The sequence below is a fragment of the Streptomyces sp. A18 genome, assembly GCF_059026065.1.
The window spans coordinates 1-56,337 of sequence record NZ_JBWLKL010000042.1; the positions used below are offsets into that span (position 1 = coordinate 1).

Genomic DNA, 56,337 nt, shown 5'->3' on the forward strand with positions numbered 1-56,337 from the left:
GCGACTGCCCCCTGGGCCACGGCGACGGCGTGTGCGTAGGAGAGCCGCAGTCCGAACCGCTCCGCGCGTTCGGCGAGCAGCCCCAGATCGCTGCGGCCGTACAGCAAGTCATCGATGAACTCCCGCCGCACCGCCTCCTCTTGGCGCACGGCCAGCCGCTGGGCCCGCTCGTAGCCTTCCGCGAAGCCGTCGATGGCCTGCTCAACAGCTGCAAACACCCCTCCGACGGTGGCTGAATCCGTCGTCGGCCATTGGCTGCGGGTCGCTGCGAGATGAGCGCCCACCAGCGCGCGCAGTCCGAAGCCCGCGTCGGCAGCCCGCTCCCCCAGAGCGCGGCGCGAGTCCAGCTCGTCGCGGGTCAGCTTGCGGCCGGTCGTCGCGGCGTCGCCGAGTATGCGGATGTACCCGTCCAGATACTCCTCGGGTATTTCGCTTGCCGTCATGCCCGCCCCTGATTTCCTGATGCGCTGGTAACGCCTTTCTAGCGCATCGCTTGGGGGCATGTACCCAATGGGCCGGTCATCGCTGCCGTGATCCGGCAAGGCAGTGGGGCAGGGCGGCTTCTCAGGTGACTGGGCTGTCATGGACCGCCGTCGATCCGCGCTGCCGAGCAGGGCAAAGGGCGTGAGGGCGGCGCGAAGCAGACCATCCGCCCGCCGAAGAGTCGCTCCATCCATCACCTCGTGGTATTGCCCCGAATGGCCCCATCCCCGGAGCCAAGCGTTCTGTTCTCGCCCCCGGTGCCGCCGGCACTACTGTGCCGCAGGTCGTTCGCCCGCCGCATTGCCGTGACCGTGCATGCTTCAGACGCCGTTGATGCCGGAACCCAGCACGCCATTCGTCGCTCCCGCGGCGAACGCCATCGCCCCCGCGCTCACCCGACGCCACACGTCCCATCGCAGGATCCCGGAACGGAGCGCATAGCGGGCGTTCCAGCCGCCCTGGCTTTAGGCTGTTCAGGGTGTGCCGGGAAGCCTGGTCGGCGGACGCATTTACCTGCCCTGTGGAGCTCCCCGTGTCTCGCTTCCGCGCTCGCCGACGGTCCAGGCCAAGACCTTGGCGCGCACGCGAGGTCGTCCGGCTGCGAGGTGAGATCGACGGCCGGAACGCCGGTGCCACGGGACAGCGCCTGCTGGAGGCACTCAGCGCCGGGCCGGATGTGCTGGAGGTGGATCTGGCCCAGGTGACCTATCTCAGCCCGGAGGGCACTGCGTCCTTGTTCGCGGCCCTCCGCGCCGCTCGCAGCGGCGGCTCCCGCCTGGTCATCACCCATGCCGGAGGACGAGTAGAGGCCACCCTGCGCCAAGTCGGCCTCTGCCAAGCACTACAAGGTCCACCGGACTCCGGCGAGTGAGTCAGCTCCACGGCACCTTCCGTGACCCGGAACTGCGCAGCGAACAGCAAGGGCCACGAACCTAGAGGAACCACCGCGCCTTCACCATGCCGTATTCCGGCAACCCCCTGGCCACCCGCATGCCCATCAAGAACCTGTCAATGCCGTGTCAAGAACGTGTAAGGTTCCTCGCGGTGTGCCGGGAAGCCTGGTCGGCGGTCTTGAGACAGCTCTCTTTACTGATCGGGGATCCCGGCCATGGTGCTCATCGTCGTCTTCGGAGTCGCACTGCTCATCGCGGTGCTCCTGTCCGGCCTCGCGGCCCGCACCATCTTGTCGACCTCCTTCCTATTCCTCGTCGGCGGCGCACTCGTCAGCGATGGATTCCTCGGACTCATCCACATCACACCGGACAGCGAGATCGTGTCCGTGACGGCCGACCTGGCCCTGTTCGCCGTGCTGTTCACGGACGGCATGCACGTCTCCTTCCCCAAGCTGCGCGCCAACTGGACAAACCCGGCCCGCGCCCTCGGCCTGGGCATGCCACTCGCCTTCCTCTTCATGGCGCTGGCCACGCACTACCTGGTCGGCCTTGACTGGACGACGTCGTTCCTGGTCGGCGCGGTCCTCGCGCCGACCGACCCGGTGTTCGCATCGGCCATCGTGGGACGCAAGGAAGTGCCCTCCAAGCTGCGGCAGTTGCTGAACGTGGAGAGCGGCATCAACGACGGCCTCGCTCTCCCCATCGTGCTGATCCTCATCGCCGCGGCCGGCCCCACGTCCGGCCACGCGGAGGCATCGCTCGCGAAGATCGGCCTTGAACTGCTCCTGGGGCTCGTCTTCGGTGTCATCCTGCCGATGGCGGTCTTCGCACTCGTACGCTTCCGCCACCTCGGCGCCGAGCCGAAACTGCAGCAGCTTCTCCCGCTCGCGATCGGCGTGATCCTCTACGCCCTGTGCCACCTCACCCACGCCAACCCCTATTTGGCCGCCTTCTCCGCGGGCGCGGTACTCACCGCACGCTCGGCCGAGGCGAAGGCGGCCTTCGAACCGCTGGGTGAAGCGCTCGCGGAACTGGCCAAGTTCGCGGCCCTGCTGGTGTTCGGCGCGCTGCTCACGCCGCAGCTCTTCGCTGACCTGACGATCGGCGGATACGCCGCGGTGGTTCTCGCGATAGTGCTGATCCGGCCCGCTTCGTTGCTGCTCTCGCTCATCGGCACCCGCTTCGAGCGCAAAGAGAAACTGGTGGCGGCCTGGTTCGGGCCCAAGGGTTTCGCCTCGGTCGTCTACGGACTGCTCGTGCTGCAGGCCGGGATACCCCAGGGCGAGCAGGCGTTCACCCTCATCGCCGTCTGCATCGCCTTTTCGATCATCGCCCACAGCAGCACCGACGTACCCATCGCCCGCCTCTTCCACGTCGACGACCTCGCCGACGTGCCGGACCAACGCGTCGACACCACGAACGCCCCGCGCAGCGCCACCAACAACGAGACCGGCCATGTCGGCGCGTGAACTCGCAGAGACCTACCCGTTCGTGACTACGGACGACGACGCCCCCGCCGCAGCCCGGCCACTCGCCGAACACCGTCTACCGGCGCTGCTCGTGGTCGACAGGGGCCAGCAGCCGTACGCGATCGTTGCCCAGCTCCCAGCTCCCAGCTCATCGGCCGGCTCGTGCCGGAATACATGCAGGACGCCCTGCGACTCGCGGCCGTCTTTGACGGCCAGCACCTGGCCGATACTCCGGCGAAGCTCGCCGGGCTCACGGTCGGCGAGTGGCTGCCACGCCACCGGTTCCGGCCGCCCGTGGTCGGGCCCGGCGCGGGTGTTCTGCAGATCGCCGCGCTCATGGCACGTACACACAGCCCATTGGTGGCGGTCATCGAACGCGAGGGCGACCAAGTCCGTTTGGTCGGCGCCGTCACCGCGGCCCGCCTGATGCAACGACTCATTGGGGAACTGTGAACGACTGGCACAGCTGGGCCGCGGTCGCCGTCTTCGTCGGCGCCTACACGCTGATCATCAACGAGAAGATCCGCCGGGTCGCGGCCGCGCTGGGCGGCGCCGCGCTGATGCGGGCGATCGGCGCGACCGACGACAAGTCGTCTACTGGTGATGCTGATCGTCATCACCGCCCTCGCAACGGCCCTGCTCGACAACGTCACCACGGTCCTGCTCATCGCACCGGTGACCCTGTTGGTGTGTGAGCGCCTCGCGCTGCCCGTGGCGCCCTTCCTCATCGCCGAGTCGTTCGCCTCCAACATCGGCGGCGCGGCCACGCTGGTCGGCGATCCGCCGAACGTCATCATCGCCAGCCGCGCGGGCCTGACCTTTCAACGACTTCTGGTCCGCCTCGCCCCGCTCTCGGCCGTGCTGATCGTGGTGCTCGTCGCCCTCTGCCGCTTCCTCTTCCGTAAGTCCTTCGCGTACGACGAAGAACGCGCCGAAGAAGTGATGGCGCTGGAGGAGCGCGAGGACGTCAAGCACCCCCGCCTCCTCGTCCAGGGGGCTCATCGTCCCCGCCCTGGCCGTCGTCGGCTTCGCGCTCCACCCCGCCGCCGACCGGCTCTGCCAGACACTGGCCGGTCGGATCGTCGGTGACTGCCTCTCCCAAGGCCGCCCCACCGCCGATTGCCGACCCCGATGACACCGCGCTGGAAGTGGCCGCTCTGATGGTCCGGGAGCGCAGCCCGTTGGTGTCGGTGATGGAACGGGCCAAGGACGGCACCCACCTGCTCGGTGTCATCACTGCCTCCTACCTGCTCCACCAACTTCTCGAAAGAGCAGGGCAGTTGAACGCACCGCGAGGAATAGGACGATCAGCCACCGGAATCCGCACGCATGGCCCCTGCTGGCCCGCACTCTTATAGAGCCTCGAACGTATCAGTGGCGCCGTCCGTGGCACCATGGCTCTTCTCCATCTCCCGCAGTACGCGAAGGAGGCAGCGTCATCGTGGATGTGCAGCGCATGCTGAAGGGATTGATGGAGGCCGGATCCCGGGGTGACAGCGAGTATTCCGTGCGGCCGTACGCCATCAGTACCAAGTCGTTCGCCGCCTTCGCGTACGTCGCCGAACAGCTCGGCTACGGCTACGCGGGCCACACACCGGGGACCGGCGCGACGAACAACCCGTATTTCTCCTTCCGGCGGGTCCCGGACGCCCGCGAACGCGCGGCGGTGACCGTCGCGAACCACCCCGACATGCTGCACGGCGGAGCGCTGCCCGGGATGAAGCCGGGGGGCGGGCTGCGGCCGTTGCCCTCAGCGCAGCGCGAAGTGGGTCTCCTGCACTCGCAGATGATCCTGGATGCCTGCGGTCGCTACAACGCGCGCGTCCTGGGCAATCTGATCCTGCTGCTGGTCGCGGCGGCCGTCTTCCTTGGCTTCATGGGCTATACCAGCGATCGTGTAATCGTCGTCGGCTGCATCTGGGGCACGCTTTTCACGCTGTACCTCATCGGCCTCCTCATCACGCGAAGCCGACGGAAGAAGCACCTGGCCAGACTGGCGGCAGCAGGAATGGAATGGCCTCCGCGACGGAACCGTTAAGGTCGGCCGGCCCTACTTCTGGCCCTCTCCGTCAGCCTTCTTCTTCAGCTCGTCGTACAGCTTCTGATCAAGCTTCTCGAACTCGGCGGACGCCTTTTTCGCGAACTTAGAAACACCCTTCGTCAGCTTGGACAGCTGACCGAATCCGTAATCCCAGGAGTCGGCGAAGTCGTCGCAGGCGGAGTGGAGATCGCCGTTCCCGATCTTGCTGGCGTCCGAGCCCGCCATCTGCTTCGAGGCACCCTTCATGTGCCCGCCGCTGTTCTCCAGGGTCCGGGCCATCCCCAGAACCTCATCCCCAGCGAACTTAGCGGCCTCCGCCTCGGCCTTGGCGTCGCTCACCGCGGCGGCGGCCTGCCTCTCGGCCTCGTCAGCAGCCGTGGCAGCGTCGAGCCCGCATCGAGCTCCGGAACCTGGCTTCCATCCGGCGTGCCGGTGCGGCCGATGGGGTGGAAGGGGTCGAAGCCATCGAGGGCGGAGTCAAGGTCCGCCTTGCAGTCCCGCCTTGGCCATCGAGTATGCTCGAGGCCGTCGGGGATCACGTTCGTCGTCAGCTGAGCGAACGCTGAAATGCGCAATCACGTTGCGCACCACCGGCCTGCTGGTCGATGCGTGCCTTCCCCGTCGTGGGGTTCGAACGGCTCAGGGCCGGTAAATTAGTTCGGTGAGGAACGCGGCGATCAGCACCCACACACCAACGCCAAGTACCCACCAGGTATCGGTGCTCCCGCCGAGGGCGATCAGGGCGACGGCGATCACCATCATGGCGTAGACGGCACGGCTCATGCCGCGGTCAAACTCCCAGAGGTTCCTCACGTCGCCAACTCCCGAAGCAGAAGGGACAGCAGCACGGACATCCGGCGGCAGGGGCTGGCAGGACTGCTGGGTGCTGTTCACGAGGGCGACTCTATGGTCGTGTGCAGAGCTTGGTGCGCCCATCACTGTCAAATTTGTCGGTATCTGAACGCCGCAGGATGGGTTCTGCTCCCGCTGTTGCCAGGGACGGCAGGCAGGTTCGCGCCCTTGGGCCACACGCCTCGCGGTGCCTCCGCTTGAGAGAGGGCCGCGGACAGCTGCCTTGCTGAAGCGTGAGGGCAGCCCTGTTTCCTCAGGTGAGCCCGGCGAATGCTTCCACTGCGCGGGTCTTGCCGGTGACGATGATGACGTCGCCCTTGTCGACCACGGTTTCAGCGGTGGCGTAGGTGAAGTCTTGGCCGGAGCGCTTGATGCCAACGACAGTGACCCCGTATCTGGTGCGCACGGCGGTCTGCCCCAGTGGGGCGCCGGTGGCGATCTCGGGGGCGACGGTTTTTACGAGGGCGTAGTCGTCGTCGAACTCGATGAAGTCGAGCATGCGGCCGGTGACCAGGTGGGCGACGCGTTCGCCCATCTCGTGTTCGGGCAGCACGACGTGGTGGGCGCCGAGGCGTTCCAGGATCTGGCCGTGCTGTCGGCTGATGGCCTTGGCCCAGATGTTGGGTACTCCGGCTTCCAGGAGGTTGGAGGTGATCAGGATGCTGGCTTCGATGTCGGTGCCGATACCGACGACGGCGCTGGTGAACTCGTGGACGCCGAGCTGCTGGAGCACTTCGGGATCGGTGCAGTCGGCGACGGCGGAGTGGGTGAGTGCGTCGCTGTGCCGCTGTACGAGAGGTGCGTCGGTGTCGATTCCGAGGACGTCCCAGCCGCGCCGGGTCAGTTCGTGGGCCAGCGAGCTGCCGAACCGGCCCAGGCCGATCACGCAGACCCGCTGGTCGCTCAGCTCGGGATGCTGCTCGGCGAGCCGCTTGCGTCGGCGGCGACGCAGCGAGTGCAGGTAATTAGCCAATGACAGGTCGCTCCTCGGGTAGTTGGTAGCGGCGCGTACGCTCGCGCAGGGCGAGCGCCGAGACCAGGGTGACCGGCCCCAGTCGGCCGACGAACATAAGCAGGATGAGGATCAGCTGTCCGGAGTCGGGGATGTCCGCGGTGATGCCGGTGGACAGCCCGACGGTCCCGAAGGCGGAGACCACTTCGAACAGCACGTCCTCGAACGGTGCCTTGACGATGGTGAGGAGCGCGAGGGTGGCGGCTATGACCAGTCCGACGCCGAGCAGCGCCACGGTCAGCGCTTGGCGCAGGACGTGCGGTGCCAGGCGCCGACCCAGGACGGCGGAATTGGGTTCGCCGCGTACTTCGGCGAAGATCGCCGCTGCGAGGACGGCGAAGGTGGTGACTTTGATGCCGCCTGCGGTGCCGGCGCTGCCCCCGCCGATGAACATCAGCGTGCACGTCATCAGCAGGGTCGAGGCTTCCATCGCGCCGATGTCGAGGGAGTTGAACCCGGCGGTGCGACTCATCGCGGAGTGGAAGAAGCCGTTCAGAACCTTCTCGTCCCAGTCGAAGCGGCCCAGCGTGCCCGGGTTGGTCCACTCCAGCAGGCAGGTGAACACCGTGCCGGTCACGAGCAGGACAGCAGTGGTGACCAGCGTCAGCTTGGTGTGCAGCGACCAGCCCCGGCGCCCGGTCGTGAGCCTGCGCTGCCGGTGGCGAAGGAGCTCCAGCAGTACGGGAAAGCCGATGCCTCCCAGGATGACCGCCGCGGCGATGGGGAGAGTGACCCAGGGATCCTGGGCGTAGCGGGTGAGGCTGTCGGCATGCAGCCCGAAGCCGGCGTTGTTGAAGGCCGACACGGCGTGGAACAAACCCAGGTATGCCGCGTCGCCGAATGAATGGTTGTAGCCGTACCGGAAGCGCAGCGCCAGAGTGGCCCCGACGGCCAGTTCCACGGCGAGGGTGCTGCCCGCGACTCCGAGCAGCACACGGCGGACGTCCCCGATGCCCAGGCTCTTGGTCTCTGCCTGGGCGTTCAGCTGCATCCGCAGTCGCAGCTTCCCGGAGACCAGCAGGGCGAGCAGCGAGGCCAGTGTCATGATGCCGAAGCCGCCGACCTGGATGAGGGCAAGGATGACGCCTTCGCCGAAGCCACTCCAGTACGTCCCTGTGTCGACCACTGCAAGGCCCGTGACGCAGACCGCCGAGGTGGCGGTGAACAGGGAGGCGACGATGCCGGTCGCACCGCTCTCCTCGGAGGAGAGGGGCAACGCCAGGAGTACGGTCCCGACCAGGATCACCGCGGCGAAGGCCGTCACCACCGTACGGGCCGGATGCGCGGTGGTCAGCGAGCGCCACAACCGTGCTGTCCGTCCTGGCACCGCGGCAGGCCCTTCCTCGGCTTTTTCTCTCAGCTTCTACGGCCAGGTTTGTCGGCTGTGTCAACGACACGTCAAGGGCCCGGCGGTCGTCACCCTATCTTCGGTGGGGGCTCTTCGCCCGTACCCCCCCCCGGAGTGTGCTTGTCACGTGGTCCCGTTGGTCAGCTGAGGTCACGGTGGTTGAAGCACATGATGCCGAGGGTGAGGACAGCAGCTGTCATGGCGGCGAGGATGGTGCTGTCGGCCCACTGGAAGCCGTTCCTCAGCGGTTCACCGTCGATGTAGTAGTGGAACGGGGACAAGCGCGCGAGCCATTCGGCGCCGATCTGTGCGGCGAACGAGTGCGCGGTGTAGGCGAGAACGCCGGTGGCCGCGCTGGTGGCCAGGACAACGGCCCTGCGGCCGACGGCGGCGCCGATCGCGAGGGCAAGGGCCCCGAACGTGATGGCGAGCAGCGCGAGGTTCAGGCACTGGGCGAGGAATTCGGTTGGTGTGACGCTGGTGAGTTCAGCGCCGTCCCGGATGGCGAGCAGTGCCAGCCAGACGAGGAGGGAGATCGCTACTGCCCCGGCGGCCATCGACGTGAATCGCTGCAACGCGAGCCTGGTCCGGGTAACGGGATGAGCCAGGAGCAGGTCGAGCCGGCCGGATTCCTCGTCGGCTGCGAGGGCACGGGAGCCGGTGGCGATTCCGTAGATCACGGCGAGCAGCAGCAGGATCAGCCCGAAGACACTGGCGTGCAAGTAGCCGGCGGCCGTGGCGTCAACGTGCAGGGCCTCGCGCATCGCCTCGGGGAGGCTCGCCGTGTTGTCGCGCTGCGAGGGATAGGTGCTCGCGTAGGCCATGCCGATGGCGGCCGTGCCCAGCGCCCAGCCGGCGACGCTACGCCGGATGGGCAAGGAGAACGCGATGCTCGCCATCATGGGAGACGCCGCAGCCGAAGGCATCGCCGTAGCCGGGTCGGACAGTGCCGCCGGGCGCCGGCTCGGCGAGATGCAGGACTTCTACGCCTTCATGCAGCGCGAGATGGCAGCCCTGATCGACAAGTGGCGCGAGCAGTACGACGCCTGATCGTCGTCTGCCTGAGTAGCCCTGGCCGAACCCACCAGCCACTCCCCCGCCCTCGCCCGCACCGCCTACGACCCGCACCAGGCCCTGGGCCTGCAGCGCGCCCGCGTCCGGGCGCTGTCCCTGCGCGCCGAGCTCACCCCGGCCTCCACCGCCCACCACCAGCCGAGCCTGGACGCCGACCGACGACAAGGCCCGCCTGCTCAAAACGGTCGCCGACCGCGCCCGGGGCCCGCTTCGGGCCGCACGCCGTCAAACCCGCCACCCTCGCCCCGCTCCCTCCCACCTGAGGGACTCCCACCCTCGCCCCACTCCCTCCACACCACACAGACCGGCTCCACACCACACAGACCGGCTAGCAATTGCTAGCATCGGTGCATGGAAGCCGACCTGAAGCAGCTGAATGTCCGGATGTCGTGGACGGTGGCGTCCTTGCCGGACTCGCCGCGCGAGGCCTGCGCCTTGGACACGGACTCCTCCAAAGCGGCCATCAGGTCGACGACCGTCCCCGCGCTTTCTCCCCGTCTCCAGCGTGGGCGGCCTCTTCCCATCGGCCTTCGCACGGATCACCTGCTCGAGGGCTTCGGTGGCCGTCGGCCAGAAGCTCGGGCTATGCCATGGGCCTGACAGCGCTTCGTCCCGCCGCATAGCGCCGGGACGAAGCAACCAGGCCCGGATTGGCCAACAGCATCCTCAACGAGTGGCCGGGCCGCGATCGTTCACCCCGCGTCCGGCCGGGGCCGCAGGCCGAGCAGGACGTCCTGGACGAGATCGGCGCTGTGCCTGACTGCGTCGTCGCCGAAGCCCAGGAAGTGCCGGTAGTGGATCGGCGCGTAGAAGAGGTCGATCATCACGTCGGTGGGCAAGTCGGAGCGGAGCTGCCCGGCGGCGACGGCGGAATCCAGGCGGGCCCGGCACTCCATGATGCTAGGTTCGAGGATCGTTTCGCGGAACGCCTTCATCAGCTCGGGGTCGTTCTGGGCCTCGCCCATGACGCCCTTGAAGGCCTCGCTGATCCTGCCGGTGATCAGCCGCTGGCTCACCGCGGTGATCTGGGTCGTGAGGTCGGCGGCGATGTCACCGGTGTCGGGGAAGGCGAAGTCGTCGCCGAGCTCCTCGTTCATCGCCTCAAGGACCACCGCGCCCTTGGAGCGCCACCAACGGTAGATCGTGGGCTTGCCCACGCCGGCCTGGGCGGCGATGGCCTCGATGGTCAACTTCGCGAAGCCCTTGCGGCTCACCAGGTCGAACGCCGCGTCGAGGATCGCCCGGCGGGCACGCTCGCTGCGCCGCTCACTGTTCGGGTCGGGGGTCATGGGTCTCACTCTACCGCTCGCGTGACGTTACGTTTCGTTTTGACAAGGCGCTCGGGATGACCTAGCTTCCGTGACGTTACGGAACGTTTCGTAACGCAGCCGTCCGGGGCCCCGTGCCGGGCCCCACCTAGACAGGGGAGAGCCATGTCCAGCAACGAGAGCGCGGTCACCGCGGGGCGCGTAGAGAAGATCGCGACCACGCCGGACTGGTACGCGCCGTACCGGATTTCGCAGGCCGTCCGGGCCGGGGGGTTCGTGTACGTATCCGGGCAGGCGGGCTTCGAGGAGGACGGTACGACCGTCGACGGCGGGTTCCTGGCGCAGGGGCGGCAGGCGTTCGGGAACGTCGGACGGGTCCTTGAGGCGGCCGGCCTGACCTTCGCGGACGTGATCAAGGTCGGCATCTTCGTACGGGACATGGCGACGAACCTCCCGCACGTGATCACGCTGCGCGGCGAGTTCCTGGCCGAGCCCTACCCCGCCGACACCCTCGTCGAGGTCGTCTCGCTGGCGCAGCCCGACTGGCAGATCGAGGTCGAGGTCATCGCGCTGGACCGGAGCGCCGCATGAGCGCCGGAGTCGTGACGGGACAGGCGCGGGCGCGTGTGCGGGACGCGGAAATACCGGAAGAGGGTGCGGGAATGCGGGAGTTGCTGGAGCCGTACCGGGCGGGGCGCCTTGAGCTGGCGAACCGGGTGGCGATGGCCCCGATGACGCGGGGCCGGGCCGACGACGTGACGGGAGCGCCGAGCCCGCACGCGGCGACGTACTACCGGCAGCGCGCCGGAGCCGGGCTGCTGATCACGGAGGGCGTGTACGTCAACGCGCTCGCCAAGGGCGGCCCCGGCATCCCGGGTCTGGTGACCGACGCGCAGGCTCGTGGCTGGCGAGAGGTGACGGACGCGGTGCACGCCGAGGGCGGCACGGTCTTCGCCCAGCTGTGGCACGTGGGGCGGATGACCCACCCGCTGACACTGCCGGACGGCGAGCTGCCGGTGGCCCCGTCGGCTGTCGCCATCGAAGGGAAGCAGATCTTCACCCGAGACGGGCTGCTCGACCACGTGACCCCGCGTGAGCTGACACTCGGTGAAATCGCCCAGACAGTACGGGACTTCGCGTCCGCAGCCCGGCGTGCAATCGAGGCGGGCTTCGACGGCGTGGAGATCCACGGCGCGAACGGCTATCTCATCCAGCAGTTCATCGCCGACAACACCAATCTGCGCACGGACGAGTACGGCGGCTCGGTCACCGGCCGTCTGCGATTCGCGACGGAGGTCGTCGAGGCGGTCGCCACTGCGGTCGGCGCGGACCGCGTGGGTCTGCGCATCTCGCCGGACAATGCCGAGAACCAGCTCACCGAGGCCGACGCACGCACCACGTACCGTGCGCTGGTCGACGCACTGGACCCGCTGGGCCTGGCCTATCTGCACGTCCTGGAGAACGGCGCGTACGGAGCCATCGCGGACCTGCGGACGCGCTGGTCGGGAACGCTCGTCGCCAACACGAACGGCCCGGCGCCGAGCAGCCCCGGCGCGGGGGCGCGGCTGGTGCGGGACGGGCACGCGGACGTGGTCGCCCTCGGCCGCCTGTTCATAACGAACCCGGACCTGCCCGCCCGCCTGGGCAACAGCACCCCGCTCGCGGGGCCGCCGACGGAGAACCTGTACGGGGGAGGGACGGAGGGGTACATCGATTACCCGGCCGCGACGGACGCCCTCAAGGCCCCGGCAGCCGCATAAGACGCCCGCCCTCCAGGGATGCTGTCGGCCAATCCGGGCCTGGTTGCTTCACCCCGCCGCTCTGCGACGGGGCGAAGTGCTGTCAGGGGCTGGTGCGGGTGCGGGCCGGGGTGTCCCTTCTCGATGAGGTTCGTTGGTCGACGGGCTCTGAGCTGGGCTGTGTCATCTTGGTGTGAGACGGTCCGGCGGGCTGGTGTATCACGGACGGTGCAGGGTGCCGAGCTGAGGGTTGAGGTGTCAACGAATCTGGTGCCAGTCGGCCGTCTGAGCTTTGGACTGACATCCTCCCTGACACCGGGGCGCCCGCTTCTCATGGAAGTTGTCAGTTTCCCGAGATGGCCCAGCCGAGCTGTTGTCCGGGAGGCTGCGGCAGGAGCGCATTTCGCAGGCGGGAGAGATCCGTTCGCCAGGGTCCGATGCCGTCTGTTTCACCCCAGAGTTGCATGAGTTCAGAGGGTTCGCTGAGGACTCGATCGAGGGCTTGAACGGCGAGTTCGCGCAGATCGGTGGAGAGCTCGGGTAGTGGTTGATCCGGTCCGTAGTGAGGGCTGGCGGGCTCGCCGGTGGGACATTGCGTGGCGACAAGGGCGGCTGCGGCGACTGCCTCTTCCGAGACGTCCGCGTCCAGATAGCCGTGGGTGTCGATCGCGCGGATGAGCGTCTTGCGGATGATGCTTTCGCGTTCGTCCTCGGCTGCCTCGTCGAGGGCGTCGCAGAAGTCCCCTGCAGTGTCGTTGCCGAAGGGGCCGACGTCCCAAGTGCCCATGGTCTCTCCTGATGGTGTGGGCGTTCGGGCATGGTGCCAGCAGGCACTGACAACAGCCGGAGCCGCGCCGGTGACAGAGACTCCGCCTCTCCATGCCATGTCACTCTGCCTACGCAGGGTTCATCAGGACTGGGCAGTGGGCTTCGGCCACGAGCTGAAACCGCCGGGCGGCTTCGAGGTGGAGCTCAGGGTGTTCGCGCCAGTGCGGTGACGCAAGTAAGGCGGTGAGCTTGACGGTCTCGGGGTAGATCGCAAGCTCGACCCGGGCCGGAGACGGACGATGGGGGTCTCCGTAGGGACCTTCACCAAGGAGGTGGATGCGGTTAGGCCAGCCACCGCCGCACCGTCCGCTGAGAGACCCCGGCGGCTTCGGCAGCGATCCGTACATGCAGACGGGTAATGCCTCCGGCCTCATCGACAGCCAGCAGACGCCGGACCACCGCCAGCCGCGGCACGCCTGTCGCAGGCTGGAACACGGTGGGTGAATCCGACGCAAGGGACAGCGGCCGACTCTTCGCCATACACAGCAGCACACACCGCGTCCCAGAACGCGTGCACTGGAACAGCCAACCCCACGACAGGAAACGGCTCTTGTGCTAACCGGTCCATGGCAGAGGAACGGTCATCCCGTAGCAGGCGGAACGATCAGGCACGGACGCACCCTGGCCTGTGTAAGTCCCATACCGTAGAAATCGCCCCACTGCTGACCAACCACTGCCACGACACCAACCACTCACACCTGGCTGCCAGGATGGGGCAGCGTGGGAGGGGGCGACGGCGACGGTAAGGCCCCGCACACTGCCCGCGTCCGACGTGCCCTCCGGGCTGATGCCGAAGTAGGCCCGGCACGATATGACGAGCCCGCCCGAGGTAGCCGTGTGCTGCCTTGCCTGCGCTTTGACCTGCGGTTGCCACTCCGATTCGGTCTCCTCCACCAAGGCCGCCCGCAGGCGCTTGTTCGGCTTGGTGGGGGCCCCGGAGCGGTAGCGCTCCACCGTGCGGCGTGAGGGGTTCTGGCAGCCCTCCGTGGCCGGTGTCGGCCCTTTCGCGCGCGTGAGAGGGAATTTCGTTGTGGCAGGCCTCGATAATTCTTGCCCGCCTCGCACCGGAGGTTCGCGCGAACCCAGAGCCCTCTTGCAGCCGGGCGGCAGGCGGGGCTGCACCATCGCGGCATGGTTATGGCTGAAGCGGTGCTTGCGATGATCAGTGGGTTCGGTGGCGCGGGAAAGGTGTCAGCGGTGGCTCAGAACGTTGACCACGCGGCCGTTGGGGTCACGGACGAAGAATCGTCGCACTCCCCACTCCTCGTCCTGCAGAGGGTGAACGATCTCCGCGCCGCTGTCCCGCATGACCACGTAAGCTGCCTCCACATCGTCTACCTCGACGCTCATATCGGGAGTGACTGGGGCGGTTTTGTCGCTGGTCATAACGCTGACCTGCGCCGTCGGACTGGACGGCGAGGCAAGCGTCATGATCCAGCCGTGATTCATGACTTCCTCAAAGCCCAGCAGACTGTAGAACTCCCGGCTCTCCTGCGCAGCCTCTGACTGGATGACGGGCATGACACGGCGAACGGCCATCGACAACTCCGGATGAGAACAGACACGGATTTAGGACTCTCCAGGAGTACTACGGCCCGTCCGTCGCCGCACGCACTTTCGCAACACGCCCTACGAGCTCCTATCGAAATGAGTGGTCTATCAGGAGACGATCTTTCAATGAAGGACACCGGCTCGGGCGGAGCTTTCGGTGCCTTCATCGAGAGGTAATTGCCCTGAAGCCGTGCGGGCGAGACGACCTCGATGACCTTGCTGCGCAGGAGCCCATGCGGCTGGTCCCGGACCTGGTGGTCCGCAAGGTGCGTGACCGGAAGGGGCCCGGTGGCCGGACTTCTGCACACCGAGGCCACCAGGTGGTTGTCGTCGATGGTCTCCACATCGAGCTTGCGGATTCCGTTGGTGGCGGAAGGGATCCCGGATGATGCCGCCGACGCCTTGATACGCCTTGTCCGCCCAGCACTTCACCTCCGCGTCGCGGGGTGAAGTCACCGGCAGCACCCTTGTCGTGCCGAGCGCCGGGAACGGTGGGTGAGGCCGACAGCAACCGGCCTGCCGCATCGCCCTACCGCGCCGAGCCGGGCTCGTCGGACATGGCGGAGCCGACCCGGCTGAGAGCCACCGCGGAGTTGCACACCGGCCGGTGACCGGTCGGTGCGGACTCGGTCTACCGGTTGGCGGTTTCGCGAGAGGCGATCCGGTTCGTGCGACCGACCGCGCGGCCCACCGCATTGCGCACCGCGAGGCCCGGCCGGGTGCGGGGCACCATGAGCCTGGAGAGCAGACCGACGCGTCGCTGCCGCGGCCCTATCTCACGGCGGAGCCGCGACTCGTAGGCGGCGAAGGCGCGGGCGTGATCACCGGGATGGGCGGCGAGCTCTTCTGCGAGGGCGTACGCGCCCGCCATCGCCATGCTGGACCCGTCACCGAGCAGGGCTGTCGCCGCCGCCGCGTCCCCGAGCAGTACGACCCGTCCGCGGGACCAGGAGGGCACCCGGATGGTGGTGAGGGGGTCGAAGAACGGAGCCGGGTGGTCGAGGAACGCCGCCACGAGTTCCGGTGCCCGCCACCGCACGTCGGCGTAGGCGTCGGCCACGGTCTGCTTGTGAAGGGCGATGTTCTTGCGGTCGTGGGGCGCCGACTGTTCGGCCCGGAAGGTGAAGATCGCGAGCGGAGTGGTCCGCGAGGGGTGGACGACCAGCATCCGGTTCGGCACAGTCAGCATCGTCATCTCGCTCGGGTCCTCGACGGCGTCGGGTTCCAGCGGCACGGTCGCGCCGTACAGGCCCAGGTCGCTCGCGAACTGCCGCTCGGGGCCGAATACCAGGCGCCGTACGGTGGAGTGCATCCCGTCGGCACCGACTACCAAGTCGAAGCGCCGTGGCGCGGACCGCCGGAAGGTGACGTCGACCCCACCTCCGTCCTGGTCGAGAGCGGTGACCGTGTCGTCGAACAAGAACTCGGCCTCGGCCTGCGCCGACCGGTGGAGCACCTCGGACAGGTCGGCTCGGGTCACCTCGAGCGTCGGCGCCTCGTCCGAGGTGAGCGGGAGTTGCAGGATTCGCCTGCCGCCGGGGTCGAGCAGGGTCAGTGATCGATTGCGGGTGGCGAGCCCGCGGAGCTGCGGGAGGATGCCCATGCGGTCGGCGACCGGGATCGCGGGCCCCTTCACGACGATCGCGCTACCACCGGAGCGCAGCTGCCGGGCATGTTCGATGACCGTCGGCCGGTAGCCATTCCGGGAGAGCCAGTACGCGAGTGCGGGCCCTGCGATTCCGGCACCGACTATCAGCACCTCGGGCTTCTTCATGACGAGGACCTCTCGGAGTGTCGATGGCCAGGTCTCCGGCGAGTGCCGGGGCCGGGTCTCAGCGCGGCACGGGGCAGCGCAATCGGAACCAAGGTACGAAATATTTCGTACCTCAGTGGAGCACATCCTTCAGGTACGATTCAAGTCGTACCTGAAGGGAGTGCCGCGTGACCGGGAAGAATCTGGTCGGCCCCGAGGCCGATGCGCTCGATCTGGGTGCGGTATTGCGCGCCCTCGCCGACGAGCACCGTCGTTCGGTGTTGACGCAGTTGGCCGCCGACCGCAGCGACAACGAGCGGGGCTGCAACTCGTTCGATCTTCCGATCTCGAAACAGACCCAGACCCACCACTTCCGCGTCCTGCGCGAGGCAGGTCTCATTGACGAGATCGACTACGGCAACCGCAAGGGCATCCGTCTACGACGCGCGGACGTCGAGAAGAGATTCCCCGGGCTGCTCGCCCTCCTGGGAGCAGAGCCTCCGAGCGGTACCGCTCCTCGCTGAGCACAGCTGAGCACACCGGAGGGGAGTGCGAGTCAGTCCCGAGCCGCGAGCTCGACCGAATCCAGCCCGCGCCCGGCTCGCAGGGCAGCTGGGCACGACGCGGGCACAAATGGGATCGGTGTCGCTTCGACCACCGTCCCGCGCTCGTGATCGGCGCCGAACTCTTCCGCACTCCCTCACGCCCACACCCACTGAGGTTTCCTCAATCTGCATGCGGAGCAGGGCCACTGGGGGCGAGGGCGGGGTCCGGGCATAGAGAAGCTCCTGGTAGACGGGTGCGTGTCGAGTCCAAGCCATCCCGCCAGGAGCTTTCCGCATGCTTGTCTACCCAGCCGGGGCCGATCTGTCCAGCTCCGCTCTGCGTTCCTCGCCCGTGAGCTGACCGCACGTCGTCTTGCGCAAGGGACACGATGGCGCCGGCTGGCCGCCGGACGGCAGGCACTGCTCGTGCTGGCTCATCTACGATGCGGCCATACCTACGCCCAGCTCGCCGCCGGATTCGGCGTGGGCACCACCACCGCCTACCGTTACATCGCCGAGGCCATCGACATCCTGGCCGCTCTGGCTCTTTCATACGGACCGCCCATGTAACGCGCCCCGCTCCCGGGTGCCGCCATGCCTGTCAGGATTCCAGGGTTGCGGCGCGGTCGCGGCTGGCGCGGATCTCGTCGTGGTGGTCGGCGGCCCAGCCGATCAAGGGCGTGACGATCTTGTGCAGGCTGCGGCCGAGCGGGGCCAGGGTGTACTCGACGCGCGGCGGCACCTCGGCGTAAGGGGTGCGAATGATCAGGCCGTCTTGCTGGAGCTGGCGCAGGGTGAGGCTGAGCATGCGCTGGGAGATGCCGGGGACCTGGCGTTGCAGGTCGGTGTAGCGCAGCGGTCCGGACTCCAGGACGGCGATCACCAGCATGCTCCACTTGTCGCCGACGCGGTCCAGGATCAGCCGGACGAATGCCATCTGATCGACGGGAATCGCCGAGCACGGCCCGATCGCCGCGGCCGCCACATTGTCGTCCTCGTTGGTCGTCCCCATGACGCACATTCCTCTCCGGCACGCACAGTTCTGTGCCTTTTGTATCGGCCTCCATACTGGTCCATCATGGCGTTACGCACAATTCGTCGGAATTGGAGGTGCGTGATGAAGGTGGATATGTGGTCCGAGGTGACCTGCCCCTGGTGCGGCCTGGGCCACCATCGCGTGGGGCGGGCCGTCGAGCGGTTCGAGCACCGTGACCAGGTGGAGGTGGTGCACCACTCGTTCCCGATCAGCGGCAGCTTCCCCGAGGGCAGAACCTTCTCCACCCGCGAGGCTCTGCTGCGCCGGTATGGCGTGGATGGCAGCCAGGCCGAGGCGGCGACCCGGCGGATCGAGGCGCTGGCCGAGCGCGAGGGCCTGACCCCGTACCGGGTGCTGGACAACCAGGTCGGCAACACCGATCTGACACACGAGTTCCTCGCCCATGCCTCCGCCCACGGCAAGAACCGTGAAGCCTGGGATGCGATCTTCCGTTCCTACTTCGGCAAGTCCGAACCCGTCTTCCGTCTGGAGGACCTGCTGAAGTTCGCCGACGAGCTCGGTCTGGACCGTGACCTGACCCGGCAGGCCCTCGACCAGCGCCGCTTCCGGCAGCAGGTTCAGGACGACGCCCGCCGGGCCCAGCGTCTGGGCGCGAACGGCGCCCCGTTCATCGTCATCGACGGCCGACACGCCGTCCCCGGCGCGCAGGACAGCGACACCATGCTCGACCTGCTGCGTACTGCCTGGGCCGACACGCACCCAGTCGCCCCCGTCGCCGGCGACGCCCCGGTCCGCGGCCCCGACGGCTGCACCGTCCCCGAGCGCGTCTGACGCCCACGGCGCCCCTCACCGATCTCTCCGGCGCGCCGGCTCCCGGCCTCGACGTCGGCATCATTCCTGAAAGGTCAGCATTCCCATGTCGTACCTGCTGCACATAGATTCCTCCTCGCTCGGCGAAGCCTCCGTCTCCCGCAAGGTCGCCCAGTCCTTCCGCGCCGCGTGGCGCGGCCCGGTCGTCCACCGCGACCTCGCCGCCTCGCCCGTGCCCCACATCACCGCGGCGGGCGTCTCCTCCCGGGTCACCGACCCCGCCCGGCACACCCCGGAACAGGCCGAGGCCGCGGGGCTTCAGGACGAGCTCATCGAGGAGTTCCTCGGCGCCGGGGCCTACCTGTTCACGGTGCCGCTGTACAACCTCTCCATGCCCTCGGTGTTCAAGGCATGGCTGGACCAGATCATGATCGTCGGTCGCACCTTCGGCTTCGCCGACGGCGCCCCCACAGCCGGCCGCCCGGCCGTAGTCATCTCCGCCCGGGGCGGCGGCTACGGCCCCGGCAGCCCCAACGAGGGCAAGGACTACCTGGTTCCCACGCTGGAGACCGTCCTGGGCTCGTCCCACATGCTCGGACTCGACGTGACCACGGTGACCCCCGAGCTGACCATGGCGCCCGACGTCCCGGCAATGGCCGAGCTCGTCCCGCTGCACGAGAAGTCCCTGGCCACGGCCTATGAACAGGCCGGCAGGCTGGCGGAGGCCTTCGCCAGCCGTGCCGCCTGAGCTGCACCGTCTGTACGGCTCGGACGGACCAGTGCGCTAACCGACCGGTCCGTCCGAGCCATATGGACGGAAGGACCTGCCGTCGTGGAGCTCGGTGTTCGCGCTGTTCCGATTCTCCACGACCTGGAGGCCGCCGTGGATCTCCCTGCGGAGGCCGGGGCCGGCCAGGTAGTCGCAGGCGAAGATGGTCCGCGCGGCGCCGCCGAGTTCTTCGAGGGCCTGGTAGGTGGGCTGCTTGGGGCCGCCGCGGGTGAAGCGCCGCAGCACTTGCTCCGCCTCGGCGGTACCGAGGCGGAGCAAGTGCTGCGGCTCGGCGGTACCGAGCCGGTGCAGTGCTTCGAGGAGATCATCGCCGCGGGGGCGCCAACGGTCATCATCGACGCCCGCTGACCGATGAACTTGTCGATGGACTACCGGTCTGGACCTGCCCAAGTGCGATCACGGCGTAGCGCCGACCCGAAGGGGTCTCCGTCGGAACCGGCATACCAGTGCGGTTGCGCCCAGGGCTGCTTCGCACCTACGACCCGGCAGTCGCGCTGATCATCTGCGGTGCCTGCGAACAGCCGTGCCAGCCGCACACCGCACTCGACGCGTGCGGTGTGCGGGCCTGCTCAGGCATGCAGCGCGGGTTGGTAGATGAGCTCCTGAATGCCGCCGTCGAACGTCCGGCTCTCGATCAGCTCGAGGTCGAAGTCGGCCGCGTCCTGGAAGATTGGGTGCGCTCCGGTCTGACCGGTGATCACAGGGAAGATCGTCAGCTGGAGGCGGTCGACCAGGCCGGCGGCCATCAGCGCCCGGTTCATCGACACGCTGCCGTGCGAGCGCAACGGGACCTCGGACTCCTCCTTGAGCCGGGCGACGACTTCCACGGCGTCGCCCTTGGCCAAAGTCGCGTCTGGCCATTCGAGGGGTTCTTGCAGCGTGGCCGACACCACGGTTGCCGGGAGCGCCCTCATCTGGGTGACCCAGGGGTCACCTGCCTTATCCATCTCAGGGCTCGAGCCTCGCAGACGCTCGAATCGCGCGAACAACCGGTAGGTGTTGGCACCGAAGACCATCCGCTGCTTTTCGCGGTACAACGCGAGGCGGTGGTCGAGCAACTCGGGTCCTTGCTTGTCCCAGTAACCGCCCCAGGTGCCGGGCTTTGGGGCGCCGAAGCCATCGACCGTGGAAAAGATGTCGGCGGTGTAGATGGCGGTCATGATGTCCTCCCTGGACGGTTGATCGAGGGTGTCGAGAGACAGACTGCGGTGAACCGCGAAACTCATCGCCCTGAGGCTTCGACCAAGCATCAGCACGTCGACGGGTACGGCCAGGGGGCTCTCTGGCGTGACGATGCACGTGACGCAGTCGCGCGATGATCCGCTCCAGCACCGGGGGGCCGTCATACGCTGGAGCGTAAGGACGCAGCCCGCGACGGCGGGCGGGAAACCGCAAACACACCCTTGCCAGACGGTCTACGCCCCAGACTGCCGCTCACGACCAGCACATGCACGCCGAAGACAGCACACGCCAGACCCATGACCTGCAACTTCACGATGCACAGTGCTCATTGGTGCCTTGCACGAACTTCATCTCCGAGCAGGGCGTCCCACGCTGTCCGAGCTGGCCAGGGACTTGGAGGGAGCCGCCTCCCGAAGTCGCCTGCATGACGCGTTCACCAGCGGTCGGCTACCGCGCCGGGAGTTGGTCGATGCCCCTGGTGGAAGTTCTCGGCAGTCGTGCCCGAGGGACCACTCCGGAGGAGGGGCTCGACCGCTTCCACGCACTGTGGCAAAGCGCCGTCTCCGACAGCGGGCGCCCGGCGCCGAGGCATAGTTACTCGCCTCCCCCACCGGTAGCCGCAACGGGCGCCCTGCATCCCGAGCCGGCAACGGATCCGGCACCGGGAACGGGGCCGCTTCCACGCATGACCAGGTCATTCTCGAACTCCTTGGACGCGAAGCCCTTGCCCGCGATGATCAGCAGTCCGGGCCGGTCGGTGACCAGGTCTTCATCGACATCGAACATGGCCTGGAGCACTGCGCGTTCGTCGAGTCTCGGGTTCGCCAGCACCCACAGGTTCGGCATCCCGGTCGGCGTGCGCCCGGCGCGTAAGACCGGAGAAACCGCGAGGATACGGGCTCGGCGACGATGGCCGTCGAGCCCCTGTCGGTCTCAGTGGAAGACCCGCTCCACGAACGCGTCGAGGTTGCCGCTCAGGCGCTCGATCTGCTGCTCGACAGTGAGGGACTCCTCCATGCGCCCGCCCGGTGCCGCCTTCTTCCTGCCCCGTACGTACAACGAGCAGTCCAGGTCAGCGCAGATGTAGAGGCCCACCGAGTTGCCTCCGCGGCCGGCCGGGCCTGCCTTGGGGGCGGTCATGAGGGAGACGCCGCTGCCGGGATGCGTGGTCAGGCACAGCGAGCACAGGCTGCGGCGCAGGAAGCCGCGGTTGCCGGAAGCGGAGCGCAGGGACAGGCCGACGAGTTCATCGGCGCGTTCGACGACGAGATACCTGCGATCGGGCGCGGACAGATCGAACCAGCCCAGGAAGTCCAGGTCGTCCCAGTGGTCGAGGTCCGCCAGGTTCTTGGGCAGGGGGAGGCGTTTGGCCTCGCCCTTCGAGCAGTTGACGAACGAGGTACGGATGTCGTGCTCGGTCAGCGGTTTCATGGAAGATCCTTCGAGGGGTGAGGTGGACGGTGGCGGGACACGCCCCCGGCTCGCTAGGCCGGTGCGTCGTTTCCGGCGTGCTTCGGCGTCTTGTGCCGCACGGTGAGGCCCGCTACCAGGGCGGCGAGCAGCAGGACGCCCGCCGAGCACCAGTAGGCGACGGAGAAGCCGTGCACCATGCCTTCGTCCAAGGTCGCGCCGTTGTGGACCGGATCGTGCAAGTGCGAGTGGACGTAACGGCTGGTGGCGCCGGTGGCGATGGTGTTGAGCAGCACGGTGCCCAGCGAAGCGCCCATCTGCTGAACGGTGTTGAGGACAGCCGAGGCCACACCAGCATCCTGCGCGGGCACGCCGGCGGTGGCCGTCGCGTAGACCGGCATAAAGGTCAGGCCCATGCCCAGACCGAGGAGCAGCAGGGCGGGCAGCACGTGCGGGACGTAATGCGCACGCACGGTCAGGCTGCTGAGCAGCACCATGCCGATGGCGGCCAGCACCATGCCGGACGACATCAAGGTGCGCGGCGCCGTGCGTGGCAGCAAGCGGGCCGCGATCTGGGTCGCGCCGATGACGATACCGGCCGAGATCGGCACGAAGGCCAGGCCCGTCCGCACCGGCGGGTAGCCGAGGACGACCTGCAGGTAGTACGTCAGGAACAGGAAGACGCCGAACATGCCGATGGTGGCCAAGCCCATCGTCGCGAGCGATCCGGCCCGGACACGGTCCTTGACGATGCGCACGGCAGGAGCGGGCTCGCCGTGCGGCTCTGCCACCACACGAAGGCGGCGAGCCCGCCGCTGCCCAGCAGCGCGCCCGGCACGTCCAGGTGCCCGCCCCGGCGGGCGGAGCGGTCGCGCAGGAAGGCCGGTGCGCCGAGCAGGGCGGCCAGCGCGATGGGCACGTTGACGTACAGGGACCAGCGCCAGTTCAGATACTCGGTCAGCAGACCGCCCACGATCAGCCCGATCGCGCTGCCGCCGCCGGCCAGCGCACCGTAGACCCCGAACGCCCTGGCCCGCTCTTTGGGGTCGGTGAACGTCGTCGTCAGCAGCGACAGGGCCGAGGGCGCCAGGACCGCCGCGAACGCACCTTGCAGGGCCCGCGCCGCGAACAGCATCCCGGGGCCGGCCGCCGCGCCGCCCAGCGCGGAAGCCGCGGCGAACCCGGCCAGGCCGATGACGAAGGTGCGCTTGCGGCCCACCAGATCGGCGATCCGGCCGCCGAGCAGCAGCAGCCCGCCGAAGGCCAGCGTGTAGGCGGTGATCACCCACTGCCGGTCGGCGTCCGACATGCCGAGAGCGCGCTGGGCGGAGGGCAGCGCGATGTTCACGACGGTGCCGTCAAGGATCACCATCAGCTGGGCAAGGGCGATGACGGCCAGCGCCCACCATCGCTTCGGATCCGGTGCCGGAGTCGCGGCGGGAACCTCGCGGTCGGTGGCCGTGGAAGGGGCGGACGGGAAGGATTCCCCTCCGGGACGTTTCTTGCTCAGGGCGATCACGCACGTTTCGTGTCGAAGTGCTGTCGAGACAGTCGGCCAGGGATGGTCGCTGTGGTGACGACGGGCCGGTGTACGCAGCACGAGGACAAGGCATGGCGGTGGGGCAGCGGGAACGGCGGACAGCACCCGGGGCCTGCCTCACCAGCTGCGTGTCACTCACGCCGGCGCTCTTGCCGGGCGTGAGGCGGAGAGTGCCGAGATCACGGTGACCAGCAAAAGAAGGGCCCGTCTTCGGGCGCGCACCCCCGCGGCCCGCGCAGCGACGAACCGCGCAGGGGCATCTCGTGACGCGGCATCTCAGGAAGATGCCGAAGACAAGAAACAAGAAGGGGGAAGAGTTACCGCGCGCCGCAAAGGAGGGAGGGCACACGGCCGGAGGCAACTATGGCCGCAACGCATTCAGCACGGTCCATGTCTCTCGCCTCCTTCCGGGCAGGGCACGCGGTGCGTGTCGACGCCGAGCGCGCCGAACGGGGCGGCAGAGAACCTGCCGCGCAAAATCTCGGACAGGCTATCCCATCGACGCCACCGCGCGACCGGAATTTTCGAACGCCCGCGCGCACGGAAGGGGTGATTGCTTGGGGGTGGAAGTCCCTGGGGAAGAGGTGGTCCTAACCCCGAGCCGGGAGTACGGGCGGGAAGCCCTTGACGATGTCTGACAGCTGCTGGTGCCACCCCGACACGTATGCGGCCTGGCCGCCGCGGGGCTTGATGTCCAGCACGACCCAGATACCGAGTAGTCCTGCTGCTCTCCTCGGCCAGAGTGCGGCGTTCCTCTGGGTCGACGTCGTCAGAGGCGAAGGCCTACTCAAGTCGGTGCGGCAGCGATCGAGTCCGTGAACGACATCCTCCAGGGGCAGTTGGACCTGGAGCAGCACGGCGGACGGGCCTTCGAGGGCATCGCCGTCCGTGTCGCCCAGCGCATCCTCGCCATGGCCGCCGCTCTCTGGCGCAACCACAAGACCGGCACCCCGAGCGCGCGGTCGCTGGTCGCATTCGGATCAATCCGCAGATTTTCGGGGCAAGTTGATCACGCACCTTGCCCCGTATGCGAAGACTCCGACTGGGATCGCGCCCCCGCGTGCGTGCTGGCGGCCGGCCCGTCCCTGTGGGCCTCAGAGCATGCCCGTCCCGGGAGGGTGGTGCCGCGTATGACGAGCCGGTGCGGGATCGTCAGGTCGGTGGCGGGTACCTGGTTGTCGGGGTTGTAGATGCGGTCGGCCAGGCACCGCAGGGCACGCTCGGCGATCTGGCGTTGTCCGGGGACACCGGCATCTACCGGGTGCTGGCCGGCCACGGGAAGCCTCAGGCGTATCCGGAGGCCGTCGAAACAGCGTTCGTCGCTCTCGCTACCCGGGACACACGCCGGGCAGCGGTGGGCAGGACAGGCCGCGGCTGACCACGGTGCCGGCACACCGCAGGACCGGTCAGCCGCGACCTCTCCGACCGGACAACGTCCACGAGCGGATAGCAGGGATCCGGGCGGCCTGCGGCTGGATCGACCACGCCGTCGGTACCGGAGACGTGGGCATGTGACTTCCTGTGGCCATCAGTCTGGATTCGTATGGCCGCTCACCTGGACTCGCCATGGCCACTCTCAGTCCCGGCGGCGCCACCACTCGTACGCTGCGCGGTCGTCCGCCGTCGCATCCCGCCAATTGCACTCCTCGCGCGCAAACCATAGAAGTCGAAGAACGCACGCAGATCACGAGCGTGGGCAGCCTGCGTGTCTCAGGCGGCGCAACTCCCATGTACGAGACGTGACGGGCGTCGCGGCCACGTGCCGCAGCGGCCGCTTAAAGGTGACCGTCCAAGAACCCCCGTACCTCGGTGATGGTCATAAGCCCCGTGCCGTGCGCCACCGCCTCTCCCCCCTTCAGCAGGACGTAGGACGGGGCTCCGGTGATCCCGTATCGCTCGGTTACGGCCGGACAACGCGTGATGTCGGTGCGGACGGCCGTCAGGCGGCCCGTGTACTCGTCGGCGATGCCACCCACGACGAGGTCCATCACCCGGCAAGGCGCGATTGCCTTGGGCCATGTCCCGGTGAAGTATGCGAGGACCGGAACTCCGCTCATCCCGAGGATGAAATCGAACTCCGCGTCCTCACGGGGTTGGTGAACCCGCTTCGCCATGGAAGCTCCTGATCTCACGTTCCGTCATTCCGCCCCCATCATCCCTCGCGCGGTGTGCCAGGCCGGCCCGGTCGGTCGTTTGATTGGCCTGTCGGAACGGAGGCACGGGGCCGTCGCGGAACCACGGTGATCCCCGGCGCGAGCGGCCCGGCCCCACCCTGGCGACCCGGCCCGGCCGCCCCACCGGTCACCCCAGCTGCAGCCCGCCGCGCGCCCGCGGGTCAGCTCGTGCCAGGACAGCGCCCTCCACGACGACGTAGAAGCTGTGCTCCAGGGCATAGCGGGCAAGATCACTGACCAGATGTCCGATGAGCGCGTCGACGAGCGGGCCCGTACGCAGCGTCCACCGGATCAAGTCGAGCCGTATCCGACACCGCTTCTCAGGGACAGCGCCCCTGACGGGCTTCCCGAGGCCGTGGCTGGTCTTCACATCAACCCCCGGTCTCAGCTGGCACATAGCACTCTCCGCCGGGGCCGCATGAGCCAACTGATGGCACCGAGAACGAGACACGATTCCTGGACCGCTCGCGGACGCCATCGTGGAGGGTCGAAGTACGCGTCAGCTGCCCCGAAGGCCGACCGCCAGCGTCAGTTCAAGGACCCGGTGTGGCGACGAGAGATCCGGAAACAGCTCCCGCAGCTGCGACATCCGGTACCGGACCGTCTGGGGATGGACGAACAACGCCGCCGCCACCTCCTCCCGCCTGCCCTGGTGCAGCAGCCACTCCCGCAACGTCTCCTCCAGCCGCCGCGCGGTCGCGACAGGCAAGGTCCGCAAAGGCGCGAGGGCTCGGGCACGCAGGTCTGCGAACGCCTCCGCGTCGGCGCTCAGCACCAGCTCGGGCAGGTGGTCCTCCGTGTCGCGGATATCAGGGGAGAGCGAGTGCGCGCGCACGGCTCGTGCGTACGAGGCAGACGCACGAGTCCATGGCCGGGCCGGGCCGACCACGGCGGCGCGGTCGGTCAGCTGCCTCAAGACATGTGATCGGTCGGCATCGGGGACGAGGAGCACACCAGTGGCGTCCGGCAGATCGTCAAGGACGAGCGTGCTCGGGTCGAGCGTGCGGTAGGCAGGCCGGGCCTGGGCGGCGGGCAGCAGGACCGCGGTCAGTGAGACCGGAGGCTGCCACCCGGCCCGTTGAACAGAGGCCCGCAGCACGTCCGGGCTCGCGTCGGCGAGGAGGTCGCGGGCCAGGTGTTCCAGGTGGCGCTCGTGGGCCCTGCCCCGGGCGGCCAGTTCGTCGGCGTGGCCCGCGGCGCTCGCGGCGGAGAGCTCGTCGATGTAGGCGAAGGTCAGCTCGGCGAACTTGGCGACCTCGGCGGCGGGCAGACCTGCGGGTACGGCACCCGCTGCCAGGCATCGCCAGGCCACGCGGGCGCCGACACGGTAGGCGCTGAGCAGGGCGTCCATCGAACGGCCGTCACGCACCTCGCCGCGGCCCAGCTCGTAGGCTGCGTCACCGGCGTCGCCGCCCGTGGCGTTCCCGCTCGCTAGGTCCAGGTAGTGACCCAGGGCGGTGCGGACGGCTCGGCGGATGGTGCCGCCCATGCGGCCCGAAAGGGCGTTGGCGTAGGGAGGGACCTCGTCGATGATCGCCTGGACGACCTCGTCGGCGGTGGTCTTCAGTGCGGCCCGAAGTGCGGTGACCGTCGTCTCGTCCAGGGCCAGTTCGCTGGCCCTCTGGATTGCATGGCTCACGTTTTTGTTCCCTGCGAACAATTCAGTCGACCAGATTTACGTCCTGTGGTCAGGACTTTACGCCCTGAGGCGCATCAAGCTGAAGCCATGACGAGTACAGCCCTCCGCAGCAGGGCCTGGAAACTGCTGGAGATGGTCACGACGCCGCTGCTGCCGTCGGACTACCTCGACCTGGTCAGCCCGCTGCGTCCGGGCGCTGACCTGCGTGGGCGCATCGAGGCCGTGCACCCCGAGACGGGTGACGCCGCGACCATCGTGATCAGGCCGGGACGGGGCTGGCGCGGCCACACAGCCGGACAGTACGTGCGGATCGGGGTCGACGTCGACGGGGTGCGCCTGTGGCGTGCCTACTCGGTCACCTCGCCGACCAGCCGCCAGGACGGCCGCATCACGATCACCGTGAAGGCGATCCCGGACGGCAAGGTCAGCAACCACCTGGTCCGCAGGGCCACACCGGGCACGCTCATCCAGCTCGACCAGCCGACCGGTGACTTCGTGCTGCCCAAGGCCAAGCCCGCCAAGGTGCTCTACCTGACGGCCGGCAGCGGCATCACACCCGTGATGGGCATGCTGCGCGACAGAGAGTTCGACGACGCCGTGATGGTCCACTGCGCGCCACAGCCGCAAGACGTGATCTTCCGCAGCGAACTGCACGACCTGGTCGCGGACAAGAAGCTGCGGCTAACCGAGGTGCACACCGACACGGACGGCATGCTCGACATCGCCCGTCTTGAGGAACTCGTGCCCGACTGGGCCGAGCGCGAGACCTGGGCTTGCGGGCCCGCGGGCCTGCTCGACGCCATCGAAGAGCACTGGAGTGAGCACGGCGTCCAAGAGCGCCTGCACACCGAACGCTTCCGCCCCAGCATCGTCGTCGCCGGTGACGGCGGCGAGGTCACGTTCAGCACCACCGGCAAGACCGTCGACGCGGACGGCGCCACGCCGTTGCTGGACATCGGCGAGGAGGCCGGCGTGCTCATGCCCTCCGGGTGCCGCATGGGCATCTGCTTCGGCTGCGTCACGCCGCTCAAGGCGGGCGCCGTCCGTGACCTGCGCACCGGTGAGATCACCGAGGCCGAGCCGGGCGTCCTCATCCAGACCTGCGTGTCCGCCGCGGCGGGCCCCTGCGACATCGAACGGTAGGAGCACCTTGACCGCCATCGACCCCACCGCCCACCTGACCGCAGAGCAGATCGAGGAGCTCGGCCGCGAGCTGGACGCGATCCGCGACGAGGTGATCGCCGGCCGCGGCGAGAAGGACGCCGCCTACATCCGTAAGGTCATCTCGGCGCAGCGCAAGCTCGAGCTGGTCAGCAGAGGCGTGCTGCTGTTCTCGATCTTCCCTCCCGCGTGGCTGATCGGCACCGCCGGTCTGTCCGTGGCGAAGATCATGGACAACATGGAGATCGGCCACAACATCCTGCACGGCCAGTGGGACTGGATGCGGGACCCGAAGATCCACTCCACCACCTGGGAATGGGATCACGTCTCGCCGTCCGAGCAGTGGAAGCACTCGCACAACGAGCTGCACCACACGTACACCAACGTGATCGGCAAGGACAACGACCTCGGCTACGGCATCATGCGCGTCGACGAGGACCAGAAGTGGCACCCGTTCCACCTCGGCCAGCCGCTGTGGAACTTCATCAACGCCTGCTTCTTCGAGTACGGCATCGCAGCGTACGACCTGGAGCTCGGCAAGAACCTGCCCAAGCACCGCCGCAAGAACCCGGAGTTCCGCGCACGGGCCAGGGCCGTGCGCCGCAAGATCCGCAAGCAGGTGCTCAAGGACTACGTGATCCACCCGCTGCTTTCGGGCCCGTCGTTCCTCCCCACGCTCGCCGCCACGTTCACCGCGAACCTGGTCCGCAACCTCTGGACCCACTCGGTGATCATGTGCGGGCACTTCCCCGAGGGCGTGCAGGTCTTCGAGCGCCGGTCGATCAAGGGCGAGACGCGCGGCCAGTGGTACCTGCGCCAGATGATGGGCTCGGCGAACATCAGCGGCAGCAAGGCCATGCACTTCATGACCGGCAACCTGTCGCACCAGATCGAACACCACCTGTTCCCGGACCTGCCGAGCAACCGGTACGCCGAGGTCGCGGTGAAGGTGCGCGCGCTGTTCGAAAAGTACGAGCTGGAGTACGTCACCGGGCCGCTGCCCAAGCAAGTGTTCTCCGCGTGGCACAAAGTCTTCCGGCTCTCGCTGCCGAACAAGAAGCCCAAGGTCAAGACGCCGGACCGCGAGCAGGAGCTCGTCGCGGCCTGATTCCCGTATTGGTTCAGATCTTTCGGGTCACACCGGGGGCACCGCCGGGTTCGGTGAGACTTTTTGCGGACGATGGGCGGCCGCGGCGTCAGCCCGTACGACACGGCGTCCGGGTAGCCCGATGTCCGGCTGGGCTGCCTTCTCGGCTTCCCCGCCGGGCAGGCCGGGTGGAAGGCATGGGCTGTGAGGGATATTTCCGCCTTCGCCGACGGCTTCAGCTGATCGGCGAGGGCCGAATCCCCGCCCGTATCGTGCTTGACCCTATTGCTTGCGGATGCCATCGATGGCTTGCGGATGCCACCGATGGACGCGCGTGCTGTCCTGGCCATGGGGCAGCGGCCACCACCCGACAGCCCTCTCACCCCCTCATCACACAAGGAGCCCGCCGCCATGGCTATCTTCATGCACGTTTCCCTCCCCGGCGTCACCACCGACCAGTACGACACCCTCAACGCCAAGCTCCAGGAAACGCCCGAGATTTTCGACGGCTGTATCGCCCACGTCTGCGTCCCGAGCAGCGACGGCCTGGACATCTACGACCTCTGGGAGTCCGAGCAGCACATGCAGACGTTCAGCGAGAAGATCATGCCCATCGCCGAATCAGCCGGCTTGTCCGGTCCCGGAGGACAGCCCGAAGCATCTTCCGTGCACAACTACTGGATCCCGGGAGCCTAGGTGCCTGTTTACATTCCTGACCTGTGATTTTGCGTAGGGCAGGAATCCTCCTGGGAGCAGAGCCTCCGGGCGATATGCCGTAACTCCACCAAGCGCTCGCAGGACACACCCCCAAAAAAGTGAGCGTGGATCATGCAGGCGGCGCAGCCCCGGCCACCGAGGTCCTCGGAGGGCGGTGGTGGCGTGCCTTGTGGCCCCGGAGCGCGATCTCAAGGTCCTCCAGCAGCGCCTTCTGCTGTCACACGGCGGGCCGCGTCCAGTCGCCGCCAGCAGATGAGCACGCACCCAAGGACGAGCAGGGCTTCGTGAATGTCGTCCCGGGTCTCCCAGCGGATCCGCAGACGGCAGAACCCGTACAGGTGGGCGAACGCCCGCTCCACGAACCGGCGTTGGGCACCGAGCCCGGAGCCATGCTCGGTGCCCCGCCGGGCAATCAGCGGCCTTACACCCAGCGCGCGGGCGAGGCGGCGGCACTTGTCATGGTCGTAACCTCGGGCCCCGAGCACCACGTCGGGGCGGCGCCGGGGCCGGCCACGCTGGCCCCGCACCGGCGGTACTGCTTCGAGTAGCGGGACGAGCTGGGCAACGTCGTTGCGATTGCCGCCGGTCAGGGCGACGGCGAGCGGGATCCCGGTGGCATCTGTGATCAGATGATGCTTGCTGCCGGTTCTGCCCCGGTCGACAGGACTTCGGTATCGGCACGAGCGGGACCGCTCTGAAGCGCTCACGCCCATACGTGGGAAACAGGCGGGTCACCATGACTGGGCCAAGCGCGCGATGGGTCCACTGACTGTCGACGGCGGGGCGTGCCGAGGTCACCGTGGCCACAATGGCCAGATGCACTTCGGGACCGTAGCGGCGCGGGCGCCCCGGCGCCGGGGACGGTCCTCCAGAGCTGCGAGTCCTTCAGCGGTAAACCGCTTACGCCAGCGGCGCACGGTGTCCAGGTGCAGTCGGAGCATGCGGGCGATGCGTTCGCGGTGCCACGTGCGCAGTGCAGGGCGACATGCGCTCACTGCACCCGCCGCACCGGCGTTCGCGAGCTCGCCAATTCTCGTAACAACGCGAGCTGGTCACTGCTCCAGAGCATCGCGAAGGGACTGGACGACGTCATCCCCACCTTCCCGAGCTTCTTGATCTCCACGGAGGGTAGCGTCGCTGACCTGCGACGGAGCGGTCGATGCCGGGCCGGGTCGGCAGGGGGTACCGGTGTCCATGGATGCGGAGGCGCTGGCGATGACCGAGTCGAGCCTGTCCCGGGTGTGCGTGAGATCGACGATGTGCTGGTCGATGTGACCGCGCTCCACAGCCAGGCGGTCGAGGAGTTCGGGTGTGGCCTTGCCGTCGATGACGCATGGCGTGAGCTCAGCGATGGTCTTGCTCGACAGGCCGGCGGTGAACAGCTCCCGGACCAGGAGAATCCGGGCAACCGCGGTTTCCGGGTAGTGGCGCTGGCCGGTCTTGCTGCGCTCGGCCGTGAGCAGGTTCTGCTCCTCGTAGTACCGCAGGGCCCGGGTGCTGACGCCTGTGCGGCGGGCGAGTTCCCCAATGCGCATTCCAAGCTCCATGTGATCTACGCCACAACGACTTGCCTTTGACGTCAACGTCAAGTTTTAGCGTAGCTGACATGACCCCCAGGGTTTTCGCCCGATACGTCACGGATCAACGCCGGACGCATCCTCAACCTCAAGATCACCTGACCCGCACTCGCATCGCACCGGAAAGAAGCACACACGTGACCACCCACCAGACGACCGGCCCCACCCCGACCGTGACGGTCAAGCCGATCGCGCTGCCCGCCCCCCAGCGCGGCCAGGACCTGCACGTACGCGTTTCCGCACCGCTCACTGGCACACGCCTGCCGATCGTGCTCTTCGCACACGGGTTCGGGTCCGACCTGGACGGCTACGCACCACTGGTCGACCACTGGGCCTCTCATGGGTTCGTGGTGATCCAAGCCACGCATCTCGACTCCAAGCGGGTCGCCATCGCCGCGGATGACTCCCGCAGGCCCCACCTGTGGCGCTACCGCGTGCAGGACATGAAGCGCATCCTGGATGAGCTCAAGCCACTGGAGGCATCCGTGCCCGGCCTGTCCGGCCGGGTCGACCACAGCCGCATCGTCGCAGCGGGCCACTCCTTCGGAGGCCAGACCGCCGGCATCCTGGTAGGTCTGCGCGTCACCGACCCCCAGACCGGCACCGCCGACGACCTGTCCGACTCCCGGGTCATGGCCAGCGTCCAGCTGGCCACGGCCGGCGAGGGCGGCGACGAACTGACCCCTTTCGCCCACGAGAACCTTCCCTGGCTCCGCGACCAGGACTTCTCCCACATCACCGCCCCCGGACTGGTGGTCGCCGGCGACAAGGACGATCTCCCGCTCACCACCCGAGGACCCGCCTGGACAAGCGACCCCTACACCCTCAGCCGCGGCAACAAGAGCCTGCTCACCGTCTACGGCGGCGAGCACTTCCTCGGCGGCATCTCCGGCTACCGGGCAGCAGAGACCACCGACGAGGACCCCAGCCGCGTCGCCCTCGTCCAGCAGGTCACCCTCGCCTACCTACGCCACATCACCGGCATCGACCACACCGACTGGCAGATGGCCCGATCCGTCCTCGCTGACGCCCACGCGCTGGGGCGACTGGACAGCAAGTGACCCTCGGCGGTTGAAATACACACCCAGGCACTAGTTCATGATGCGCCGCATCATGATGGCTCAGCTCCAGGACGACCTTGAAGAGGTAACCGAGCAGCTGCAGCGCCTGGGCCTCAACCTCCCCGACGACGACGTCCACGCATACATCTCCGGGCCAGCCGTGATCATCGACGCCATCGCGCTGCACTGAAGAGCACCACAGCTCACGCACTCGCGCAGCATGGGCATCACGCTCCGGCCGGGCGATCCCCCGTCGGCCGACGAGTTCCGCGCCGGCCGTCATGGACGGCAGCGAGCACCTCCTCACCGGGCGGTCGCCGGTCCGGTCCCAGGTAGCAAATCCCCTCCCCCTCGGGAGGCCTCCCTGTGTCTCTGCCGATCGGGTGCCGGCGGCTCGTCACCGTGCGCCAGCCGTACCGCTCGTCCCACACCAGCGCCGACACCGGGGCATGGAAGGACAGCACCACCGCCGCTGCGATCGCATCGTCGGCCACGTGCACCATGGCGACGTCCTGCTCCAAGTCCTCTCACAGCTCGTATGTCCGCGAGCGGGGGCTTCTTGATCATTGCGGGTCAGCCCTTAGCTAACGCGCTGGTCATCTTGGCGGACAACACGGCGCATCTGGCGATCAACGCCGCCGCCCTGAAGTGGTGGGGGTTGCGATGACGCGGTCAGCGGTTGAGCCGGGCCACCAGCACACGGTTCGCGGCGCGGGCCACTTCGAGGTCCTCGTCCCGTTCCGCGAGTTCGCCGCGAAGATCGAGAACCTGCTGTTCCAACTCGGTGGTGCGTCGTGTGAGCGTCTCGACATCGGCTGGGGCGCCGAGGCCGGAGGCCTCCCAAGCCGTCTGGCCCAGGGTTTCGGACAGACGCCGTTCGATTCGGGTGATGTGCGCGAACAGTCGCCCGTTGCGGGCGGTGAGGTTCGCGACGTCGGCCAGCCGCGACTCGCGGCTGACGTGCGTTCCGGTGGTCGTCCCGGGCGAGGGCTGGCCCGCGCGGCTGATCTGAAACGTCCGTGTGACGATGCGGGTCCCTACTCGTGTCTCCCACCACGCCTGCGCAGCCCGCCCCCATCGCCGCCACAGTGCCCAACGCGGCCGTGATGACAGCCGGGTCGCGCACGAGTACTTACAGGGAGCAGCCATGATCGGGCTTCCTTCCGGGGGTTGACGATCTCCATCAAACCCGGGGCGGTTCACTCCGGTGGACACCAGGACACCAATGATCAGCGGGAAGCATCCGATGACAACCGGGCCACGGCGACGGTCGACTCCCTACCCGCACGTCCTGCTCGGAGCCGTCGGAGCCGGCTGACGGTGTGCTTTCGGGCAATCTTCATACGTTGACCGCCACTTGGTCCACGGATGCGTCCGTCCGCGGACCAAGCCGGAGCGGGGCGGGGCGTCAGCGTGCCTTCGGGCGGGCCACGATCAGGTTCCAGGGAAACAGGCCGGGGGCGAAGGCTGTCTCGACCAGTTCGACGGTGAACCCCGCGGCGTCGAGGAGCGCTTCGAACTCCGTACGGACGCGGAGACGGCCGCCCCAGAGCGTCCAGGCCGAGAAGCTGACGATGGCCTCGTAGCCTTCGACGGCTCGGCCCGCGTCCGCCGCGTCCCGGCCGAACCAGTCCACGACCAGCAGTCGGCCCTCCGGCGCCATCGCGCTGTGCAGGTTGTCCAGGAGGCGGGCGACCTTCCCGTCCGGCCAGTCGACCAGGATGCTCTTGATCATGTAGAGGTCGGCACCGGCCGGGACGGACTCCAGGAAACTGCCGCCGGTGAACTCGATCCGGTTCACCACATCGGGGTCTGCTTCGTCGTGCAGCGAGGACCTGGCCATGTCGATCACGTGGGGCATGTCGAACAAGACGCCCTGCGCCTTGGGCGCCGCCTCCAGGACACGGCCCAGGAGGGTGCCCCGGCCGCCGCCGACGTCCATGATGCGTGGGTACGCGGTGAAGTCATGTGCTTCCACGAGTGCGTTGACGCAGTTCGTGGTGGTTTCCGACATCACCTTCTCGAAAGCCGCGCCCTCTTCGAGGTGTTCGCCATAGTAGTCGTAGACGTGTCGCCCTGTGATGTCTCCGCCGGAGCGGCCGGTCAGAACCACCTCGTCCATCTGCTCGTAGGCGCGGTTCACTCCGGGTCCCGCCGCGTACAGGACGTGCGCCGCAACCCCCGAGTCGGAGCGCAGGAGGCGGCCGCGCTCGGTCAGCGCGTACTGCCCCTCCTCGCTCCGGGTCACTAACGACTGCGCCGTACAGGCGTCGAGGAAGGATGTCAGGGCGCCTGGGTGCGCGCCGAGGGTCTGCGTGAGGTCCGCCGCGTTCCGGGGCCCGTCGGTGAGATGGTCGGCGATGCGCAGCTTCGCGAAGGCGCGCATCATCTGTGCCGCGAAGGGAGCGCTGTACAGCAGGTTCAGCATGGCCGCCTCGGCGGCCGGGGGCGTGTCCGAGGTGCTCTGCGTCATGGGGTCCCCGATCGGTCGCTGCCCGAACCACCCTGGGGAATCGGGCATTTCGACGCACGCTACGGGCCCCGCGACAGGGGTGACAAGAGGGACGAAGGAACCCGGAAGGCGATCTGAGAAGGGGAGTTGAACCTCGGACGCCCTGCGGCTAGCGTATGCGTATACCTGTAAGTATAGGAGAGAGACCGTGCCCAACAGGACCATCTACGTGGGTGAGAGCGATGTCGCGCTCTTCCGGCGCGCCCAGGAGCTGACCGGCGGAAACCTCTCGGCCGCGATCACCCGCGCGCTGCAGCGCTTCGTCGAGATCGAGGAGGCCCACCGGGAGGGCTTCGACGAGGTCGAAGTACGCGTGGGCAGCGAGGGGGTCTACCACCGCAAACGGTTCGTGGCCCGGCGGATCGCGCAGAGCAAACGGCCCGCTTCCGAGGGCCACCGGGGCGAGTGGATCGCCGTCTATCACACCAGGAAAGGCAGGTTCGCCGTGCACCGCAAGCAGTTCGACGAGGCGCCGAAGGCCGAGCACACGCCGTGGGGCGACCCTGAGGATCCCCGCTACACGATCGAGTACTGGAACAGCGTGACGGAGTTCGACAACGAGCCGGGCTGGGACCTCTCGGGCAGCGCCGAGATGAGCCTCGACGTGTACGAGCACCCCGACGAACTCAAGGCCGCCCTCCCCGACGATCTCGCGCACGCCGTGGAGGCCAACTCCCAGCAGCAGCCCGTGGAAGAGCTCGACATCTGACGCGCACCCGCACGGGGGCCCCGGGGAAGGACAAGCGAAGAACAAGCGAAGGACACGGGAAGGACAGGCGTGGCAGCCATCGAGGCAGAGCGGCTCACCCGGAGCTTTCGGCGCCGGGGCAGGGCGGTTGAGGCGGTGCGGGGCATCGACCTGCACGTGGCCGAGGGGGAGATCTTCGGGTTCCTCGGCCCCAACGGAGCAGGCAAGACCACGACGGTGCGCATGCTCGCGACACTCCTCTCACCCGACTCCGGACGAGTCAGCGTTGCGGGATGCGAACTGCCGGGACGGATCGGGCAGGCGCGCCGACTGATCGGCTACGTCGGGCAGTCCGGAGGCGCCGACGAGGGAATGCCCGTGCTCGACAACCTGATCCTCCAGGCCCGGCTGAACCGCCTGGACAAGGTCGCGGCGCGCGGTGCCGCCGAACGGACTCTGAACGCACTGGGGTTGCTCGACCTGACCGACCGGCTGCCGCGCACCCTGTCCGGCGGGCAGCGCCGCCGGGTTGCCCTGGCACTTGGCCTGGTGCACCAGCCCGCGGTCCTCTTCCTGGACGAGCCGACCCTCGGCCTGGATCCGGCGGCCCGCGCGGCCCTCTGGGAGGAGATCCGCGCACTGCGGGTGGCGGGCACCACGGTTTTCCTGACCACACACTATCTGGAAGAAGCCGACGCCCTCTGCGACCGGGTGGGCATCATCGACCGGGGTCGCATCGTCTCCTCGGGGACCCCGGCGGAACTCAAGCGAGGCATCAGCGGGGACACGGTCACCATCGCCGTCGACGAGCATGGCGGCGACCGCGTCAAGAACGCGCTGGAGGGGCTTTCCTTCATTCGGGAGGTCCGGGAGACCGCGAGGGCCGTGCGTGTGTACGTCGACAACGGCGCCGACGCGATCCCCGCCGTGGTGCGCGCCCTGGACGCACGTGGAGTCCGCGCGGTCTCCATCGGTCTGGAGTCGGCAAGCCTCGACGACGTATTCCTCAAGCACACCGGCTCCTCTCTGCGACGTGGACCCTAGGGAGGGACCCTCGTGCTACGTGACACCGGACTCGTCTTCACCTATCAGACCCGGCGGCTGCTGCGCTCGCCCGTCGTCATGGTGGTGGGCATCATGCAGCCGCTGCTGTGGCTGCTGCTCTTCGGCCCACTCGTGAAGGGGCTGCCCTCCCCCGGCCTCGGCGGGGACGGCCCTTCGGCAGCCTTCGACCTGTTCGCCCCTGGCCTGTTGGTGATGCTGGCCCTGTACGGATCGCTCTACACCGGCTTCGAGTTGATATCCGAGTGGAAGGCCGGGGTGGTCGAACGCCTGGTGGTGTCGCCCATGCGGCCCGCCGCGCTCATCCTGGGCAAGGCGCTGCGGGACGTCCTGGCGATCGGCGTCCAGGGTGTCGTGCTGATCCTGGTCGCCTTCGCGATGGGACTCGACGCCGAACTGCTCGGTCTGCCCGCGGTGTTCGGCCTGCTGGCCGTGGTGGTCGTGATGACGTCCACGTTCTCCTACGCGGTCGCGCTCGTCCTGCGCGACGAGAACCTGATGTCCCAGACCATGGGGTTCCTCAGCCTGCCCCTGCTGCTTCTCTCGGGTGTGGTGCTGCCGCTCACCCTGGCACCTGACTGGCTGCGCCACATTGCCCAGGCCAACCCCTTCTACCACGTGGTCATGGCCTCCCGGTCGGCGATGGCGGGGGACTACAGCGACGCCTCGCTGCCCATCGCACTCCTTGCCTGCACCACGCTGACCGTACTGGCACTTCGCTGGACGGTGGGCTCGCTGCGCCGGATCTGACAGACGGTCGCTCAGCGCACCGAAGCGGACTCCGCCTCGTACAGCGCCGCCGCGTACAGCGCCGCCGCGTCCTGGGCCGTGAGCCCGGTCAGAGCACGGGGCCACGAGGAGACGACCGCATGCCCCAGATCGGCGGGGTCGGCATCCCAGGGTGGGGCCGAGGCGACGCCCCAGCGCCGCAGCAGGCGTGCGGCGGCCTCCCGGAAGTCCGCAGGCCTGTTCCCCGCAGCGGCAGCTTCGGGGAACAGGCGCTGTGCCACCTGTCGCGCGCGATCGCCGTCCGCCCAGGCACACCGGCCGGGCGCGGCGATGGCGCGTTCCAGGTAGGCGGGGAAAAGCCGGGCGAGCGCCGTGTTCTTGGCCGTTCCGGTGACGGTGGCGGCGGTGTCGGCGAAGTACCAGAGCAGGAAGGCGAATGGGGATGCGCCGACGCGTGGCCACACTTCGTGCGAGGCGGCACTGATCGTCGCAAGACGAAGACGCAGGGCCGCCTTGCCCTCGTACGCGGTCGGGTCATACGCGGCACAGGCGTACGCGGACGGGGCACACGCGGAACAGGCGTACGCAGACCGCTCGGCCGCCCCCTGCCCGGCATCGCGCTGTGACGGCGGCGGCGCGAGCAGCGCGTCCGCTGTGTGCCGCACCAGCACTGCGGCCTCCAGGAGCCATGCGGACGACGAGGCGCCCATCGGATGCGGGCCCAGCAGCGGGCCGATGAGTCGCAGCAGGATTTCCATCGCGCCGGCCGCAAGCAGTGGCGCGGGCAGGGTTCCCGTCAGACACGGGTCGAGGACCGCGCCCTCGGGCCGCAACATCGCCGAGCAGACGAGCCGTGAACGCCGCCCGCCGATGGCCAGGCGCGCGACTCCGCTCGTCTCCGAGCCGGTACCGAAGGTCGTGGGGAGCGCGATCAGCGCGGGAGCCGGGCGGTACCCACGCGTCAGGAGTGCGAGCCCAGAGGGCGGCCCCAGCGCGTAGCGCGGCACGCTGCCCGCTGCCAGTGCGACGGCGAGCTTCGCGGTGTCCATGGCCGCACCGCCGCCGACCACAGCGACCGTGCGCGTCCCCCGGCGGGCGATCTCTCGTGCGACGCGCCAAGGTGCCTCAGCGCCCTCGTATGCGGGGAGCGGAAGGGCCCTACGTCCCAGGTGTGAGGCGGCGGAGCAGGCTGCGGGGTCGTAGAGGACGAGCGCTCCGTCCGCCGCCAGCCGGGCCAGTTCCGCCTGGGCCCGCTCCGCCCCGACGCACAGGCGGCGTGGACCGGCCGACTGCCACGGCAGGGCCGGCGTGCAGAGCAAGGAGGGGGCTGGGGAGGAGTCAGGCGCGCGCATGGCGACGCTGCTCGGGAGATCCGTTCTGGGCGAAGAGTGCGGAGCGCTGCTTGACGGAGAGCTTGCGAAGCACCGAGGCCACGTGGTTCTTCACCGTGTTGGTACTGATCGAAAGAGTGCGTGCTATCTGACCGTTGGTACATCGCTCGGACAACAGCCACAGTACTTCTTGCTCGCGCGCGGTCAGCGTGTGTGAATCGACCCAGGGAATCGACGCTTCCTCCTGCGGACCGATCAGCCATTCCCTGGAGCCGCACAGCGTCGATTGCACTGCCGCGGCTAATCGGCCCGGTAGTTCATTGGCATGAACCAGGCTGTCGATTTCCGCGAGATGGGAGAGCAGGACATGGCGCGGTGAGGAAATCTCACAGAAGGCGAGCACTGGAGGAGCCACATCGCGGCATTTGATCTCCCGGCACATCGCGAGGCCGACGTTCAGCGATGGCTGAGTGGGATCGGTGATGACGAGATCGACATCTCCCTTGCCCACCAGCGCCTGCACTTCCTCCGGATCACGTGCGTCAGTGAAGTGATCGAACTCGAAGAAGTCGGTGGATTTCACCAGCGCCGTGATGACACCGAGGCTACTGACCGGAGACAGACCATGGATGACGATACTCATTCACTCCCCCGTTGACGTGCTCCGCTGCTCGAACCATCGAATGTCACCGGCGCGTTGTGGTGGCGGCAGGCGAACGAGGCGTCAGACGGCCGGGACGGGTGACGGTCGTGCTGCCGCCGATCCCACAACGCGGCCGGATCTCTGCCTCATCGCCGCGGTCGGTCGGCGACACGTTCGACGGCGCACCGGTTCCAACTCTTCCTGCGGCCACGGCATCCGTGTCGTCGGCAGCGGAACGGCTACTGCTCGCAACGGCCACGGAACAACCTCCGTGAAGGTACAACCCCACTACACCACCCTACCCACACAGCGGGGCGGATTCGACAGCCCTTCTTGCCAATTTCCGGCACTCGCCATGGGCGCTTTCCGATCTCTGGTCACCCTTCCGCCTAGTCCATCGAGAACTACTTCGGACTAGTCCGGTAGGCGGGTGGTTGACCCTTGACGCGTGATGTCATCGTCCCCGAACGTGCGACAGAGTCGGGATGTTCCAACCCTGAATATGCGGAAGGGAGGCGCAAAAATGGAGAAGAGTATCCCGGGTACGCCGGAGCATTCGTCTCTGGACCTGAGTGACCTCGACGTGGAGAGCTTCGAATTCTCTGCGGACTCCGAGGGCGGTCTTGAGTCGCTGCGTATGGGCCACGGCCTGACCGAAGTCGGCGCATCGTGTTGCTGCTCCACGTCATCGTGCAGCTGCTCGACCTGACGGAACGACGCGGCCGACCCGCCACTGTGTGGGTCGGCCGTTTCCGACACGATCCGGCCGGCGTTCGCCCGGCAGCGGCTGAAAGGGAAGCATGCAGAGTCCTACGGCCCCGCGAACCCCGCCTTCCTCGGTGTGGGGAGACAGCTCACGGCCCCGGCTGCGCACCGACGCCTTGTGGGTCCCGCACGAAGACGGCGCGTTCCTGCTGTGCAACGCCTCGTCCCTGACCATCCGGGGCAAGTCGTCGTACGAGCTGGTGGACAGGATCGCTCCACATCTCGATGGGACCGTGGAGGTGGGCCGACTCGTCTCAGGGCTGGCGCCCTCTGTCGCCGAGCAGGTCCGGGGGCTGCTGCAGCGCCTGGCCGAAGCCAGATTCGTACGCGATGCGGGCCACGACCGTCCGCACGGGCTCACGGATGGTGAACTGCGCGACTATTCGGGCGAGTTGGCGTTCATCGAGTACTTCCGCGACTCCCCTGCGGCGCGCTACGAGGTGTTTCGAGAGACCCCTGTGCTGTGCGTGGGATCGGGGCTGGTCCTGGAGGGCTTGGTGTGCGCCTTGCTCCAGCTCGGCAACCGTCGTGTGACGACGCTCCTTTCGGGCCCTTCGACGTCGACGGTCGAACTCGAGGCTGCCCTCAAACCCGCCCTGGCGACAGCACGAGAGCGGGATCCGGGGATCACCGTCCGCACGGCACGGCTCCCGGCCGTCGGCGGCGTGGCCACGGAAGGCGGGGGCGCGGACGCCGAGTTGGCGAGCCTGCTGGGTGCGAACGAGATCGTGCTGCACTTCGGCGACGACTTCGACCCGCATCTCGCGCACCGGATCGACGCCACGAGCCGCCGGGCCGGGAAGAGGGTCCTGTACGGGGCCGTTCACGAGGACCACGTATGGCTCGGGCCGCTGTGCGAGCCGGACGCGGTTGTGCGCGCTTCCGACCTGTGGGCCAGGGCGGGCGTGACCGGGGCCGGGCGTCGCAGCGTGTTCCTCGCGGAACCCACTGCCCGGATCGTCGCGGCGCAACTGGCCTTCGCCGCGTTCAAGGAGATCACCGGGGTACCGGCCGACGACTTCAGGGAGCACGCGGTACGCGTCGATCTGGCGACCCTCGTCAGCGACGAGGTGAACCTGCGCGCGCTGGCCCTGCTCCCGACGGATCCCGCGGCCGAGGCACCCACGGCGGCCGCCGGCTGGGCCGCCGCGCTGCCGCCTCCGGCTGCCGAGAGTGCCCTGGCCTCCCGGGAGTTGAGCCGCTTGGTGGATGCGCGGGACGGGATGATCAGGGACGTGGACGAGGGAATGCTCACTCAGATCCCGCTGCACCGCTGCCGTGCCACGGTCGCGCTGCCGGACGAGGAGCCAGGCGGCACATCGGACGCCGAACGCCTCGTCGCGGTGGAGGGGGACGGGCCCGATCTGCTGTCCGCACGGGTCGCTGCGGTCCTCGCGGCAGCGGAGGCAGCGGGGTGGGCGGCCCTGGCAGCGCAGGAATCGGTGCAAGCCGTCGACCTCGTCACCGGCGAGGCGGTGGCCCTTCCGGCCGGTCGCCTCGCCTCCTGGCAGGACAACTCCACGCCGATCGCCCTGGCTTCGGCGACGGCCCGCGACGAGGCCATGGCGTGCGCGCTCGGCCGCCTCGCCGTACGGCTGCTCCGCGCAGCAGCACCCGCCCCGGGCGCGCCGTGTGCCGCGGACGGCCCCGAAGTGCCGCGCCTGCACAGCATCCTGGAGGCGGCCGGACACCGTCCCGCGCTGAGCACCGTGTGCGACCTCGGAGGATGGGCGGTAGTGCGGGCCGACTGCGGCGATGGCACGGTGGGTGTCGGCAGCGCATCCGACGCGGCTGCCGCCGGTACGGACGCGCTGTACGACGCGGTACGGGCGCTCCAGGAGGACATTTTCCGGGAGCCGTTACGGCCCGCGCCCATCGACCTCACGCTTGATGACCCGCACTTCACGGCGCCCACCGCATCCGCAGCCCCCACAGGGCCGGCGGCGGCCGCCGCGTCCCGCGCCGCGCAGTGGCTGCGGGACTGGCTGCCGCCCACGACACGGCTGCTCGCCCTGGCTCCGACGCCGCACCCGGCCCTGCGTGCCGTCGGGCGCACACACTGCGCCGCGGTCGTCCTGTCACCCGCTCCGGGCGAGGAGACGCGGTGACGGCGACCCGGCAGCGGACGAGCCCGATGATCCATGAGCTGGCCGGTCCGCCCAGTGATCAGGAGGTCCGGCGCATCGAGGCGCGGACGGCGGCGGGCACCACCGTCATCCCGCTGTGGTGGGAGCCGGGCCACATCGTGGTGGGCCCCGTCCTGGCACCGGGCCGGACGGGCTGTCTGCGCTGCTTCGTCACCCGGCGCACGGGCTGCCGCCCCGAGGCGTACCCCCGGATCGCGGACCGTGTGCGTGACGGCTCCGTGTGCTTCGCGGACCGCCACGCCCTCCTGCCCGCCCTGAGCCACGCCCTCGCCGAGCAGTGCCTGTCCCTCGACTCCCGCGAACTCCCTCCACACCGGGCGTTCCTCACGCTCGGTCTGAGCGATCTCACCGTGACACCCGGGCGCTTCCTGCCGGACCCGCTGTGCCCGGTCTGCTCGGACCTGCCCGACGACGCGCCGCCCCCGGCAGACGAATACGACATGCCGCTGCCCAAGAAGGCTCCCGCGAACTACCGCGGCAGCGACCTGCTGGCGTCCTCGGACCGGCTGCGCACCCTGTACGTGGACGAGAACGCCGGTCTCGTACGCAGGCTGCGGCGCAGCGCCCACGGGCTGTTCCCCTCCGCCACCGCGCCGACCGGGCTGCGGGTGACCACCTCCCAGGAGATCGGCTTCGGCCGGCAGACCACCTACCTGGCTGCCGAGATGACCGCGCTGACCGAGGGGCTCGAACGGTCGGCGGGCGTGCAGCCGAGCGGCCGCCGCACCGTGGTGCACGGCAGCTGGGCGCAGTTGCGCGCGGACGCCGTCGATCCCCGGCGCTTCGGGCTGCACGATCCCGAGCAGTACCTGATCGAGGGCTTCCCCTTCCAGGAGTTCGGCGAAGACCTCGAACTGTCGTGGGTCTGGGCCCGGTCCCTCGGCGAGGACCGCGCCGTACTCGTACCGGAGTGTCTCGCCTACTACGAGCCGCTCTACCGGCCGACACCGCGGCCCGCTCTCGCGTACGAGATCTCCAATGGCTGTGCGCTGGGCGCGAACCTGCCGGAGGCCGCGCTGTACGGGCTCTTCGAGATCGCCGAGCGCGACGCCTTCCTGCTGACGTGGTACAGCCGGATCGCCCCCGTCGAGGTCGTCCTCGACCCGCGCCGGGACTCCGAGCTGGCGCTGATGGTGGAGCGCATCGAGTGGCTGAGCGGCTACCGCATCCGGCTCTATGACATCACCACCGACCTAGGTGTTCCGGCCGTGTGGGTCCTCGCGGTGGACGAGCGGGAGCGAGCGGGCCAGCCACGGGCCCTGTGTGCGGGCGGCGCACATCTGGACCTGCACAAGGCGTTCCGTTCCGCACTGCTCGAACTGGCGCCCTTCACCGCAGAGTTCCCGCCCGCGTACCGCTCCCACCGGCACCTCATCGCCGGGATGCTGCAAGACCCGGGCAAGGTGCGGCACATGGAGGACCACCGCATGCTGTACTGCGCGCCGGAAGCCTTCGACCGTCTTGAGTTCCTGCTCAGCCCCCGGGCGCGGGTCTCCCTGGCCCAGGCTCAGGCCATGCACCTCCCGCCCGACCGGCACACCGATCTGCGCGAGGACCTCGCCGATGTCACACGGCGCGTCACCGACGCCGGACTCGACGTGCTGGTGGTCGACCAGACCAATGCCGACCAGCGACTCGGCGGGTTCCGCTGCGCCAAGGTGCTCGTCCCGGGGGCCATCCCGATGACCTTCGGCCACTGGGCACGGCGGCTGAACGGGCTCGACCGGCTGCTGCACGCCCCGGTGGCCCTGGGCCGATGCGCGGCACCGCTGAGCCGGGACGACCTCAATCCGCATCCGCATCCGTTCCCGTGAGCACCGAGCCGATCACAGGCGCCGCCGAGCGGTATGCGGAGCTGACCTTCGACCGCATGCCGTCGGCAGTGCCCCGCGGGTTGCCCGCCGAACCGCCGCCGTGGGTCAGGGTGCCCCACGCCATCGAGTGGGTGCGGCGGCTGCCGCCGGTGGTGCGCACCCCGTTGGTCGACTGGACGCCGTCACCCGCCCAGGCACGTGGTCCGGGGGCAGGTGCGGCGCTTGACCTCCCGGCGCTCGCCGCGCTGCTGTCGCTGGGCGCCGGCGTCTCCTGCGTGGAGTTCGGGCCCCAGTCCTCGTGGCGCCACCACCGTGTCGCCCCGTCGGCGCGCTGCGTCTTCCCCTGTTCGGTCTGGGTCATCGGGCAGGGAGACGATGACAACGATCCGGACATCGCCCGCTACCACCCCGAGCACCAGCACCTGCGCAGCCAGACCCCGTTCAGGCACAGCCGCTGGACCAGGATCCGGTGCGCAGTGACCGCGGCGCCCGGTACGACCGGTGCGCACTACGGCGACTACGCCTATCGGCTGGTCTGCCAAGAGGCCGGGCTACTGACCGGCGCACTGCTCCTGGCCGCCCGATCCTTGGGGCTGCGGGCGGCGCCGGACCTAGCTCATCGCCCGTACGCGATCGAGCGGTTGCTGTCGCTCGACGGGCAGCATGAGTGCGCGTTCACGCTGATCGAGCTGACCGGAACGGTGACCGAGGCAATCTTCCCGGCACCGGACCTTCCGGCACCTGCCGTACGGCGCCCCTGCGCGGCCCTCACTGAGCTGGGTGTCCTCTCCTCGGCGGCGCACCGCGCGTTCGCCGGTGCGCCGCCCCGCCGGAGCCCGGCGGGTGACACCGACCCCTCGGAGCCCGACTCCCCCTCCCCCTCGCGGCCCCCCTGGCAACGCTTGCGCACCTCCCGGGACTCCGGCGACCCGGGGTTCGTCCCCGCCCCCCACCCCATCGACGCCGGGACCCTGCGTCGTCTGTGCACCGCCGCCCTCACCACCGCCTTTCCCGGCCTGTGGCATGGACTGCCACAACCCACGCTGCTCGTCGCACGGCGCGCGGTAACCGGCGCTGAGCCCGGTCTGTTCCGCCATGACCAGCCCGCCCACCACGTGGCGCGACCACCCCTACCGCCGCCAGCTACCCACCAGCTCCTCCCGAGCAGGTCCCTCGACTCCTTTCTCCGGCGCTGCCAGATGGTGGCGTCGACCAACGCGCACCAAGCCCCGGCGACCCTGTTCATCGTGGCCGACCTCGACGACTGGCTCCGGCACGACGCGGCGCGTGCCTACACCGAACTGCACCTGCGCACCGGGGAGGCCGCACTGCGCCTGCTGATGGCCGCGAGCGCGGCGGGCCTGGTGGCGCGCGTGCACAACGGGTTCCTCACCGGGCCCGTACGCGACGTGTGCGGGCCTGGCCGCTGGGTCGCCCCGTTCGCCGTACTCCTGAGCCACCGGCGCCCCTCGGCGCGGTACCGCTTCGCCCTGGAAGGAGGAGTGTGACGAGCACCGTGAAAGGACTCGTGAACGCTTTGGGCACGTCCCCGTCGGACACACCCAGGTGCACGGCCTACGTCGTGCGCGTCCCCGCGTTCCCTGCCGGGACGGTGGACGCGCTGCGCTCCCCCTGCGCCGCCACCGGACTACGGCGGTGCCGGGACTCGGACAACGCGGTACGGCTCCAGGCCGCGCGCTGCTCGGACATCCTGTACGACGCGGTCGCCGCCCTCCCTCCGGGCCGCGATCGCAGCGCTCTCCTCGATCTGCGCCGCTCCCTGCACAACGGACGCGCCGCGCGTGCCCGGCGCCTCGCGGAGAAGCTCGTCCCCCTGCTGCCGCCTGCGGCGCAGCAGGCCGTGCGGGAATGGGACCGGCTCCTGGTGGAGGCCGAGCTCATACGCCGGTCGACCGAGGAGACGTGGAACAGCGAGATGGACCGCAGCGGGGCCGCCGCTGTGCGCACCGCGCTGCTGCCCGCGATCAGCCTCGAACTGCGCCGCTCCGACTCACCGTTGATCGCGGCGCTGGAGCGGGCGGAGGCCGACCTTCGGCGGGGAGAGGCACCGGACATGGACACGGCTCTGAGCGCGTACACCTTCGTGATGCGCGCGTGTCTCAAGAGCACACCCCGGGGAAGCCTCAGCGCCTGGGCGCACGGAGTGCTCCTGGACGATCCCGCCTCGGGCATGCCCGGCCCGGTGCACTCCACCGATCGCTGGGAGGGCGAACTCCGCCCGCGCGTGCACCACTCCGAACTCAACGCCTTCATCACCCTGACTCTTCTGCGCCAGCTCTCCCCGGACACCCGCCTGGTGATCAATCCGAGCGTGGTCGAGTCCGAAGGCGCCTTCTACGCGATCACCCCGAACTGCGATGCCGTACGACGTATCCGCACCGCCCCCGTGCTGCGCAAGCTGATCGACGCCTGGCCGCCCGAGGGGCGACGCGCCGCCGACGCTGCCCGAGCTCTCTTCGAGGTGACGGGATCCGGCCCGGCCCACGCAGAGCGGACCCTCACCCGTCTCGTCGACGCGGCCCTGCTCGTCAACGCCGACGCGACGCCGCTCCACCACCCGGCCCCGCTCCGCGCGGCGGCACGGCACGCAGGCGTCCGCAAGGACGCCGCCGCCATCCTCACCGAGGTAGCGGACGCCGCCGACGCTCTGACCGGCCCGGAAGCCGACACAGCCGCCCCGGCTCTGGCCCGTACCCTCAACTCCCTCAGCCACCGCCTGTCCTGGCCCTCCCACGCCCTGCGCTACGGCGCCCCCGCCTACGCCGACACCGTCCTGACGGCCGGACGGCTCACCCTCGACGCGGCGACGTGGGCGCCCCTGCGCGACTCGCTGCGCACCGTCGCTGGCTGGATAGGCCACGCGGACCCCTGGTCGGCGCCGCGCAGGCGCGCCGAGGCCCATCTGGCCGAGGTGTTCGGCCCTCACCGCCCGGTTCCGCTGGCCGTCGCACTCCATGAGCTGGCCCGCGCCGCGGGCAGCGGCGTACCCGGCATGGAAGAACTGTGGAGCGACGAGTTCCGGCTGCCTCCCGCCAACGATCCGGGGCTGGTGGGCCTGCGCCGGCTGCTGACCTCCTCGCCGGTGACCGACGGGGTGCTGCGGATCGACACCCTCCCCCGGGCGCCCGCCCGCCCCGACAGCCTCACCACCCGACTCGCCTTCTACGGACACCCCGTACGACAGGAGGGACGGCCCCGGTTCGTCGTGAACTCCGTGGAGGACGGCTGCGGCCGGGCCGACGCGCACATCCAGAGGATCCTGGACCGCATCGGCCTGAACACCGAGCAGCGCCACGCCTGGCCGGACAGCCTGCCCATGCCCCTGCGCGACACCGTGGACGTGGAAATCGGCGCGGTCGCGGACAGCAACGTCAACCTGAGAGTGCTCGGCGCGCTGCCGGAACTGGCGGTCGCTCAAGGGACGTCCGCACGAGCCCCCTCCACCGGCGGGGAGCGGATCGACGCACGGGAGTGCCGCGTCGTCCTGGGCGAGGGGCGGATGGCCCTCGCCTACCGGGGCAGGCGGCTGCGCGTCGTACCGCGCGGACGTATGGCCGACTTCCACTATCCACCCGTACTGCGCCTGCTCCTGCGCCTGTTCGGCCCGCCACCCGAACACCGCGTGCAGCCCGTCATCGCTCCCGAGGGCCAGCTCACCGATGCGGGGTGCAGGCTGGTGCCGAGGGTGGAGCTGGGCGGTGTCGTGCTGCTGCGGCGCACCGTCATCGTCGAGTCGGACCAGGTGCCCCGACGCGCCACGGGAGAGAGCCTGTTCGGCTACGCCGAGCGCATCGACGCCTGGCGACGCGACTGTTCCATTCCCGCCTGGTCATATCTGCGCGCCGTCAGCGGATCCGGCGACGACAAGCACCGCAAGCCCATGCCCATCGATCTGAACTCGCCGCTCGGCATGGTCCAGATCGACCGCATGACGCGCCGCGAAGCGCGGCGCCTCCTCTTCCAGGAAGCGCTGCCGGACGCGGCGCACGCGCCCGTGGCGGACGACGGCAGACGATGGCTCGCCGAGGTGGTGTGGGAGGTAACCCCCAGAAATGACGGACATGGCTGACGTGGCGGACATGGCTCACGTGACTGACGTAGCTGATGTGGCTGACTTCGCTCCCGCGACCGACGGCGCTACGGCGCGTGCGGCGCCGAGTTGGCTGTCCGTGCACGTCTACGCGCACAGTGACCTCGACCGGCACATCGGGCAGTTGGCGGGACTCCTCCGGGACACCGCCGTCGAAGTCGACGCCTCGGCCTGGTTCTTCCTGCGCTACTGGGAAGGCGGGCCCCACCTGCGACTGCGGGCGCTGTGCGGTACGCCCGGCCAGCGCGACCGGGCGGGGAAGCTGCTCTGTACGGCCGCGCGACAGTGGGCCGAGGGCAATCCGGAGCAGCGTCCGCTCGGCGAGGCCGAGTACACCGCGTCGTCGGCCTGGATCCGTAGCCGCGAGGAGACCGGCCGCCCCGTGGCACCGCTGCTGCCCTCCCGTACGGTGCGGGTCGAGGAGTTCACCGGCGGCTGGATGCCACGGGCGCCCACGTGCACCGGCCAGCCGCGGACACTGTCCTTCCTCACGGCCTCCAGCAAGGTCACGCTCCAGCTGCATCTGCGCCACGGCTGGCAGACGCGCACCCGGCACGCCGTCGACACGCTGCGCTCCCTGCTGGCCGCACCGCCCCCCACCGGCTGCCCGCCGCTCCCTGGCGCCTTCGCGGAGTGGGCTGACCTCCTGGCGGGCCACGAGGCTCCGGACGTACGGCACCGCGCCCGCCTCGCGCGCAACTCCGCGTGGCCGGAACCGGATCGTGCCGCCACCACAATGGCTCGGTACTGCCTGGCCGTTCCGCGCACCGACGGCTCCGCGCAAGCGCTGCTGCACGCCTGGCACACCCACTGCAACCGCCTGGGACTCAACCTGCTCGAGGAGGCAGCCGCGGCCCTCACGGCGCTGTCCCTGACGGACAAGGAGAACGGATGACCCGGCCGATCGATCCCGTCGTGTGGCAGGACCACCGGCTCTACCACCGGACCGACCCGGACGGGCTGCTCACCCATCTCGTCGCCCCCCTGCTGCGGGACGCCGCACCGTACTGCCGTGCGCGGCACTTCTTCCGGGAGTGGCAGGGCGGCCCCAACATCCGCGTCGCCCTCCTGGTCGACAAGGAACACACGGACCGCGTCGCCGAGCACCTGCGGGCCCACTGCCTCGACCATCTCGCACGCTCGCCACAGTCGGGACAGGACTCCACGCCCCACCATGCCGCGCCCGGCGATCTGGGCTCGCGCGAAGGCGTCGTGGACGATCTGCCGCCGCAGCCCGACAACTCACTGCTGGCCGTGGAGCATCGGGACCGCTCCGAGCAGCTCGGCGGCCCGGCCGCCGTCGACCTGTTCGACCGTTTCCACGACCTGTCGACCGACACCGCCCTGCGTACGCTCGGCCACTGGCGGGCACGGACGGCCGCCGGGCACGGCAGTGACCGTGCCCGAGCCGCCGTGATGCTCATGCTCCACAGCGCGATGCGCTTTCCCGGGGCGCTGAGCCTCGGCGCGATGTCGTACCGCTCGCATGTCGAGGGCGCCGTCATGGAGTCCCCTCGCCCCGATCAACTCCGCCGCGAACTGGCCCAGTTCGCCGAACGCTGGGCCCCGGCCCTGCACCCGCTCGCCGAGCAGCTGCTCAATTCCCGGAATGCGCCTACGGAGGACGACCTGCCGGGAGTACGAACCTTCCTCGACGGCGTGGAGCGACTCATACCGCACGTCCGTGTGCTGCTTGCCGCCGACAAGCTGCACCTGCCCCTGGCCGGACGCAACGGCGAAACGACCTGGGACGAGGCGCTGCTACGCCGCAGCACGTTCCACCACTCTCTCCAGCGTGACCCCCGCTGGCTCACGGCCGCGGCCCAGGACCCGGTCCTGCGACTGCACCGGGTCCTGATCAACTGGGGCTACCTGCACATGACCCGGCTCGGCGTCCTGCCCGCTCAGCGCCTCGCGCTCTGCCACCTCGTCGCGGAACTGGCCGAACAGTACACACAGGAGCGGCCGTATCTCTCTTCGGCGGCACGGGACTTGGCCGCCGGCGTCCCAGGAACGCTCGGGTTGCGCTACATACGAAAGCACCGCACCGGCGTCCACATCCCACAGGACGTCGACTGGTCGCACCTACCCGCCGAAGGCCCCGACCGGGACGGGCGCGATCTGGTCCCCCTCACGCCACGGGCCGCCCCGCTGGGGTCGGTGCTACGCCGCGTCGCAGGGGTGTCGCGGCTACGGTGCGAGGCAGGAGCGCGCTCCGGCAGCGGGCGCTTCCTCGGCCCCGTACACCGGGTGATCGCATCTGCGGGACAGCGCTACCCTGCGGAACTGCACGTGCTGCCAGGGCAGTTGCTGCCGGAGGTGCCTACCGGCCGATACGAGCCCGCTCACCACGCCCTGGCGGTGCCGCCCGCCACTGAGCACCCGCCCGTGAGCACCCCGCAGGACCAGCTCGTCGTCGCGGTGACTCCCTGGCGGACCCGTTTCAAGTACGGGGAGTTCGCCTACCGTCTCCAGTCCATGGACGCCGGGGTCCTGGTCGGCCAGGCACTCGCAGTAGCGGAGGCCGACGGGAGTCCGCTGCGGGTCCGCTACTGGTTCTCCGACGCCGCACTCGACGATCGGATCCGGGTGGACGGCACCCAGACGCGCAGCTACGCAACGCTGACTCCCTGCGCTTCCGCCATGCCCGTCATGCCCGTCATGCCCGTCACGAACGGACTCCCGCACGTTGAGTCCCGGGGCGGGAACCGGCCCACTGGCGATCCCGTCGAGGACGCCGCACGCTCGCACCACTCCCCGCCCACGACCGTCATCCCGCCGCTCCTGCCCCGCCTGGCAGCCGGCGTACGGTCCTGGACCGACGTACCCGCTCAGCCGCGACGCCCCGACGCGTGGACGGCCCGGCACACGTCGATGGGCTTCACCGCTCCCGGGACTCTCGACACCGCCGAGTTCGGGCGCCTGTTGCAGCGCGCCTGCGCACCGTACGCATCGGACCTGCCCGGCGGCGTGCCGTTCTCCCAGACGGCGTTCGTGGCCGCGATCGGCGAGGTCGAGGGAGTCGCCCCCGGCGTGTACCTCGTCTCCGACGCGGGGAGGCGGATCGGGCTGCTGCGGGCGGGTGATGTCCGTCACGCTCTCCAATACACCCTGAACAACGGGGTGTTCGACCTCCGGAACACCCCGCTGGTGCTGACCCTGCTCACCGACTACGAGGCCGCGCTGCCGCAATACGGCGACCGGTGGCTGCGGGTTCAGGGCATGGAGGCGGGCGTGGCGGTGCAGCGGTGCCATCTGTCAGCGGCGGCCGATTCGTTGGCGTGCCAGGCGCACTGCGGCTACGACCCGGACCGGCTGCTCGCCGTGCTGGGTCTTGACGACCAACACCTGGATCCGATGATCCAGGTTCTGATCGGGCGGCCCCGCCCGCCGGGACTGCACCACGAGATCACCCTGTTCTGAAGCCCGTGCCACCCCAGGGCACCCCGACCGCCGCGCAACGAAAGGCAGCCCGTCATGAACCCCACAAGCGACAGCACCGAAACCCGTGCCGCCGAGTCGCGGTGCCCCGTGGACCCCGGCGCGCCGTTCGGCGATGCCTTCCACGAAGCTCCGCAGACGGTCCTCGCCTGGTTCCGCGAGCACCGGCCGGTGGCCGAGGTGGCACTGCCCAACGGGCTGCGAGCCTGGATGCTCACCCGTGACGAAGACGTGCGGGCCGCGCTCGGCGACCCGCGGATGATCCACGACACGCGGCGCTTCCCCGAGACGTGGCAGGGTCTCGACTGGAACTCACCGGCAGGAGACATGATCTCCGCGTACGGGCGGAACCTGTCGAGCGCCGATACACCGGAGCACGACCGCTACAACTCGGCCGTCGCGGGAACGTTCACGGCACGGCGCACGGGAGAGCTGCGCCCTCGCGTCCAGGAGATCGTGGACACGCTCCTGGACGGGCTGCCCACGAACCAACCGGTCGACCTGCTGGGGCAGTTCGCCGTACCACTGTCCGTGGGTGTGATGGGCGAACTCGTCGGCGTGCCCGAGAACGACCGCCCGGACTTCCTGGACTTCGTACGCCGCACCGTGTCGATCGACGACACCCTGGACGTCGCCGGGATCCGGGCATCGGCCATGCGTACATTCGAGCTGTTGACGGGTTACGTGGCGCAACGCGCGAGCCAGCCGCACAAGGACCTGTTAGGGGAGGTCACCACCCAGGTGCGGCAGGACGGCGGCTCCGACGAGGACGTGGTGACCGTGCTCTACCACCTACTGGTGGCCGGCTTCGACACCACAGGGGCGTTCATCGGCAACATGGTGCAGGGCCTGCTCAACCACCCCCAGCTGCTGGCGTCAGTGCGCAAGGACCCGGCCCGACTGGCGTCGGCCGTCGAGGAGTTCCTTCGCTACGACGGTTCGGCGCGGATGGGAGTGTGGCGCTTCGCCGCGCAGGACGTGGAGGTGGGCGGGCAGCTCATCCCAGCCGGGAGCCTGGTGATGGTCTCGCTCGCTGCAGCCAACAGGGACCCGGCCAGGTTCGCGGACGCCGACCGGCTCGATCTGGAGCGCGACGACATCGGCGGACATGTGGCCTTCGGGCGCGGCCGCCACCGCTGCACCGGAGCCGCCCTGGCCCGGCTGGAGACAGAGGTGGCGGTGGGCACCCTCGTCCGGCGTCACCCCCGGCTGCGCAATGCCGCCGACGAAACGCTGCGACGACGGACCGTGGTCACCCTCAACGGCCTGCGCCGCCTGCCGGTGGTGCTCGGCTCACCCGTCGAAGGCTAAGAGGTCCTAACAGAAGTTGTTGATCACGTGACGTCGGCTTCGATGGTTGTTGGTCTGTTCGTGGGGAAACGACAGTCGCGGCCATGGATCGTGTCGGATGAACTGCGGTTGCTTATCGAGCCGTTGCTGCCCGATCCAGGTCCGAAGCTGGTGGAGGGCCGGCCGCAGGCCCCGGACGGCAGGCACTGTGCGGGATCCTGTTCGTGCTGCACACCGGCATCCAGTGAGAGTACCTGCCCCAGGAGCTGGGCTTCGGCTCGGGGATGACGTGCTGGCGGCGCCCGGCCGCCTGGAACGAAGCCGGTGTGTGGGACGAGTTGCACCTGGTCCTGCTGCAAAAGCTGCGGGCGGCGAAGACGCTGGACTGGTAGCGGGCGGTGATCGACTCCTCCCACGTCCGGGCCGCTCGGCCCGGCCCAAGAGCGAACCAGCCCTGTCGACCGCGCGCGACCGGGCAGCGAGCACCACGTCCTCACCGACGGCCAGGGCATCCCGCTCACGGTGTCACGGCTCGGGCCTGGGCGTCTTCCGCTACGGGGTCGAGCGCACCATCGCCTGGCTACACGGCTTCCGCCGCCTGCGGATGCGCTGGGAACGACGCGACGACATCCACGAAGCATTCCTCGGACTCGCCACCCTGCCTCATCACCCACCGCCACGTCCAACGTCTTTGCGCTCACGCCCGGTTGTTTCGGGGCTCGCCGAAACACCTGGAGTTCGGTGGCTCGTGCGGTTGACAGTGTGGGATGACCGCGATCGAAGGGGGAACGAGCGTGAAGATCAAGAAGACGGTGGCGCGCGCCACCGCGATGGCACTGCTTGCGACCGGAGGTACGGCCGTCAGCACTGCGACCGCGACCGCCGGCGCGGAGCCGGTGGAAGCCATGGGTTCATGGAAGCGCTCCTGCGCGAGGGTCGAACACCCCAAGGACAAGGATGGATTGGACCTGTTCGCGTCGAGGTACTGGAGCGGCAACAGCAAGTACAACGGATATGCCCACTTCCAGTCCTACGGCGAGGTGTGGGAGGCGGAGAACCAGACCAACGCCAAGGTGACCGTCCGCGGATACGTCAGCGGAGAGCTCAAGTTCAAGGCGGTCCTCAAGGAGAAGGGCGCCAAAGCGAGGGACAACGATTCCTTCAAGGAGGGCAAGAAGGTCAACCTCTTCGTGACGGTGCATGGCGGCCGGGGTACGAGCAAGTGCTATGGCGGCATTACCTGAGCGGAGTTCGTTCGCCGTCCGGCCTGTTGGAGGTCGCCGCGCTGATTGCGTCGACCTTCACCCGCAGCGAACCGCCCCCGCTCCCCTGCCGGTTGGCAGAGAAGCGGGGGCGGTGGTTGTTCAGGCGGGTTCGTCGGTGGCGTACCCGTCGGGCAGACCCGTTCCTCGAACCCGTGTACCCAGGTTCGGTGGATGGCCGGGGTTGTTCGTCGGTGAGGCCGAGTGCGGTCAGGCTGGTCACATCGGCGGCCGCGGCGCCGGTGCGGCTCCGATGGGTGCGGGGAGTGCGTTCCAGCGCACGATCGACACCGGTGTCGACCATGTGGGCGCCCTGGGCTACGGCAGCGGCTCGCCTGGTGGTGCTGGCGTGGCACGGGCGCTCACCCCGATACCGGTACCTGCACTCATCCTGAGCGCGCTCAATGGCTGGTGCCGGTACAGAGCGCCCTCACCCCAGTACCGGCGAACGCGCCACAGACCTGTTCGTCAACCGGGAACGGGACTGGCGGGTGCCCGGCTGCATCGAATGGTACGACGGGGGTCCACCGGTCAGGAACGAGAACGGAGAGGGCGACTGCCCCGCCAGCGACGTATGACACATCACGACAGCACTACGCCAGCCGCCGCCTCCCGCAAGGGGCGGCGGCTCGCCGCAGCCCCGGCCGGTTCGGCCGCGGCCCTGCTCGTCGCCGCAGGGTTGTGGCTCGCCGCCGGGTATCGGGCCACCAACGAATGTCGCGAGACTGGCTTCGGCATCGCCGACGCGGTGGAGATAACGGAGGACGGCTGCCAACTCATCGTCCGCTCCGAGGACGGCAGACGCCTGCGATCGGCGCCTATGCCCTCGCACGACGGTGCACTGTCGGCACTGTCGATGGTCGCGGCAGCGGCCGCCGCAATTCCGCCGTACATCCTGCTGCTACGCCGCAGACACTGAAGTCTCGGACAGGTGCGCAAGCCAGCTCGCGACCACCTCCACGAACGACGCCAGGCCGATCCCGCGGTCCACGTGACCCACCTGCTGCGGAGAATTGCGAGCTGGGCTACACCTGTCGGCGTACACACGGACGTGGCTCTGGCAAGATTTTCGGATGCTGTTGGTGATCTTCATTCGTCTCGGTGAAGTCGGATCCCGGTCTCGCTGTTGATCCGCCACCGACGATCCGCACCTCTACGTCCTGGACATCGTCTGGTCCGGAACGGATGAACGAGGTAGCCGAGTGCACTGACCGGCCGGTTCAGCGGACCCGGTCGTAGACCATGGCGAGTTCGCCCAGCTCACCGGTCTCCTGATGGGTGAGCTTCCACTTGGAAGCCGGCAGGCCGTCGTCGAACAGCCGCTGCCCGTCTCCCGCGATCTCGGGGAAGATCATGAGGTAGAGCCGGTCGATCAGATCTGCCGCAAGGAGCGGCTTGATGACACTGGGGCAGCTGTTGACGAGGATGTCGCCCTCGCCGGTGGCCTTGAGTTCGGCAACGACGTCGGCGGCCGAGGCGTTCACCATGCGGGTGTGTTCCCACGGCGCTTCGGTCAGGGTGGTCGAGAGGACCACCTTTTC

The 56,337-nt window shown here is 68.9% G+C and carries 52 protein-coding genes and 10 pseudogenes (1 of these 62 only partly in view); 34 read left to right on the top strand and 28 right to left on the bottom strand.

The window, feature by feature from the left end; genetic code table 11:
* Positions 1–443: pseudogene (locus tag AC5P1C_RS36900) on the bottom strand (PucR family transcriptional regulator); the annotation flags it as partial.
* A 572-nt stretch (positions 444–1,015) separates the two neighbouring features.
* Here AC5P1C_RS36900 and AC5P1C_RS36905 point away from each other — a divergent pair.
* The 5 genes and pseudogenes from AC5P1C_RS36905 to AC5P1C_RS36925 all read left to right on the top strand — a co-directional run bounded on the left by AC5P1C_RS36905 (position 1,016) and on the right by AC5P1C_RS36925 (position 4,883).
* Positions 1,016–1,354, top strand: a complete 339-nt coding sequence (locus AC5P1C_RS36905) for an STAS domain-containing protein (protein WP_493870340.1) — start codon at positions 1,016–1,018, stop codon at positions 1,352–1,354.
* A 237-nt stretch (positions 1,355–1,591) separates the two neighbouring features.
* Positions 1,592–2,845, top strand: a complete 1,254-nt coding sequence (locus AC5P1C_RS36910) for a cation:proton antiporter (protein WP_493870341.1) — start codon at positions 1,592–1,594, stop codon at positions 2,843–2,845.
* Positions 2,846–3,007: 162 nt separating this feature from the next.
* Positions 3,008–3,298, top strand: a complete 291-nt coding sequence (locus AC5P1C_RS36915) for a CBS domain-containing protein (protein ID WP_493870342.1) — start codon at positions 3,008–3,010, stop codon at positions 3,296–3,298.
* A pseudogene (locus AC5P1C_RS36920) lies at positions 3,295–3,887 on the top strand (SLC13 family permease); the annotation flags it as partial. The gene AC5P1C_RS36915 and the pseudogene AC5P1C_RS36920, both read left to right, overlap by 4 nt.
* A 399-nt stretch (positions 3,888–4,286) precedes the next feature.
* On the top strand, positions 4,287–4,883 hold the full coding sequence (locus AC5P1C_RS36925) for a hypothetical protein (RefSeq protein ID WP_493870343.1): 597 nt from the start codon (positions 4,287–4,289) through the stop codon (positions 4,881–4,883).
* A 12-nt stretch (positions 4,884–4,895) separates the two neighbouring features.
* Here the strand turns inward: AC5P1C_RS36925 and AC5P1C_RS36930 are convergent, their stop codons facing one another.
* The 5 genes from AC5P1C_RS36930 to AC5P1C_RS36950 all read right to left on the bottom strand — a co-directional run bounded on the left by AC5P1C_RS36930 (position 4,896) and on the right by AC5P1C_RS36950 (position 8,976).
* Positions 4,896–5,225: a hypothetical protein gene (locus tag AC5P1C_RS36930; protein WP_493870344.1), complete on the bottom strand. Its 330-nt coding sequence runs from the start codon at positions 5,223–5,225 to the stop codon at positions 4,896–4,898.
* Between the two features lie 300 nt (positions 5,226–5,525).
* On the bottom strand, positions 5,526–5,780 hold the full coding sequence (locus tag AC5P1C_RS36935) for a hypothetical protein (protein ID WP_493870345.1): 255 nt from the start codon (positions 5,778–5,780) through the stop codon (positions 5,526–5,528).
* A 211-nt stretch (positions 5,781–5,991) separates the two neighbouring features.
* Positions 5,992–6,711, bottom strand: a complete 720-nt coding sequence (locus AC5P1C_RS36940; RefSeq protein ID WP_493870346.1) for a potassium channel family protein — start codon at positions 6,709–6,711, stop codon at positions 5,992–5,994.
* A complete protein-coding gene (locus AC5P1C_RS36945) occupies positions 6,704–8,077 on the bottom strand; it encodes a TrkH family potassium uptake protein (protein WP_493870347.1) in 1,374 nt (457 codons plus the stop codon). The genes AC5P1C_RS36940 and AC5P1C_RS36945 overlap by 8 nt, the downstream gene beginning before the upstream one ends.
* A 161-nt stretch (positions 8,078–8,238) precedes the next feature.
* Complete coding sequence (locus AC5P1C_RS36950; protein ID WP_493870348.1) at positions 8,239–8,976, bottom strand: efflux permease Rv1217c-related protein; 738 nt, start codon at positions 8,974–8,976, stop codon at positions 8,239–8,241.
* Between AC5P1C_RS36950 and AC5P1C_RS36955 the strand changes: the two genes are divergently transcribed.
* Positions 8,969–9,148, top strand: a complete 180-nt coding sequence (locus AC5P1C_RS36955; protein WP_493870349.1) for a hypothetical protein — start codon at positions 8,969–8,971, stop codon at positions 9,146–9,148. The two genes, AC5P1C_RS36950 and AC5P1C_RS36955, sit on opposite strands and share 8 nt — an antisense overlap.
* 21 nt (positions 9,149–9,169) lie before the next feature.
* A pseudogene (locus AC5P1C_RS36960) lies at positions 9,170–9,435 on the top strand (hypothetical protein); the annotation flags it as partial.
* 429 nt (positions 9,436–9,864) lie between these two features.
* Here AC5P1C_RS36960 and AC5P1C_RS36965 read toward each other — a convergent pair.
* A complete protein-coding gene (locus AC5P1C_RS36965) occupies positions 9,865–10,461 on the bottom strand; it encodes a TetR/AcrR family transcriptional regulator (protein WP_493870350.1) in 597 nt (198 codons plus the stop codon).
* Between the two features lie 144 nt (positions 10,462–10,605).
* On the opposite strand from AC5P1C_RS36965, the gene AC5P1C_RS36970 reads away from it, so the two are divergent.
* Together AC5P1C_RS36970 and AC5P1C_RS36975 are read left to right on the top strand one after the other, a co-directional pair.
* Positions 10,606–11,031, top strand: a complete 426-nt coding sequence (locus tag AC5P1C_RS36970; RefSeq protein WP_493870351.1) for a RidA family protein — start codon at positions 10,606–10,608, stop codon at positions 11,029–11,031.
* On the top strand, positions 11,028–12,200 hold the full coding sequence (locus tag AC5P1C_RS36975; protein ID WP_493870352.1) for an alkene reductase: 1,173 nt from the start codon (positions 11,028–11,030) through the stop codon (positions 12,198–12,200). Before AC5P1C_RS36970 ends, AC5P1C_RS36975 begins: the two co-directional genes overlap by 4 nt.
* 322 nt (positions 12,201–12,522) lie before the next feature.
* Here the strand turns inward: AC5P1C_RS36975 and AC5P1C_RS36980 are convergent, their stop codons facing one another.
* The 3 genes from AC5P1C_RS36980 to AC5P1C_RS36990 form a co-directional block, all read right to left on the bottom strand.
* Complete coding sequence (locus AC5P1C_RS36980; RefSeq protein ID WP_493870353.1) at positions 12,523–12,966, bottom strand: DUF4259 domain-containing protein; 444 nt, start codon at positions 12,964–12,966, stop codon at positions 12,523–12,525.
* A 1,232-nt stretch (positions 12,967–14,198) separates the two neighbouring features.
* A complete protein-coding gene (locus AC5P1C_RS36985) occupies positions 14,199–14,546 on the bottom strand; it encodes a VOC family protein (RefSeq protein WP_493870354.1) in 348 nt (115 codons plus the stop codon).
* A gap of 643 nt (positions 14,547–15,189) precedes the next feature.
* Positions 15,190–16,332, bottom strand: coding sequence for an FAD-dependent monooxygenase (locus tag AC5P1C_RS36990; protein WP_493870355.1), 1,143 nt, complete (start codon positions 16,330–16,332; stop codon positions 15,190–15,192).
* 167 nt (positions 16,333–16,499) lie between these two features.
* On the opposite strand from AC5P1C_RS36990, the gene AC5P1C_RS36995 reads away from it, so the two are divergent.
* Together AC5P1C_RS36995 and AC5P1C_RS37000 are read left to right on the top strand one after the other, a co-directional pair.
* The gene (locus tag AC5P1C_RS36995) at positions 16,500–16,835 is read left to right on the top strand and encodes an ArsR/SmtB family transcription factor (RefSeq protein ID WP_493870356.1); all 336 of its coding nucleotides are present in this window, start codon (positions 16,500–16,502) and stop codon (positions 16,833–16,835) included.
* 316 nt (positions 16,836–17,151) lie between these two features.
* Positions 17,152–17,402: pseudogene (locus AC5P1C_RS37000) on the top strand (helix-turn-helix domain-containing protein); the annotation flags it as partial.
* 55 nt (positions 17,403–17,457) lie between these two features.
* Here the strand turns inward: AC5P1C_RS37000 and AC5P1C_RS37005 are convergent.
* Positions 17,458–17,868, bottom strand: a complete 411-nt coding sequence (locus AC5P1C_RS37005; protein ID WP_493870357.1) for a winged helix-turn-helix transcriptional regulator — start codon at positions 17,866–17,868, stop codon at positions 17,458–17,460.
* 105 nt (positions 17,869–17,973) lie between these two features.
* Between AC5P1C_RS37005 and AC5P1C_RS37010 the strand changes: the two genes are divergently transcribed.
* Positions 17,974–18,684, top strand: coding sequence for a DsbA family oxidoreductase (locus AC5P1C_RS37010; protein ID WP_493870358.1), 711 nt, complete (start codon positions 17,974–17,976; stop codon positions 18,682–18,684).
* A gap of 85 nt (positions 18,685–18,769) precedes the next feature.
* On the top strand, positions 18,770–19,411 hold the full coding sequence (locus AC5P1C_RS37015; RefSeq protein WP_493870359.1) for an FMN-dependent NADH-azoreductase: 642 nt from the start codon (positions 18,770–18,772) through the stop codon (positions 19,409–19,411).
* Positions 19,412–19,453: 42 nt separating this feature from the next.
* Here the strand turns inward: AC5P1C_RS37015 and AC5P1C_RS37020 are convergent.
* Positions 19,454–19,708, bottom strand: a pseudogene (locus tag AC5P1C_RS37020) (Tn3 family transposase); the annotation flags it as partial.
* Here AC5P1C_RS37020 and AC5P1C_RS37025 point away from each other — a divergent pair.
* Entirely contained in the window at positions 19,679–19,801 is a 123-nt protein-coding gene (locus AC5P1C_RS37025; RefSeq protein WP_493870390.1) for a hypothetical protein, read from the top strand. The pseudogene AC5P1C_RS37020 and the gene AC5P1C_RS37025 sit on opposite strands and share 30 nt — an antisense overlap.
* A gap of 221 nt (positions 19,802–20,022) precedes the next feature.
* On the opposite strand, the gene AC5P1C_RS37030 is transcribed toward AC5P1C_RS37025, so the two are convergent.
* The 5 genes and pseudogenes from AC5P1C_RS37030 to AC5P1C_RS37050 form a co-directional block, all read right to left on the bottom strand.
* Positions 20,023–20,613, bottom strand: a complete 591-nt coding sequence (locus tag AC5P1C_RS37030; protein ID WP_493870360.1) for a dihydrofolate reductase family protein — start codon at positions 20,611–20,613, stop codon at positions 20,023–20,025.
* A gap of 700 nt (positions 20,614–21,313) precedes the next feature.
* Positions 21,314–21,493, bottom strand: a pseudogene (locus AC5P1C_RS37035) (IS982 family transposase); the annotation flags it as partial.
* 75 nt (positions 21,494–21,568) lie between these two features.
* Positions 21,569–22,066, bottom strand: coding sequence for an FBP domain-containing protein (locus AC5P1C_RS37040; protein WP_493870361.1), 498 nt, complete (start codon positions 22,064–22,066; stop codon positions 21,569–21,571).
* 53 nt (positions 22,067–22,119) lie between these two features.
* Complete coding sequence (locus tag AC5P1C_RS37045; protein ID WP_493870362.1) at positions 22,120–22,839, bottom strand: MFS transporter; 720 nt, start codon at positions 22,837–22,839, stop codon at positions 22,120–22,122.
* A gap of 98 nt (positions 22,840–22,937) precedes the next feature.
* Positions 22,938–23,417: pseudogene (locus tag AC5P1C_RS37050) on the bottom strand (MFS transporter); the annotation flags it as partial.
* Positions 23,418–24,356: 939 nt separating this feature from the next.
* Here AC5P1C_RS37050 and AC5P1C_RS37055 point away from each other — a divergent pair.
* Positions 24,357–24,562: pseudogene (locus tag AC5P1C_RS37055) on the top strand (IS982 family transposase); the annotation flags it as partial.
* 798 nt (positions 24,563–25,360) lie between these two features.
* Here AC5P1C_RS37055 and AC5P1C_RS37060 read toward each other — a convergent pair.
* The 3 genes from AC5P1C_RS37060 to AC5P1C_RS37070 form a co-directional block, all read right to left on the bottom strand.
* On the bottom strand, positions 25,361–25,699 hold the full coding sequence (locus AC5P1C_RS37060; RefSeq protein WP_493870363.1) for a thioredoxin family protein: 339 nt from the start codon (positions 25,697–25,699) through the stop codon (positions 25,361–25,363).
* Positions 25,700–25,886: 187 nt separating this feature from the next.
* Positions 25,887–26,054, bottom strand: coding sequence for a hypothetical protein (locus AC5P1C_RS37065; RefSeq protein ID WP_493870364.1), 168 nt, complete (start codon positions 26,052–26,054; stop codon positions 25,887–25,889).
* 204 nt (positions 26,055–26,258) lie between these two features.
* Complete coding sequence (locus AC5P1C_RS37070; protein ID WP_493870365.1) at positions 26,259–27,398, bottom strand: PucR family transcriptional regulator; 1,140 nt, start codon at positions 27,396–27,398, stop codon at positions 26,259–26,261.
* Positions 27,399–27,485: 87 nt separating this feature from the next.
* Between AC5P1C_RS37070 and AC5P1C_RS37075 the strand changes: the two genes are divergently transcribed.
* From AC5P1C_RS37075 to AC5P1C_RS37085, 3 genes are all read left to right on the top strand, one after another.
* Positions 27,486–28,541 (top strand): ferredoxin reductase, encoded by a 1,056-nt coding sequence (locus AC5P1C_RS37075; protein ID WP_493870366.1) that lies wholly within the window; start codon positions 27,486–27,488, stop codon positions 28,539–28,541.
* A 7-nt stretch (positions 28,542–28,548) separates the two neighbouring features.
* Positions 28,549–29,667 carry a fatty acid desaturase family protein gene (locus tag AC5P1C_RS37080; protein ID WP_493870367.1) on the top strand — a complete coding sequence of 373 codons (1,119 nt, stop codon included), beginning with the start codon at positions 28,549–28,551 and terminating at the stop codon, positions 29,665–29,667.
* A gap of 390 nt (positions 29,668–30,057) precedes the next feature.
* Positions 30,058–30,342, top strand: coding sequence for a hypothetical protein (locus AC5P1C_RS37085; RefSeq protein WP_493870368.1), 285 nt, complete (start codon positions 30,058–30,060; stop codon positions 30,340–30,342).
* A gap of 209 nt (positions 30,343–30,551) precedes the next feature.
* Here the strand turns inward: AC5P1C_RS37085 and AC5P1C_RS37090 are convergent.
* The 3 genes and pseudogenes from AC5P1C_RS37090 to AC5P1C_RS37100 form a co-directional block, all read right to left on the bottom strand.
* Positions 30,552–31,031, bottom strand: a pseudogene (locus AC5P1C_RS37090) (transposase); the annotation flags it as partial.
* Between the two features lie 126 nt (positions 31,032–31,157).
* A complete protein-coding gene (locus tag AC5P1C_RS37095) occupies positions 31,158–31,358 on the bottom strand; it encodes a helix-turn-helix domain-containing protein (RefSeq protein ID WP_493870369.1) in 201 nt (66 codons plus the stop codon).
* Positions 31,359–31,415: 57 nt separating this feature from the next.
* On the bottom strand, positions 31,416–31,898 hold the full coding sequence (locus AC5P1C_RS37100; RefSeq protein ID WP_493870370.1) for a MerR family transcriptional regulator: 483 nt from the start codon (positions 31,896–31,898) through the stop codon (positions 31,416–31,418).
* Positions 31,899–32,077: 179 nt separating this feature from the next.
* Here AC5P1C_RS37100 and AC5P1C_RS37105 point away from each other — a divergent pair, with 179 nt between their 5' ends.
* Together AC5P1C_RS37105 and AC5P1C_RS37110 are read left to right on the top strand one after the other, a co-directional pair.
* On the top strand, positions 32,078–33,001 hold the full coding sequence (locus AC5P1C_RS37105; protein ID WP_493870371.1) for an alpha/beta hydrolase family protein: 924 nt from the start codon (positions 32,078–32,080) through the stop codon (positions 32,999–33,001).
* Between the two features lie 37 nt (positions 33,002–33,038).
* Positions 33,039–33,191 carry a hypothetical protein gene (locus AC5P1C_RS37110; protein WP_493870372.1) on the top strand — a complete coding sequence of 51 codons (153 nt, stop codon included), beginning with the start codon at positions 33,039–33,041 and terminating at the stop codon, positions 33,189–33,191.
* Between the two features lie 482 nt (positions 33,192–33,673).
* Here the strand turns inward: AC5P1C_RS37110 and AC5P1C_RS37115 are convergent, their stop codons facing one another.
* Positions 33,674–34,216, bottom strand: a complete 543-nt coding sequence (locus AC5P1C_RS37115) for a hypothetical protein (RefSeq protein ID WP_493870373.1) — start codon at positions 34,214–34,216, stop codon at positions 33,674–33,676.
* A 193-nt stretch (positions 34,217–34,409) separates the two neighbouring features.
* Positions 34,410–35,474 carry a methyltransferase gene (locus tag AC5P1C_RS37120; protein WP_493870374.1) on the bottom strand — a complete coding sequence of 355 codons (1,065 nt, stop codon included), beginning with the start codon at positions 35,472–35,474 and terminating at the stop codon, positions 34,410–34,412.
* Positions 35,475–35,661: 187 nt separating this feature from the next.
* Here AC5P1C_RS37120 and AC5P1C_RS37125 point away from each other — a divergent pair, with 187 nt between their 5' ends.
* The 3 genes from AC5P1C_RS37125 to AC5P1C_RS37135 all read left to right on the top strand — a co-directional run bounded on the left by AC5P1C_RS37125 (position 35,662) and on the right by AC5P1C_RS37135 (position 38,013).
* Positions 35,662–36,222 carry an EXLDI protein gene (locus AC5P1C_RS37125; protein WP_493870375.1) on the top strand — a complete coding sequence of 187 codons (561 nt, stop codon included), beginning with the start codon at positions 35,662–35,664 and terminating at the stop codon, positions 36,220–36,222.
* A 69-nt stretch (positions 36,223–36,291) separates the two neighbouring features.
* Positions 36,292–37,245 (top strand): ATP-binding cassette domain-containing protein, encoded by a 954-nt coding sequence (locus AC5P1C_RS37130; RefSeq protein ID WP_493870376.1) that lies wholly within the window; start codon positions 36,292–36,294, stop codon positions 37,243–37,245.
* Between the two features lie 12 nt (positions 37,246–37,257).
* Positions 37,258–38,013 carry an ABC transporter permease gene (locus AC5P1C_RS37135; protein ID WP_493870377.1) on the top strand — a complete coding sequence of 252 codons (756 nt, stop codon included), beginning with the start codon at positions 37,258–37,260 and terminating at the stop codon, positions 38,011–38,013.
* Between the two features lie 11 nt (positions 38,014–38,024).
* Here the strand turns inward: AC5P1C_RS37135 and AC5P1C_RS37140 are convergent, their stop codons facing one another.
* Together AC5P1C_RS37140 and AC5P1C_RS37145 are read right to left on the bottom strand one after the other, a co-directional pair.
* Positions 38,025–39,344, bottom strand: coding sequence for an iron-containing alcohol dehydrogenase (locus tag AC5P1C_RS37140; RefSeq protein ID WP_493870378.1), 1,320 nt, complete (start codon positions 39,342–39,344; stop codon positions 38,025–38,027).
* Complete coding sequence (locus tag AC5P1C_RS37145) at positions 39,331–39,966, bottom strand: LuxR C-terminal-related transcriptional regulator (protein WP_493870379.1); 636 nt, start codon at positions 39,964–39,966, stop codon at positions 39,331–39,333. The genes AC5P1C_RS37140 and AC5P1C_RS37145 overlap by 14 nt, the downstream gene beginning before the upstream one ends.
* A 523-nt stretch (positions 39,967–40,489) precedes the next feature.
* Here AC5P1C_RS37145 and AC5P1C_RS37150 point away from each other — a divergent pair.
* The 11 genes and pseudogenes from AC5P1C_RS37150 (at position 40,490) to AC5P1C_RS37200 (ending at position 55,715) form a co-directional block, all read left to right on the top strand.
* Positions 40,490–40,675, top strand: a complete 186-nt coding sequence (locus AC5P1C_RS37150; protein ID WP_399396755.1) for a thiomuracin/GE37468 family thiazolyl RiPP peptide — start codon at positions 40,490–40,492, stop codon at positions 40,673–40,675.
* 91 nt (positions 40,676–40,766) lie between these two features.
* A complete protein-coding gene (locus AC5P1C_RS37155; RefSeq protein ID WP_493870380.1) occupies positions 40,767–42,839 on the top strand; it encodes a hypothetical protein in 2,073 nt (690 codons plus the stop codon).
* Complete coding sequence (locus AC5P1C_RS37160) at positions 42,836–44,692, top strand: TOMM precursor leader peptide-binding protein (RefSeq protein WP_493870381.1); 1,857 nt, start codon at positions 42,836–42,838, stop codon at positions 44,690–44,692. The genes AC5P1C_RS37155 and AC5P1C_RS37160 overlap by 4 nt, the downstream gene beginning before the upstream one ends.
* Positions 44,689–46,200, top strand: coding sequence for a nitroreductase family protein (locus tag AC5P1C_RS37165; RefSeq protein ID WP_493870382.1), 1,512 nt, complete (start codon positions 44,689–44,691; stop codon positions 46,198–46,200). Before AC5P1C_RS37160 ends, AC5P1C_RS37165 begins: the two co-directional genes overlap by 4 nt.
* A complete protein-coding gene (locus AC5P1C_RS37170; protein WP_493870383.1) occupies positions 46,197–48,782 on the top strand; it encodes a lantibiotic dehydratase family protein in 2,586 nt (861 codons plus the stop codon). The genes AC5P1C_RS37165 and AC5P1C_RS37170 overlap by 4 nt, the downstream gene beginning before the upstream one ends.
* 10 nt (positions 48,783–48,792) lie before the next feature.
* Positions 48,793–49,698: a lantibiotic dehydratase C-terminal domain-containing protein gene (locus AC5P1C_RS37175; protein ID WP_493870384.1), complete on the top strand. Its 906-nt coding sequence runs from the start codon at positions 48,793–48,795 to the stop codon at positions 49,696–49,698.
* On the top strand, positions 49,695–52,226 hold the full coding sequence (locus AC5P1C_RS37180; RefSeq protein WP_493870385.1) for a lantibiotic dehydratase C-terminal domain-containing protein: 2,532 nt from the start codon (positions 49,695–49,697) through the stop codon (positions 52,224–52,226). Before AC5P1C_RS37175 ends, AC5P1C_RS37180 begins: the two co-directional genes overlap by 4 nt.
* 54 nt (positions 52,227–52,280) lie before the next feature.
* Entirely contained in the window at positions 52,281–53,555 is a 1,275-nt protein-coding gene (locus AC5P1C_RS37185) for a cytochrome P450 family protein (RefSeq protein ID WP_493870386.1), read from the top strand.
* 42 nt (positions 53,556–53,597) lie between these two features.
* Positions 53,598–54,186 (top strand): annotated as a pseudogene (locus AC5P1C_RS37190) (transposase); the annotation flags it as partial.
* Between the two features lie 142 nt (positions 54,187–54,328).
* On the top strand, positions 54,329–54,778 hold the full coding sequence (locus AC5P1C_RS37195) for a hypothetical protein (protein WP_493870391.1): 450 nt from the start codon (positions 54,329–54,331) through the stop codon (positions 54,776–54,778).
* Positions 54,779–55,370: 592 nt separating this feature from the next.
* Positions 55,371–55,715: a hypothetical protein gene (locus AC5P1C_RS37200; RefSeq protein WP_493870387.1), complete on the top strand. Its 345-nt coding sequence runs from the start codon at positions 55,371–55,373 to the stop codon at positions 55,713–55,715.
* 301 nt (positions 55,716–56,016) lie between these two features.
* On the opposite strand, the gene AC5P1C_RS37205 is transcribed toward AC5P1C_RS37200, so the two are convergent.
* Positions 56,017–56,337, bottom strand: partial view of a dihydrofolate reductase family protein gene (locus AC5P1C_RS37205; protein WP_493870388.1) — the 3' portion only. Its footprint extends 279 nt past the window's final position; only the last 321 of its 600 coding nucleotides appear in the window; its start codon lies off the right edge, out of view — the gene reads right to left on this strand; it ends in the stop codon at positions 56,017–56,019.

Coding starts and splice junctions, on each gene's coding strand:
- AC5P1C_RS36910 (WP_493870341.1), top strand. CDS start 1,592: ATGGTGCTCATCGTCGTCTTCGGAGTCGCACTGCTCATCGCGGTGCTC.
- AC5P1C_RS36955 (WP_493870349.1), top strand. CDS start 8,969: ATGGGCAAGGAGAACGCGATGCTCGCCATCATGGGAGACGCCGCAGCC.
- AC5P1C_RS36965 (WP_493870350.1), bottom strand. CDS start 10,461: ATGACCCCCGACCCGAACAGTGAGCGGCGCAGCGAGCGTGCCCGCCGG.
- AC5P1C_RS36970 (WP_493870351.1), top strand. CDS start 10,606: ATGTCCAGCAACGAGAGCGCGGTCACCGCGGGGCGCGTAGAGAAGATC.
- AC5P1C_RS36975 (WP_493870352.1), top strand. CDS start 11,028: ATGAGCGCCGGAGTCGTGACGGGACAGGCGCGGGCGCGTGTGCGGGAC.
- AC5P1C_RS36980 (WP_493870353.1), bottom strand. CDS start 12,966: ATGGGCACTTGGGACGTCGGCCCCTTCGGCAACGACACTGCAGGGGAC.
- AC5P1C_RS36985 (WP_493870354.1), bottom strand. CDS start 14,546: ATGGCCGTTCGCCGTGTCATGCCCGTCATCCAGTCAGAGGCTGCGCAG.
- AC5P1C_RS36990 (WP_493870355.1), bottom strand. CDS start 16,332: ATGAAGAAGCCCGAGGTGCTGATAGTCGGTGCCGGAATCGCAGGGCCC.
- AC5P1C_RS37005 (WP_493870357.1), bottom strand. CDS start 17,868: ATGGGGACGACCAACGAGGACGACAATGTGGCGGCCGCGGCGATCGGG.
- AC5P1C_RS37010 (WP_493870358.1), top strand. CDS start 17,974: ATGAAGGTGGATATGTGGTCCGAGGTGACCTGCCCCTGGTGCGGCCTG.
- AC5P1C_RS37015 (WP_493870359.1), top strand. CDS start 18,770: ATGTCGTACCTGCTGCACATAGATTCCTCCTCGCTCGGCGAAGCCTCC.
- AC5P1C_RS37030 (WP_493870360.1), bottom strand. CDS start 20,613: ATGACCGCCATCTACACCGCCGACATCTTTTCCACGGTCGATGGCTTC.
- AC5P1C_RS37040 (WP_493870361.1), bottom strand. CDS start 22,066: ATGAAACCGCTGACCGAGCACGACATCCGTACCTCGTTCGTCAACTGC.
- AC5P1C_RS37060 (WP_493870363.1), bottom strand. CDS start 25,699: ATGGCGAAGCGGGTTCACCAACCCCGTGAGGACGCGGAGTTCGATTTC.
- AC5P1C_RS37075 (WP_493870366.1), top strand. CDS start 27,486: ATGACGAGTACAGCCCTCCGCAGCAGGGCCTGGAAACTGCTGGAGATG.
- AC5P1C_RS37085 (WP_493870368.1), top strand. CDS start 30,058: ATGGCTATCTTCATGCACGTTTCCCTCCCCGGCGTCACCACCGACCAG.
- AC5P1C_RS37100 (WP_493870370.1), bottom strand. CDS start 31,898: ATGCGCATTGGGGAACTCGCCCGCCGCACAGGCGTCAGCACCCGGGCC.
- AC5P1C_RS37110 (WP_493870372.1), top strand. CDS start 33,039: ATGATGCGCCGCATCATGATGGCTCAGCTCCAGGACGACCTTGAAGAG.
- AC5P1C_RS37120 (WP_493870374.1), bottom strand. CDS start 35,474: ATGACGCAGAGCACCTCGGACACGCCCCCGGCCGCCGAGGCGGCCATG.
- AC5P1C_RS37140 (WP_493870378.1), bottom strand. CDS start 39,344: ATGCGCGCGCCTGACTCCTCCCCAGCCCCCTCCTTGCTCTGCACGCCG.
- AC5P1C_RS37145 (WP_493870379.1), bottom strand. CDS start 39,966: ATGAGTATCGTCATCCATGGTCTGTCTCCGGTCAGTAGCCTCGGTGTC.
- AC5P1C_RS37150 (WP_399396755.1), top strand. CDS start 40,490: ATGGAGAAGAGTATCCCGGGTACGCCGGAGCATTCGTCTCTGGACCTG.
- AC5P1C_RS37155 (WP_493870380.1), top strand. CDS start 40,767: ATGCAGAGTCCTACGGCCCCGCGAACCCCGCCTTCCTCGGTGTGGGGA.
- AC5P1C_RS37175 (WP_493870384.1), top strand. CDS start 48,793: ATGGCTCACGTGACTGACGTAGCTGATGTGGCTGACTTCGCTCCCGCG.
- AC5P1C_RS37180 (WP_493870385.1), top strand. CDS start 49,695: ATGACCCGGCCGATCGATCCCGTCGTGTGGCAGGACCACCGGCTCTAC.
- AC5P1C_RS37185 (WP_493870386.1), top strand. CDS start 52,281: ATGAACCCCACAAGCGACAGCACCGAAACCCGTGCCGCCGAGTCGCGG.
- AC5P1C_RS37200 (WP_493870387.1), top strand. CDS start 55,371: ATGACACATCACGACAGCACTACGCCAGCCGCCGCCTCCCGCAAGGGG.